General features: G+C 62.7%; 65 protein-coding genes and 1 pseudogene (2 of these 66 running past the window's edge). 35 read left to right on the forward strand and 31 right to left on the reverse strand.

Going from position 1 to position 53,034, the window contains the following annotated elements:
- The 3 genes from CK226_RS35335 to CK226_RS07745 form a co-directional block, all read left to right on the forward strand.
- Positions 1-61 carry the final stretch of a hypothetical protein gene (locus CK226_RS35335; protein ID WP_210202229.1) on the forward strand. It extends 107 nt beyond the left edge of the window, so 61 of the gene's 168 nt are visible here — the last part of the coding sequence; its start codon lies off the left edge, out of view; its stop codon occupies positions 59-61.
- Complete coding sequence (gene hutH, locus CK226_RS07740) at positions 58-1,563, forward strand: histidine ammonia-lyase (protein WP_095791518.1); 1,506 nt, start codon at positions 58-60, stop codon at positions 1,561-1,563. Before CK226_RS35335 ends, hutH begins: the two co-directional genes overlap by 4 nt.
- 336 nt (positions 1,564-1,899) lie before the next feature.
- Positions 1,900-2,115: a hypothetical protein gene (locus tag CK226_RS07745; RefSeq protein WP_245437690.1), complete on the forward strand. Its 216-nt coding sequence runs from the start codon at positions 1,900-1,902 to the stop codon at positions 2,113-2,115.
- A 43-nt stretch (positions 2,116-2,158) separates the two neighbouring features.
- Here CK226_RS07745 and CK226_RS07750 read toward each other — a convergent pair whose 3' ends face one another.
- From CK226_RS07750 to CK226_RS07765, 4 genes are all read right to left on the reverse strand, one after another.
- On the reverse strand, positions 2,159-2,470 hold the full coding sequence (locus tag CK226_RS07750; RefSeq protein WP_142887612.1) for a hypothetical protein: 312 nt from the start codon (positions 2,468-2,470) through the stop codon (positions 2,159-2,161).
- 207 nt (positions 2,471-2,677) lie between these two features.
- The gene (locus tag CK226_RS07755; RefSeq protein WP_095791520.1) at positions 2,678-2,878 is read right to left on the reverse strand and encodes a hypothetical protein; all 201 of its coding nucleotides are present in this window, start codon (positions 2,876-2,878) and stop codon (positions 2,678-2,680) included.
- Positions 2,875-3,096, reverse strand: a complete 222-nt coding sequence (locus CK226_RS07760; RefSeq protein WP_095770303.1) for a hypothetical protein — start codon at positions 3,094-3,096, stop codon at positions 2,875-2,877. The genes CK226_RS07755 and CK226_RS07760 overlap by 4 nt, the downstream gene beginning before the upstream one ends.
- Positions 3,097-3,194: 98 nt before the next feature.
- Positions 3,195-3,773 carry an NUDIX domain-containing protein gene (locus CK226_RS07765; RefSeq protein ID WP_019857853.1) on the reverse strand — a complete coding sequence of 193 codons (579 nt, stop codon included), beginning with the start codon at positions 3,771-3,773 and terminating at the stop codon, positions 3,195-3,197.
- 154 nt (positions 3,774-3,927) lie between these two features.
- Between CK226_RS07765 and CK226_RS07770 the strand changes: the two genes are divergently transcribed.
- The 4 genes from CK226_RS07770 (at position 3,928) to CK226_RS07785 (ending at position 6,136) form a co-directional block, all read left to right on the forward strand.
- Positions 3,928-5,031: an NADH:flavin oxidoreductase/NADH oxidase gene (locus tag CK226_RS07770; RefSeq protein ID WP_095791521.1), complete on the forward strand. Its 1,104-nt coding sequence runs from the start codon at positions 3,928-3,930 to the stop codon at positions 5,029-5,031.
- Between the two features lie 131 nt (positions 5,032-5,162).
- Positions 5,163-5,456: an SH3 domain-containing protein gene (locus CK226_RS07775; protein WP_095791522.1), complete on the forward strand. Its 294-nt coding sequence runs from the start codon at positions 5,163-5,165 to the stop codon at positions 5,454-5,456.
- A 132-nt stretch (positions 5,457-5,588) separates the two neighbouring features.
- Complete coding sequence (locus CK226_RS07780) at positions 5,589-5,867, forward strand: DUF982 domain-containing protein (RefSeq protein WP_095770306.1); 279 nt, start codon at positions 5,589-5,591, stop codon at positions 5,865-5,867.
- A 29-nt stretch (positions 5,868-5,896) separates the two neighbouring features.
- Entirely contained in the window at positions 5,897-6,136 is a 240-nt protein-coding gene (locus tag CK226_RS07785; RefSeq protein WP_095770307.1) for a DUF2188 domain-containing protein, read from the forward strand.
- A gap of 103 nt (positions 6,137-6,239) precedes the next feature.
- Here the strand turns inward: CK226_RS07785 and CK226_RS07790 are convergent, their stop codons facing one another.
- Complete coding sequence (locus CK226_RS07790; protein ID WP_095770308.1) at positions 6,240-6,524, reverse strand: hypothetical protein; 285 nt, start codon at positions 6,522-6,524, stop codon at positions 6,240-6,242.
- A 54-nt stretch (positions 6,525-6,578) separates the two neighbouring features.
- Entirely contained in the window at positions 6,579-7,583 is a 1,005-nt protein-coding gene (locus CK226_RS07795) for an alpha/beta hydrolase (RefSeq protein WP_095791523.1), read from the reverse strand.
- A 152-nt stretch (positions 7,584-7,735) separates the two neighbouring features.
- Here CK226_RS07795 and CK226_RS07800 point away from each other — a divergent pair, with 152 nt between their 5' ends.
- The 8 genes from CK226_RS07800 to CK226_RS34330 all read left to right on the forward strand — a co-directional run bounded on the left by CK226_RS07800 (position 7,736) and on the right by CK226_RS34330 (position 16,644).
- Complete coding sequence (locus CK226_RS07800) at positions 7,736-8,479, forward strand: competence/damage-inducible protein A (protein ID WP_095791524.1); 744 nt, start codon at positions 7,736-7,738, stop codon at positions 8,477-8,479.
- Positions 8,480-8,561: 82 nt separating this feature from the next.
- Entirely contained in the window at positions 8,562-9,395 is an 834-nt protein-coding gene (locus CK226_RS07805; protein ID WP_095770311.1) for a universal stress protein, read from the forward strand.
- Positions 9,396-9,511: 116 nt separating this feature from the next.
- Positions 9,512-10,012: a xanthine phosphoribosyltransferase gene (gpt, locus tag CK226_RS07810; RefSeq protein ID WP_095770312.1), complete on the forward strand. Its 501-nt coding sequence runs from the start codon at positions 9,512-9,514 to the stop codon at positions 10,010-10,012.
- Positions 10,013-10,222: 210 nt separating this feature from the next.
- A complete protein-coding gene (locus CK226_RS07815) occupies positions 10,223-10,711 on the forward strand; it encodes an NUDIX hydrolase (protein WP_095791525.1) in 489 nt (162 codons plus the stop codon).
- A gap of 102 nt (positions 10,712-10,813) precedes the next feature.
- Positions 10,814-11,125, forward strand: coding sequence for a PilZ domain-containing protein (locus CK226_RS07820; RefSeq protein ID WP_095788144.1), 312 nt, complete (start codon positions 10,814-10,816; stop codon positions 11,123-11,125).
- A 671-nt stretch (positions 11,126-11,796) separates the two neighbouring features.
- Positions 11,797-15,585, forward strand: a complete 3,789-nt coding sequence (locus CK226_RS07825; RefSeq protein WP_095791526.1) for a vitamin B12-dependent ribonucleotide reductase — start codon at positions 11,797-11,799, stop codon at positions 15,583-15,585.
- A 30-nt stretch (positions 15,586-15,615) separates the two neighbouring features.
- Entirely contained in the window at positions 15,616-16,233 is a 618-nt protein-coding gene (locus CK226_RS34325; protein ID WP_142887613.1) for a hypothetical protein, read from the forward strand.
- A 9-nt stretch (positions 16,234-16,242) separates the two neighbouring features.
- Entirely contained in the window at positions 16,243-16,644 is a 402-nt protein-coding gene (locus CK226_RS34330; RefSeq protein ID WP_064991506.1) for a hypothetical protein, read from the forward strand.
- Between the two features lie 26 nt (positions 16,645-16,670).
- Here the strand turns inward: CK226_RS34330 and CK226_RS34790 are convergent, their stop codons facing one another.
- On the reverse strand, positions 16,671-17,210 hold the full coding sequence (locus CK226_RS34790) for a hypothetical protein (protein ID WP_179300997.1): 540 nt from the start codon (positions 17,208-17,210) through the stop codon (positions 16,671-16,673).
- A 188-nt stretch (positions 17,211-17,398) separates the two neighbouring features.
- Between CK226_RS34790 and CK226_RS07835 the strand changes: the two genes are divergently transcribed.
- The gene (locus tag CK226_RS07835; protein ID WP_095791527.1) at positions 17,399-18,511 is read left to right on the forward strand and encodes an acyltransferase; all 1,113 of its coding nucleotides are present in this window, start codon (positions 17,399-17,401) and stop codon (positions 18,509-18,511) included.
- Between the two features lie 96 nt (positions 18,512-18,607).
- On the opposite strand, the gene CK226_RS07840 is transcribed toward CK226_RS07835, so the two are convergent.
- The 4 genes from CK226_RS07840 to CK226_RS34795 all read right to left on the reverse strand — a co-directional run bounded on the left by CK226_RS07840 (position 18,608) and on the right by CK226_RS34795 (position 21,106).
- Positions 18,608-19,129 (reverse strand): hypothetical protein, encoded by a 522-nt coding sequence (locus CK226_RS07840; RefSeq protein WP_095788140.1) that lies wholly within the window; start codon positions 19,127-19,129, stop codon positions 18,608-18,610.
- A gap of 44 nt (positions 19,130-19,173) precedes the next feature.
- Positions 19,174-20,145, reverse strand: a complete 972-nt coding sequence (locus tag CK226_RS07845; RefSeq protein WP_179300998.1) for a DUF3592 domain-containing protein — start codon at positions 20,143-20,145, stop codon at positions 19,174-19,176.
- Between the two features lie 144 nt (positions 20,146-20,289).
- Positions 20,290-20,919, reverse strand: a complete 630-nt coding sequence (locus CK226_RS07850) for a methyltransferase (RefSeq protein ID WP_245437691.1) — start codon at positions 20,917-20,919, stop codon at positions 20,290-20,292.
- A 19-nt stretch (positions 20,920-20,938) separates the two neighbouring features.
- Positions 20,939-21,106: a hypothetical protein gene (locus tag CK226_RS34795; protein WP_179295896.1), complete on the reverse strand. Its 168-nt coding sequence runs from the start codon at positions 21,104-21,106 to the stop codon at positions 20,939-20,941.
- A 104-nt stretch (positions 21,107-21,210) separates the two neighbouring features.
- Between CK226_RS34795 and CK226_RS07855 the strand changes: the two genes are divergently transcribed.
- The 3 genes from CK226_RS07855 to CK226_RS07865 all read left to right on the forward strand — a co-directional run bounded on the left by CK226_RS07855 (position 21,211) and on the right by CK226_RS07865 (position 23,130).
- Positions 21,211-22,122 (forward strand): LysR substrate-binding domain-containing protein, encoded by a 912-nt coding sequence (locus CK226_RS07855; RefSeq protein ID WP_095791528.1) that lies wholly within the window; start codon positions 21,211-21,213, stop codon positions 22,120-22,122.
- Positions 22,123-22,154: 32 nt separating this feature from the next.
- Positions 22,155-22,562, forward strand: coding sequence for a VOC family protein (locus tag CK226_RS07860; protein ID WP_095788138.1), 408 nt, complete (start codon positions 22,155-22,157; stop codon positions 22,560-22,562).
- Between the two features lie 379 nt (positions 22,563-22,941).
- Positions 22,942-23,130 (forward strand): hypothetical protein, encoded by a 189-nt coding sequence (locus CK226_RS07865; RefSeq protein ID WP_095770320.1) that lies wholly within the window; start codon positions 22,942-22,944, stop codon positions 23,128-23,130.
- A gap of 33 nt (positions 23,131-23,163) precedes the next feature.
- Here CK226_RS07865 and CK226_RS07870 read toward each other — a convergent pair whose 3' ends face one another.
- On the reverse strand, positions 23,164-24,237 hold the full coding sequence (locus CK226_RS07870) for a GH25 family lysozyme (RefSeq protein WP_095770321.1): 1,074 nt from the start codon (positions 24,235-24,237) through the stop codon (positions 23,164-23,166).
- A 241-nt stretch (positions 24,238-24,478) separates the two neighbouring features.
- On the opposite strand from CK226_RS07870, the pseudogene CK226_RS07875 reads away from it, so the two are divergent.
- Both CK226_RS07875 and CK226_RS07880 read left to right on the forward strand, forming a co-directional pair.
- Positions 24,479-24,574: pseudogene (locus tag CK226_RS07875) on the forward strand (DUF1402 family protein); the annotation flags it as partial.
- A 25-nt stretch (positions 24,575-24,599) separates the two neighbouring features.
- Positions 24,600-25,229: a DedA family protein gene (locus tag CK226_RS07880; RefSeq protein WP_095791529.1), complete on the forward strand. Its 630-nt coding sequence runs from the start codon at positions 24,600-24,602 to the stop codon at positions 25,227-25,229.
- Here the strand turns inward: CK226_RS07880 and CK226_RS07885 are convergent.
- The 3 genes from CK226_RS07885 to CK226_RS07895 all read right to left on the reverse strand — a co-directional run bounded on the left by CK226_RS07885 (position 25,226) and on the right by CK226_RS07895 (position 27,770).
- Positions 25,226-26,017 (reverse strand): phosphodiester glycosidase family protein, encoded by a 792-nt coding sequence (locus CK226_RS07885; RefSeq protein ID WP_095788136.1) that lies wholly within the window; start codon positions 26,015-26,017, stop codon positions 25,226-25,228. The two genes, CK226_RS07880 and CK226_RS07885, sit on opposite strands and share 4 nt — an antisense overlap.
- Positions 26,018-26,142: 125 nt before the next feature.
- Positions 26,143-26,763 carry a transglutaminase-like cysteine peptidase gene (locus tag CK226_RS07890; protein ID WP_095788135.1) on the reverse strand — a complete coding sequence of 207 codons (621 nt, stop codon included), beginning with the start codon at positions 26,761-26,763 and terminating at the stop codon, positions 26,143-26,145.
- Between the two features lie 134 nt (positions 26,764-26,897).
- Positions 26,898-27,770: an undecaprenyl-diphosphate phosphatase gene (locus tag CK226_RS07895; protein ID WP_095791530.1), complete on the reverse strand. Its 873-nt coding sequence runs from the start codon at positions 27,768-27,770 to the stop codon at positions 26,898-26,900.
- Between the two features lie 170 nt (positions 27,771-27,940).
- Between CK226_RS07895 and CK226_RS07900 the strand changes: the two genes are divergently transcribed.
- Positions 27,941-28,846: a hypothetical protein gene (locus CK226_RS07900; protein WP_095791531.1), complete on the forward strand. Its 906-nt coding sequence runs from the start codon at positions 27,941-27,943 to the stop codon at positions 28,844-28,846.
- Between the two features lie 6 nt (positions 28,847-28,852).
- Here CK226_RS07900 and CK226_RS07905 read toward each other — a convergent pair whose 3' ends face one another.
- Together CK226_RS07905 and CK226_RS07910 are read right to left on the reverse strand one after the other, a co-directional pair.
- Positions 28,853-29,065 (reverse strand): hypothetical protein, encoded by a 213-nt coding sequence (locus CK226_RS07905; RefSeq protein ID WP_095770326.1) that lies wholly within the window; start codon positions 29,063-29,065, stop codon positions 28,853-28,855.
- A 151-nt stretch (positions 29,066-29,216) separates the two neighbouring features.
- Positions 29,217-29,615 (reverse strand): GFA family protein, encoded by a 399-nt coding sequence (locus tag CK226_RS07910; RefSeq protein ID WP_095791834.1) that lies wholly within the window; start codon positions 29,613-29,615, stop codon positions 29,217-29,219.
- A gap of 108 nt (positions 29,616-29,723) precedes the next feature.
- Between CK226_RS07910 and CK226_RS07915 the strand changes: the two genes are divergently transcribed.
- Complete coding sequence (locus tag CK226_RS07915) at positions 29,724-30,752, forward strand: 2OG-Fe(II) oxygenase family protein (protein ID WP_095791532.1); 1,029 nt, start codon at positions 29,724-29,726, stop codon at positions 30,750-30,752.
- Between the two features lie 34 nt (positions 30,753-30,786).
- Here the strand turns inward: CK226_RS07915 and CK226_RS07920 are convergent, their stop codons facing one another.
- Together CK226_RS07920 and CK226_RS07925 are read right to left on the reverse strand one after the other, a co-directional pair.
- Positions 30,787-31,272, reverse strand: a complete 486-nt coding sequence (locus CK226_RS07920; protein WP_095770328.1) for an SRPBCC family protein — start codon at positions 31,270-31,272, stop codon at positions 30,787-30,789.
- 119 nt (positions 31,273-31,391) lie between these two features.
- Positions 31,392-31,640, reverse strand: a complete 249-nt coding sequence (locus CK226_RS07925; RefSeq protein WP_095770329.1) for a ParB N-terminal domain-containing protein — start codon at positions 31,638-31,640, stop codon at positions 31,392-31,394.
- 155 nt (positions 31,641-31,795) lie between these two features.
- Here CK226_RS07925 and CK226_RS07930 point away from each other — a divergent pair, with 155 nt between their 5' ends.
- The 5 genes from CK226_RS07930 to CK226_RS07950 are packed head-to-tail and all read left to right on the forward strand — an operon-like array spanning position 31,796 to position 37,303.
- A complete protein-coding gene (locus tag CK226_RS07930; protein WP_095770330.1) occupies positions 31,796-33,436 on the forward strand; it encodes a N,N-dimethylformamidase beta subunit family domain-containing protein in 1,641 nt (546 codons plus the stop codon).
- A 1-nt stretch (position 33,437) separates the two neighbouring features.
- On the forward strand, positions 33,438-34,823 hold the full coding sequence (locus tag CK226_RS07935; protein WP_095788130.1) for an aspartate aminotransferase family protein: 1,386 nt from the start codon (positions 33,438-33,440) through the stop codon (positions 34,821-34,823).
- A 3-nt stretch (positions 34,824-34,826) separates the two neighbouring features.
- A complete protein-coding gene (locus CK226_RS07940; RefSeq protein ID WP_095791533.1) occupies positions 34,827-35,756 on the forward strand; it encodes a 3-keto-5-aminohexanoate cleavage protein in 930 nt (309 codons plus the stop codon).
- Between the two features lie 9 nt (positions 35,757-35,765).
- On the forward strand, positions 35,766-36,278 hold the full coding sequence (locus tag CK226_RS07945; RefSeq protein ID WP_095791534.1) for a GNAT family N-acetyltransferase: 513 nt from the start codon (positions 35,766-35,768) through the stop codon (positions 36,276-36,278).
- Entirely contained in the window at positions 36,275-37,303 is a 1,029-nt protein-coding gene (locus tag CK226_RS07950) for a histone deacetylase family protein (RefSeq protein ID WP_095791535.1), read from the forward strand. The genes CK226_RS07945 and CK226_RS07950 overlap by 4 nt, the downstream gene beginning before the upstream one ends.
- Before the next feature lie 15 nt (positions 37,304-37,318).
- Here the strand turns inward: CK226_RS07950 and CK226_RS07955 are convergent, their stop codons facing one another.
- The 3 genes from CK226_RS07955 to CK226_RS07965 form a co-directional block, all read right to left on the reverse strand.
- A complete protein-coding gene (locus CK226_RS07955; protein WP_095770335.1) occupies positions 37,319-38,587 on the reverse strand; it encodes a cysteine desulfurase-like protein in 1,269 nt (422 codons plus the stop codon).
- A gap of 45 nt (positions 38,588-38,632) precedes the next feature.
- Positions 38,633-39,700: an aldo/keto reductase gene (locus CK226_RS07960; protein WP_095770336.1), complete on the reverse strand. Its 1,068-nt coding sequence runs from the start codon at positions 39,698-39,700 to the stop codon at positions 38,633-38,635.
- 115 nt (positions 39,701-39,815) lie between these two features.
- Positions 39,816-40,349: a hypothetical protein gene (locus CK226_RS07965; RefSeq protein ID WP_245317945.1), complete on the reverse strand. Its 534-nt coding sequence runs from the start codon at positions 40,347-40,349 to the stop codon at positions 39,816-39,818.
- Positions 40,350-40,656: 307 nt separating this feature from the next.
- On the opposite strand from CK226_RS07965, the gene CK226_RS07970 reads away from it, so the two are divergent.
- Positions 40,657-40,821, forward strand: coding sequence for a hypothetical protein (locus CK226_RS07970; RefSeq protein WP_080511763.1), 165 nt, complete (start codon positions 40,657-40,659; stop codon positions 40,819-40,821).
- Between the two features lie 55 nt (positions 40,822-40,876).
- Here the strand turns inward: CK226_RS07970 and CK226_RS07975 are convergent, their stop codons facing one another.
- The gene (locus CK226_RS07975) at positions 40,877-41,383 is read right to left on the reverse strand and encodes a DUF1993 family protein (protein WP_095770875.1); all 507 of its coding nucleotides are present in this window, start codon (positions 41,381-41,383) and stop codon (positions 40,877-40,879) included.
- A gap of 140 nt (positions 41,384-41,523) precedes the next feature.
- Here CK226_RS07975 and CK226_RS07980 point away from each other — a divergent pair, with 140 nt between their 5' ends.
- Complete coding sequence (locus CK226_RS07980; RefSeq protein WP_095791536.1) at positions 41,524-42,576, forward strand: DUF1176 domain-containing protein; 1,053 nt, start codon at positions 41,524-41,526, stop codon at positions 42,574-42,576.
- A 21-nt stretch (positions 42,577-42,597) separates the two neighbouring features.
- On the opposite strand, the gene CK226_RS07985 is transcribed toward CK226_RS07980, so the two are convergent.
- The 7 genes from CK226_RS07985 to CK226_RS08015 are packed head-to-tail and all read right to left on the reverse strand — an operon-like array spanning position 42,598 to position 48,944.
- Positions 42,598-43,497 carry a phospholipase gene (locus CK226_RS07985; protein WP_095791537.1) on the reverse strand — a complete coding sequence of 300 codons (900 nt, stop codon included), beginning with the start codon at positions 43,495-43,497 and terminating at the stop codon, positions 42,598-42,600.
- A 32-nt stretch (positions 43,498-43,529) separates the two neighbouring features.
- The gene (locus CK226_RS07990; RefSeq protein WP_095791538.1) at positions 43,530-45,140 is read right to left on the reverse strand and encodes a molybdopterin-binding/glycosyltransferase family 2 protein; all 1,611 of its coding nucleotides are present in this window, start codon (positions 45,138-45,140) and stop codon (positions 43,530-43,532) included.
- Complete coding sequence (locus CK226_RS07995; RefSeq protein ID WP_095791539.1) at positions 45,137-45,841, reverse strand: XdhC family protein; 705 nt, start codon at positions 45,839-45,841, stop codon at positions 45,137-45,139. The genes CK226_RS07990 and CK226_RS07995 overlap by 4 nt, the downstream gene beginning before the upstream one ends.
- Positions 45,842-45,847: 6 nt before the next feature.
- Complete coding sequence (locus CK226_RS08000; RefSeq protein WP_095770876.1) at positions 45,848-46,186, reverse strand: XdhC family protein; 339 nt, start codon at positions 46,184-46,186, stop codon at positions 45,848-45,850.
- A gap of 49 nt (positions 46,187-46,235) precedes the next feature.
- Positions 46,236-47,486 (reverse strand): VWA domain-containing protein, encoded by a 1,251-nt coding sequence (locus CK226_RS08005; RefSeq protein ID WP_095791540.1) that lies wholly within the window; start codon positions 47,484-47,486, stop codon positions 46,236-46,238.
- 4 nt (positions 47,487-47,490) lie between these two features.
- Positions 47,491-48,420: a MoxR family ATPase gene (locus tag CK226_RS08010; protein WP_095770342.1), complete on the reverse strand. Its 930-nt coding sequence runs from the start codon at positions 48,418-48,420 to the stop codon at positions 47,491-47,493.
- Positions 48,417-48,944: a flavin reductase gene (locus tag CK226_RS08015; protein ID WP_095791541.1), complete on the reverse strand. Its 528-nt coding sequence runs from the start codon at positions 48,942-48,944 to the stop codon at positions 48,417-48,419. The genes CK226_RS08010 and CK226_RS08015 overlap by 4 nt, the downstream gene beginning before the upstream one ends.
- A 181-nt stretch (positions 48,945-49,125) precedes the next feature.
- On the opposite strand from CK226_RS08015, the gene CK226_RS08020 reads away from it, so the two are divergent.
- Together CK226_RS08020 and CK226_RS08025 are read left to right on the forward strand one after the other, a co-directional pair.
- Positions 49,126-50,193 (forward strand): ABC transporter substrate-binding protein, encoded by a 1,068-nt coding sequence (locus CK226_RS08020; protein WP_095770344.1) that lies wholly within the window; start codon positions 49,126-49,128, stop codon positions 50,191-50,193.
- Positions 50,193-51,218: a P1 family peptidase gene (locus CK226_RS08025; protein WP_095791542.1), complete on the forward strand. Its 1,026-nt coding sequence runs from the start codon at positions 50,193-50,195 to the stop codon at positions 51,216-51,218. The genes CK226_RS08020 and CK226_RS08025 overlap by 1 nt, the downstream gene beginning before the upstream one ends.
- Before the next feature lie 9 nt (positions 51,219-51,227).
- Here CK226_RS08025 and CK226_RS08030 read toward each other — a convergent pair whose 3' ends face one another.
- Positions 51,228-51,482, reverse strand: a complete 255-nt coding sequence (locus tag CK226_RS08030; protein ID WP_095791543.1) for a DUF2171 domain-containing protein — start codon at positions 51,480-51,482, stop codon at positions 51,228-51,230.
- Positions 51,483-51,614: 132 nt separating this feature from the next.
- Here CK226_RS08030 and CK226_RS08035 point away from each other — a divergent pair, with 132 nt between their 5' ends.
- The 3 genes in view from CK226_RS08035 to purB are tightly spaced (at most 59 nt apart) and all read left to right on the forward strand, a layout consistent with a single transcriptional unit that may run on beyond the window.
- On the forward strand, positions 51,615-52,340 hold the full coding sequence (locus CK226_RS08035) for a DUF2259 domain-containing protein (protein WP_095770877.1): 726 nt from the start codon (positions 51,615-51,617) through the stop codon (positions 52,338-52,340).
- On the forward strand, positions 52,337-52,855 hold the full coding sequence (locus CK226_RS08040; RefSeq protein WP_095791544.1) for a hypothetical protein: 519 nt from the start codon (positions 52,337-52,339) through the stop codon (positions 52,853-52,855). The genes CK226_RS08035 and CK226_RS08040 overlap by 4 nt, the downstream gene beginning before the upstream one ends.
- Before the next feature lie 59 nt (positions 52,856-52,914).
- Positions 52,915-53,034, forward strand: partial view of an adenylosuccinate lyase gene (purB, locus tag CK226_RS08045; RefSeq protein WP_095791545.1) — the 5' portion only. The gene runs 1,188 nt beyond the window's last position; the window shows 120 of its 1,308 coding nt (coding positions 1-120); its start codon is at positions 52,915-52,917; its stop codon lies beyond the right edge, outside the window.

Here is a 53,034-nt window from a genome sequence, read left to right on the forward strand (position 1 = left end):
GCCTTTCGAGCGGGCCAACAGCCGCCTGCGCATTCGCAATGCTATTCGGAACGGGCAATGACAATAACAATAGATAGAAACGCCAGTTGGCGCGACATCGCACGCGTGAGCGAAGGCGAATCCCTGGCGCTCAGCCGGGCAGCGTGGGAGAGGATCGCCTTCGCGAACCAGATCGTGGCGGCCATCGTCGACAAAGGCATCCGCGCCTATGGCGTCAATACCGGGGTCGGCGCCTTGGCAAGCAAGATCGTGGCGCCTGCCCTGCAAAAGAAACTGTCGCGCAATATCATTCGCAGTCACGCCTGCGGCGTAGGCGACCTTGTGCCGAGACGCGGCGTGCGCGCCATCATTGCCGCTCAAGTGGCAAATTTCGCCCATGGCCATTCGGGCGTGAGCCCTGCGATCGTCCGCAATTTGCTCACCTTTATCGAGCGCGACTGCGTTCCCGACGTGCCGTCCCGGGGATCGGCCGGATATTTGACGCACAACGCGCATGTAGCACTGGTCCTGATCGGCGAAGGCAATGCAACCGTGGCAGGCCGCTCCATGAGCGGGCTCGAGGCCCTGGCTGAAATGGGTCTCGAGCCATTGGAGCTTGGCGCCAAGGAGGGCTTGAGCCTCGTCAACGGCACCGCATGCGCAACAGGCCTGACAAGCATCGCCGTGCTGCGCGCGGAGCGTTTGTTGGGATGGGCTGACGCGGCGGCGGCTTTGACGCTTGAAGCCGCAGGCGCGCAAATGCCGGCTTTTGGCGAGGCAATCCTGGCAATGAGGCCCTCACCCGGCATTCAGGACGTGGGCAAATCGCTACGTGGCTGGCTTCATGGCAGCGAACTTATCGCGCTGGCACACGGCAGTCGCACGCAAGACGCACTCAGTCTTCGCGCCGTGCCCCATGTTCACGGCGCCGCCCGGGAGGTGCTGGACCGGTCCGCGGGGCTTGTCGACCGCGAATTGGCTGCCGTCACCGACAATCCGGCGGTATTCGGGTCTTTGAACGATCCTCAGGTCGTTTCGGAGGCACATGCGGTAGCGCCCGCCCTCGGGCAGGCTGCTGACGGCCTGACCATCGCCTTGGCTCAGGTGGCTGGAATGAGTGAGCGTCGGATCGATCGTCTCGTCAATCCACTTGTCAACAATTTGCCGGCCTTCCTCGCCGACGAGGACGGAGCCAATTCCGGCTTCATGATCGCCCAATACACGGCCACATCGCTCAGCAACGTCAATCGCCGTTTGGCCGCCCCGGCGGCGACCGACGGTGGCGTCACATCCGGCCTGCAAGAGGATTTTCTGGCTCATCCAACCGTCGCGGCCAACAAGCTGCTGGCGGTTATCGACAACGCCGAATACATTCTGGCGATCGAGCTCATGGCAGCCGCGCAGGCCCATGATTTTCTGGCCGTGCGCGGTGCACGCGCGCCTGGTACCGATGCCATCTACCAAATGGTGCGGGGCAATATCGCACACTATTCCGACGATCGGCCTCTGTCCCGGGACATGGAAGCCTTGCGCAACTTTATTCGCGAAATGGACGTGCCAGCCTGTCCGCGGCACAGTTCGTAAGGCAAATGCTCGGTCAGCTTCGAGCGGCCAGGCCTTCATCGGGTTCAGCTTCAGACGCTGGATCAGGATAATCGCCTTGGCATCGGTCGTCGGCTATGCCGGCCTGCTCCGTCGAGCGGCATTGTCCAGGACCCCGATGTCCTCGCCCTCTTCCGGGCAACCGCATCGAGACCGGCCGGCGGCATTCGTTTTAGCAGCGGTGAAACAAAGGATGCATTTCCGCGTTGAGGGTCGTCAAAACGCGGGCGATTTTTGAAAATGGATCCGGCAACTGCGGCAGTGATGGTCTTGCTCCAGTGCAGCCCGGTTGAGGGTTCTGTCTGCAAACCCGTCGATATGGCGCCAACCATGTATGCGTCGCTCGACTTATGCATGGCTTCGCTGAAGGACAGGCTGGCAAGCGCTCCGAACGGCGAAACCGTTGGCCGGTGTCGCCTCGTCGATACGACCGTCACAGATGGCTTGCCGGTTGGCTATACAAGGGTTTTTGTGACTCGCGGGCTGGGCGACGACGCCATCACCAGCAGCTACGTCGTACAGCGCGAGCGTTAGCGCCTCGTTCCCGCTGCCCTAAGGCGGGCGTCTGCCCTGTTTGCTAGATGCGCGTAGCGCCAGTCTCCTGGCCGCCGGAATGTGGCACCGGCGGTCGCTGATCGGCGCTTTGCTCATGGCCCGGCCCAGAGCCCACCTCGATGATTCCGACCAGCGCGCGAACAAACTCAACCATATCGTTTGCCGTGATGGCTGCCCTGTCGGGATCTTGCCCGATGTGCTCGGCGGCCGCGCAACATGACAGGCGGATGTGATCGTAGTGGGAATCCCTTTCATCCTCCGGCAACATCGCCAGTTTCATGGCCCGGCGATAAATCAGCCGCAGTAATTGTTCGAGAGCGGCTCCGACACTCATGCGTTCTACTCCGCATTGGTCTAGCGTTCCGGCGCTCGAGGGCGCATGTCGGAACGTCGATGGGAGGTATTTCCATCCCTGTGCCAAAGGCTGCATTATAGCCATTAATATATCGTATATTGCTAATATACGATGCCCCGAAGCGTCTTTCGGCCTCCATGATATCGTGACGCCCCAGCCTGACGCCGACGGCGCGTGAGGCGGAGCCTAGCCGGGGCGGCGCGGACCGAGCGACCCATCGAGCGCGTTTGCTTCGGCCAACTTGGTCACCGCTCGCTCGACTTTCTCCGCCGCGGCATCGGTGCGCTTGATATCCCGGATAATTCGCTGCGTCAGAAGCGCGTATCTGGCAGCGCGATATACCTCACCGCCTCTCGCGGTTTCGTGGTGAAATGTCGCCATCATCATGGGGAACCGCCAAAAATTATTGGCGGATCAATCTTTGTCAGGCGCTCCCTGGCCTCGATCAGCCGCCGCCGCGCGGTCCTGATCCGGCTGCAAAGCGCGATATTGATTCCGACGCCGCAGTCCTCGTCCAGCATTTCTTCCGCGCGTTCCAGAGCGAGTTCCGCGCGGTTGACGCGCTGTCTGGCCTTGGCCAGTTCCATATTGAAAAGCTCAACCATTGCTCCGCTTCCGTTGCGGTCCCTTCGAGAGTTAAACCGTCGCTGATCGCTTTTGTTCCGTGATGCGAGGATGGAGCCAATCCATGCCGGAACGTCGGTCAAGCCTTCATCGGGTTCAGCTTCAGATGCTGGATCAGGATAATCGTCTTGGCATCGACGATGCGGCCGTCGGCGATGCCGGCCAGCGCTTCGTCGAGCGGCATTTCCAGAACCTCGATGTCCTCGCCCTCCTCCGGCGCGCCGCCGCCGGCGGAGATGCGGTCGGCGGGCGAATAGCGGGCAACGAAGAACCACAGCCGCTCGGTCACGCTGCCCGGGCTCATATAAGGCGAAAACAACCGCTCTACGTCCTTCAGCCGGTAGCCGAGTTCTTCCTCCGCCTCCTTGCGGATGGCGGTCTCAGGATCGTTTTCGTCGAGCAGCCCGGCACAGGCCTCGATCAGCGGTTCGCGGTGGCCGGTGACATAGGCGGGATAGCGGAACTGGCGCACCAGAAGCACCGTCGAACGCTGGGGGTCGTAGGGCAGGATCACCGCGCCGTCGCCGCGATCATAGGTCTGGCGGACCTGCGTCTCCCACTGCCCGTCGCGCCGGCGATAGTCGAGCACGGTCTTTTTCAGCACCGCCCAGTCGTCGGAAAGGACCTCTTCCGAACGGATACGAATACGATCTTCCATTGGATACCTCGGTATTTGCCGCCGGGCGCAGGCGTAGCCGCGAACCGGCGCCGGCGCAATTGGGGCAGTGATTGGTCCAGCGTTTCACTCTCTCGTGTGTGGTATGGGAGAGTTCCATTGCCTAAATAGCGTTCCCTCTCCAGGAGCCCTCTTCATGACCGCATCGCTTTTTCAGCCGATCACCCTCGACGGCCTCACCTTCCCCAACCGCATCGCCGTGGCGCCGATGTGCCAGTATTCCGCCGAGGACGGGTCGGCCAGCGACTGGCATCTTTACCACTGGATGAACCTGGCCATGTCCGGCGCCGGAATGGTCACGGTGGAGATGACCGATGTCGAGCGGCGCGGGCGCATCACCCATGGTTGCCTCGGACTTTACTCCGACGACAACGCAGCCGCCGCGCGCCGCACACTGGATGCGGCACGACGCGTCGCCGCGCCGGGCACGAAATTCGGCACGCAGCTTGCGCATGCCGGCCGCAAGGCCTCGAACCGCAAGCCCTGGGAAGGCGGCGGGCCACTGCAGCCGAACGAAGACCCCTGGCAGACCGTCTCGGCCTCGGCCATCGCCTACGACACCGGCTGGAACGTGCCGCGCGCGCTCGATGAGGAAGAGATCCTGCAACTCATCGAGCGGTTCGCCCAAGCCGCCAGGCGGGCCGAACGCGCCGGCTTCGACTTCATCGAATTGCACGCAGCACATGGCTACCTGATCTTCCAGTTCCTGTCGCCGCTGTCCAACCAGCGCACCGACCGTTGGGGCGGCTCGCTGGAAAACCGGATGCGTCTGGTCGTCGAAATCGCCAGGGCGGTGAAGAAGGCGGTGCCGAAGCTGATGCTCGGCGCGCGGCTGTCGGTGAAGGACTGGGTCGACGGCGGCTTCGATGTCGAGGATGCGATCGAGGTGGCGAAGGCCCTGAAGGCCGAGGGTATCGCCTATCTCTGCTGCTCCAGCGGCGGCAATTCGCCGTTGCAGAAATTGCCCACCGGTCCCGGCTATCAGGTGCATCTGGCGGAGGCGGTGCGCAAGGGCGCCGGCATTCCGACCCGCGCGGTTGGCCTGATCGACGATCCCCAGCAGGCCGAGGCTGTTATCGCCGAGGGCCGTGCCGACATGGTCGCACTGGCGCGCGCCTTCCTCGCCGATCCGCGCTGGGGCTGGCGCGCGGCCGCCACATTCAAGGAAAAGATCCATCTGGCGCCGCAGCTCGCCCGCTCGGTAACGACGATGGAGCACTGGATGAAGGCGGCGGGCTGAACCGGCCCGCCCTCCTGACACAGGCGCGATCCCGCCCAGCCCGTTTTGCCACAGCCCGCTTCAAATCCGGCGGCAAACTGTTACGCTGGGGTGAGGGCTGCGGCGGGCGCGGCCGGGCTTGGGAGGAGATCATGTCGTTCAGGGCATTCTTGCCGGCTGCGATGCTTGTGACTGTCGCCGGCCCTTGGCTCGGCGCATCGACGCCGAGCGTGGCGCAATATTGCGAGGGGACGGTGCACGGCCTGTCCGGCCGCTACAATCTGGCGACCGGCAGCGGCTTTCTCGCCGTGCGGACACGGCCCAACTCGTCATCACGGATGATCGGCCAGCTGTTCAATGGAGACCACGTCGAGATTTTCGACCGGCGCGGCAACTGGTACAAGGTCGAAATCGGCGGGTCCACCGGCTGGGCGAACGCTCGCTGACTGCGCAACGACTGCGGTTACTGAGACGCCGAAACATGTCACCCAAAAAGCGCGTCGCAGAACGCGACGCGACTTTTGGGCGCAGGTTCCGGGCCACTTTTGCAACCAAATTGGCTGCTTTGCGTTGCGGCCATGATGGACAGCAAACCTTTTGAAACGCCGGTCGTGGTCGAACTCGGCCATGTCGGCAAATATCGCCATATCCGCAGCACCCAGGAAGCGGCGGAGTGCCTCATGACGGTGTGGCCGCTCAATCGCGGCCCGCGTCATCGTGATGCCCTCGACACTTGCCTCAAAGTGCTGGAAGGTTATCGTTCGACAGCGGACGCGCGACGGGCATTGATCGAGGCCGCCAGGGAATCGGAAGTGCTGGTGCCCGACGACAGGCTATCCGACGACCGGCTGCATTGAGCAGGCGGACCTTTCAACCGGAGGTTTTTATGGCGAAGCTGACTTACAAGATCGTCGAGCATGACGGCGGCTGGGCCTACAAGGTCGGTACGACCTTCTCGGAGACATTTCCCACCCATCAGGATGCCTTGCGCGCCGCCGAGATCGCCTCGGCCGAGCAGCAGGTGGCAGGCGCGACGGACGGCATCCAGTATGAGGACGCCGAGGGCAAATGGCACGAGGAACTGGCTGACGGTCGGGACCGGCCGCAGACCGAGGTTTCAGACTAGACTTTCCAAAGAAGAGAACTTGCCAGCAGACCAGAGACAGGGCGCCGACCGCGGACGTCAGGAGAGACGACGTCCTGCGGTCGACCGCTGCCCGGCGGCTGAACTATTTGCCGCAATACTGGTCGTTCACGTTGCCCTGAGCATTCGCATCAGGACCCGCTGTGCCGTATGCACACGGGCCGGCTGGACCAGAATTGCCAAGGCTGTCCAGCCCAGAGCGGTCGCCATTGATGCTTCCGGTCGTGTTCTGGTCGACGCCTGAGGACTCTTCGTTGCCGAACGGCCACCAGCTGTGACGGTTCGAATATGCGCCGTCGGACGATTGTGCCATCGCCGATGTGGTGAGACCGATCGTCAGAACCGATGCTGCAAGAAATTTCCTGTACATTGCATTACTCCGTGTCTTGGTCGCCTTGGGTGCGACACGGGGTAAACCCGGCGGTCAGCCGGTTGGTTCATTGAAATTGTCGTGAGGCTGTGGTGATGGAAATGTGCGGACCGCAATCCGCTCGATGAAGCCAATCACCCGCTTGGGCTCGGCGAACTGCGGCATATGGCCGACGCCGTCGACGGGTTCGAAATCGAGCCCTGCGATCTTGCCTTGCATCGGCTCGCCATGGATGCGGATGTCGATGACGAGGTCGGCCGTACCGAAGAGGATGCCGGCAGGCATGACAATCTCGCCATAGCGCTGTTCGATGCGGCCGAGATCCTGTTCGACGGCCACCACATCGGCTGATGTCGCCTGGAAATGGACTGGCCGCAGCCCGAGCCAGCCGCCGCCGTCAACCATGTAGTCCGCGGGAAAGACCTGCGGCGCGAAGATGAATTCCATTGTCGGCCGCGCATAGCGCAGGCTCAGGGGTATCGCCACAGTATAGGCCATCATCCAGCGCTGCAGGCGCGAGGGGATATAGAGCAGGTCAAATCCTTGCCGCGCCCTGTTTTCCAGATGCGTCAGCGGCGCCAGCAAGGCGATGCCCGAAATTGCCTCGGGATGTTCCACGGCCAGGGTCAACGTGACGGCGCCGCCCAGCGAGTGGCCCACCACCAGCGGCCTTTCCAGCGCCAATTTTTCGATGAAGCGGCGCACCAGGGCCGCCTGTTCAGGCAAGCGGCCGGTGGCACCGTTCGCGCGCGTCGAATAGCCCGATCCCGGACGATCGAGCGCGATCAGCCGATAGCCCGGGCCGAAATGTCCGAACAGGGTGTGCCGGAAGTGGTGGAGTTGCGCACCAAGCCCATGCAGGAAGACGATCGGCCGCCCCTCGCCGACATCGACATAGTGGATGCGGTTGCCGTCGATCTCGATGAATTTTCCGACCGGCGGCACCAACCTTTGCGCCTTCGCCGCGATCCATAGCGTCGCCAGCACCAGGCAGGCGATCCCCAGGACCGCCAGCAGGAACAGCAGGGCCAGCAGCCACGACAGGATCGATATCAGCATTGTTCATCCGGACCAGAACCCGTTTGAGCTTACCTGCATCCGGTCATGCTGCAACCTTGCATCGTCCAGGCACGGATGTTCACCGCCGAGGTGGCATTGCCGATAGCCACGCGCCGCGCTATTTCAGGCGACCCGTCCTGCCGGAGCCCTCCATGACCGAAATCGTTACCGCCGCCATGCTCGTCATCGGCGATGAGATTCTCTCCGGCCGCACCAAGGACAAGAACATCGGCCACCTCGCCGACATCATGACGGCCGTCGGCATCGACCTGAAGGAGGTGCGCATCGTTCCCGACGAGGAAGAGGAGATCGTCGCGGCGGTGAATGCCGTACGTGCGCGCTACACCTATGTGTTCACCACGGGCGGCATCGGCCCGACCCATGATGACATCACCGCCGATTCGATTGCCAAGGCGTTCGGCGTGCCCTGCGAATACGATGCCAAGGCCTATGCGCTGCTGGACGCAAGCTATGCGGCGCGCGGCATCGAATACACCGAGGCACGCAAGCGCATGGCGCGGATGCCGCGCGGTGCCGACCATATCGATAACCCGGTGTCGGTAGCGCCCGGCTTTCGCATCGGCAACGTCCACGTCATGGCCGGCGTGCCCTCGATCTTCCAGGCCATGCTCGACAATGTCGTGCCGACGCTGAAGACCGGCACGAAAATGCTGTCGGCGACGGTGCACTGTCCGTTCGGCGAAGGCCTTGTCGGCGGGCCGTTGGGTGAGATCCAGAAAGCGCATCCGGATACGATCATCGGCTCCTATCCAAAGTATGGCGACGGCAAGTTCTGGACCGAACTGGTCGTTCGCGCCCGCAGCCAGGAGGCCCTCAACGCCGCGCGCGCCGATGTCGAGGCAATGGTGGCGGGTTTCGTCGCCAAGGCGAGTTGAACCGGTTGTGGCCGGAACAAAGCATGGCGCGCCGGCGTTGCTTTCACGCGAGTTCGAACACTCGCCAGATTGAGGGATCACCATGCGCTTCAGGACCATCGTTGCCATTCTGCAGAACGAGCAGGACGCCGAGCGCGTGCTCGACTGCGCCATTCCGCTCGCCAACCGCTTCCAGAGCCACCTGATCGGCATTCATGCCGAGGCGCTTCCGGTGCCCTACACGTCGGCGACCGGCTTTCCCGATACCGAGTTCCTGCAGGTCTCGGCCGACATGAGCCGGGAGCGGGCCGACAAGCTGCAGGCCGTCTTCCTCAGGCGCATCGAGGATTCCGGCCTCTCCTTCGAGTGGCGCAGCCTGGAGAGCTTCTCCGGCGACAGCGCGTTGACCGGCATTTCAAGCGTGCGCGCCGCCGATCTTATCATTGCCGCCCAGCGCGAAACCGGCGGCGATCCGAGCGCCGATGTCGACACGCTGGTCTATGACGCCGGCCGGCCGGTGCTGGTGGTGCCGAGCGCGGGTCCGCTGGTCACCACGTTCAAACGCGTGCTGCTCGCCTGGAACGGCAGCAAGGAGGCCGCCCGCGCCGCCTTCGACGCCCTGCCCTTCATCATCGAGGCCGAGAAGACCGACATATTGGTCATCGATCCGCCCGATACGTTCGACGAAACCCCGGAGGCCGCCGGCGCCGAAATCGCGTCGGCGCTGTCACGCCACGGCGCCAATGTCAGCGTCTCGGTGCAGAAATCGGGCGGCACCTCGGTCGACGACATGATCCAGAACCGGGTCGCCGAAACCGGCGCCGATCTGCTGGTGCTTGGTGCCTACAGCCACTCCTGGCTGCGCCAGCTGCTGTTCGGCGGCGTGACGCGCACGGTGCTGCGCACGGCACAGGTGGCGGCCTTCCTGTCGCGATAAGTCCACAGCCATCGCGGTAAGCCACCCTTGCCAAGGCCGAGGCTTTCCAGTTAATTCCGCGCGCATTCCCCTGTTTTTGTGCGCGCGGTCCTCGCGTGCTGCGGAGTGCGCGAAAAATGTCCCTTCCCGAAAAAGCCTTCCCGGTCTCCTGGGACCAGTTCCATCGTGACGCTCGCGCGCTTTCCTGGCGGCTTTCCGGCGCCAACAAGGGGCAATGGAAGGCGATCGTCTGCATCACACGCGGTGGGCTGGTTCCGGCGGCGATCATCGCGCGCGAACTCGGCATCCGCATCATCGAGACGGTCTGCGTCGCCTCCTACCACGACTACACCAGCCAGGGGCAGTTGCAGGTGCTGAAGGAGATTACCCCCGCCCTGCTGGCCGACGACGGGGCCGGCGTGCTGATCATCGACGACCTGACCGACACCGGCAAGACCGCCGGCATCGTGCGCGCGATGATGCCCAAGGCGCATTTCGCCACCGTCTACGCCAAGCCGAAGGGCCGGCCGCTGGTCGATACTTTCGTCACCGAGGTCAGCCAGGATACCTGGATCTATTTCCCCTGGGACATGGGCTTCACCTACCAGAAGCCGATCGCCGACGACCACGCCGGCTGATTCGCGACACGCCGCTTTTTCCAACTAAGCCGCCACCGACGACAATATTTGCTTCCGTGGATGGCTCCCCGGGGCAGGATATCCTGTGAAATCGACCTCTGTTGGCGGGAATCGGCCAGCCTGATCAAAGTTTTTACTTTTATTGGTCAGAATTAGCCGTAAGATTCGTAAGGCGGCAAACGATTCTGGAGGCTGGGGCTAGCTTCTCCGATGTTGACAAGGCCAACGACGCACAACCATCTGGCCGAAAGGGTCCGGCGACTCTTCGGCACCGCTCCGTGCCGTCTGCAGGTTGCCGCGCTGCCCTGGCGCGACAGCGGGAATGGCGTCGAGATCATGCTGATCACCAGCCGCGACACGGGCCGCTGGGTGTTGCCGAAGGGCTGGCCGGAAGCCAAGGAGCCGCTCTGCGAGGCGGCGGCGCGCGAGGCAGGCGAGGAAGCCGGATTGCGCGGAACCGTCTCGCATCTCGAAGCCGGCCGCTACTTCTATGCCAAGGTTCTGGCTTCGGGTGAAGAAGTGCCCTGCGAGGTGCTGGTGTTTCCGCTGCACGTCGACAAGATCGCCGACCGCTGGAAGGAAAAGCACTCCCGCACCCGCAAATGGGTCAATTCCAGCGAAGCCGTACGCATGATCAATGAGCCGGACCTTTGCCAGATCATCGCCTATTTCTGCGCCGACCCGCACAGATTCTCCTAGCGGACCTCCGCCTTCTCCATATTCACAACCCTGTGATGTGACGGGCATGAAAGGTTTGCTAATCCTTCTTCGCTAAGAATCGACCAATCTGGCGTTTGATCGATGGCGAATCCTGTAGACCCACTTCAGCAGCATACCGGCGAGCCCGAGCGCGAGCACCGTCCGCGCGTGCTCAAGGGTGGAACCGTCATCACCGGGATTCAAAACTCGGAAATCGCCGTGATGCTGCGCAACCAGCATGCGGGCGGCGCCGAATTAAAAATACCGCTCGAGGCGCGGGTGCCCGATCATTTCCTGCTTTATGTGCCGCTCGACGGAGTCGCCTATCGCTGCGAGGTCCGCTGGCGCCGCAACGACCGGGTCGGCGTACAGTTCACCGGCACCGAGCCGAAGCCGAAGCTGCATTACGGCTGATATCTGGCATATCGGCCCGACAGGTTTTTCGAGGCGGCCAGATTGCTCACGACCGACGCCTCCCGGCGGTCAAAGTGCACAGATCCACCGCTCGAAACGGCAATCGCCGCGGCGCATTTCTATCCCCGTTATCCACATGTGTGACACACAAGATGTTGGGGTCACAAAAGCTACGCAAACGAATCCTTGACGGCGCAAAACGAGTCGCCTTTTATAGGCCATGTGCTCCTGTTGAGAGCGCGACCGGAAAGTTCTGAGCCCGGTCTTTTTCCCGGATTATGTGCGTTTTTGCCCGCATTTCCGCCCGTTTACGAGGCCGGCGGAAGCGTTGGGATTGTGGGGTGGCGGGGCGACGAAAGGGAGAATTGTCGGACTGGAATAAATTGTCTGTTAATACTATATTTAGTGTTTGCAGGTAGGTTCGACGCTAGATAGTGTGAATTTCCCTCGAGTGAGGGAATCGAAAAAATCAGATTTGAGGGACCCGCAGGGTTCGCCGGCGCGTTGTGACAGAGGCTTCACGAGAAGCCCAGGCCGCAAGTGCTGGGGGAGATCGCGGAATGGAGAGCCGGCCGTTTTCGAACGCCGGCAGACGGCGGACATGCGCGTTTCGCATCAGGGGGAGAAATCCCTGGGGAAAAGCGCTATATATAGACAAAAGGACCGAACCAATGCGCATCGAGCGTCGCTTCACCAAGCAAGGGCAATCGGCTTATGCGGAGATCGAATTCCGCAAGGCGCTTTCCGAGATCAAGAATCCGGATGGCTCGGTGGTGTTCCGCCTCGACAACATCGATGTGCCGGCGCAGTTCTCCCAGGTCGCCGCCGATATCCTGGCGCAGAAATATTTCCGCAAGGCCGGCGTGCCCGCGCGGCTGAAGAAGGTCGAGGAGAACGACGTCCCCTCCTTCCTGTGGCGCTCCGTCGCCGACGAAGCCGAACTGGTCAAGCTGCCGGAAGCCGAGCGCTACGGTTCCGAGATCGACGCCCGCCAGGTCTTCGACCGGCTGGCCGGCACCTGGACCTACTGGGGCTGGAAGGGCGGCTACTTCAAGTCGGAGGAAGACGCGCGCGCTTTCCGCGACGAGCTCGCCTATATGCTGGCCACCCAGCGCGTCGCGCCGAATTCGCCGCAATGGTTCAACACTGGGTTGCACTGGGCATACGGCATTGACGGTCCGAGCCAGGGCCACTTCTATGTCGACCCCTTCACTGGCAAGCTGACCAAGTCGAAGTCCTCCTACGAGCACCCGCAGCCGCATGCCTGCTTCATCCAGGGCGTTCAGGATGACCTCGTCAACGAGGGCGGCATCATGGATTTGTGGGTGCGCGAGGCGCGCCTGTTCAAATATGGCTCGGGCACCGGTTCGAACTTCTCGCTGCTGCGCGGCGAAGGCGAAAAGCTGTCGGGCGGCGGCCGCTCGTCCGGCCTGATGAGCTTCCTCAAGATCGGCGACCGCGCTGCGGGCGCCATCAAGTCGGGCGGCACAACGCGCCGCGCGGCGAAAATGGTCATCGTCGACGCCGACCACCCCGATATCGAGGAATTCATCGACTGGAAGGTCAATGAAGAGCAGAAGGTCGCCTCGCTGGTGACCGGCTCCAAGATCGTCAAGAAGCATCTCGAAGCCATCATGAAGGCCTGCGTCAATTGCGAAGGCAATGGCGAGGACTGCTTCGATCCGGCCATCAACACGGCCCTGAAGCGCGAGATCAAGGCAGCCAAGAAGTCGGCGGTGCCGGAGAATTACATCTACCGCGTCATCCAGTTCGCCAAGCAGGGCTACACCTCGATGTCGTTCAAGACCTACGACACCGACTGGGATTCGGATGCCTACCTGACCGTTTCGGGCCAGAACTCCAACAATTCGGTGTCGCTGAAGGACAATTTCCTGCGCGCCGTCGAGGACGATGCCGACTGGCACCTGACCGCCCGCAAGGACGGCAAGGTCTTGAAGACGCTGAAGGCCAGGGACCTGTGGGAAAAGATCGGCTATGCCGCCTGGGCGTCGGCGGATCCGGGCCTGCATTTCAACACGACGATGAACGACTGGCACACCTGCGCTTCGGCCGGTGCGATCCGGGCCTCCAACCCGTGCTCGGAATACATGTTCCTCGACGACACGGCCTGCAACCTCGCATCGATCAACCTGCTGCCCTACCGCAACGCCGACGGCACGATCGACATCGCCGCCTACGAGCATACCGTGCGTCTGTGGACCATCGTGCTGGAAATCTCGGTGATGATGGCGCAGTTCCCGTCGAAGGAGATCGCCAAGCTCTCCTACGAATACCGCACTCTCGGCCTCGGCTATGCCAATATTGGCGGCCTGCTGATGACCTCGGGCATTCCCTATGATTCCGACGAGGGCCGCGCCATCTGCGCCGCGCTCACCGCGATCATGACTGGTGTGGCTTATTCGACATCGGCGGAAATGGCCTCCGAACTCGGCGCCTTCCCCGACTATGACCGCAACGCCCAGAACATGCTGCGCGTCATGCGCAACCATCGCCGCGCTGCCTATGGCGACAAGGACGGCTATGAGAAGCTCGCCGTCAATCCGGTGCCGCTGGTCGCCTCCGACCTCAAGCAGCAGGCGCTTGCCGAACATGCGAAAGCCGCCTGGGACCGCGCCATCGAGCTCGGCGAGGAGCATGGCTACCGCAATGCACAGGCAACTGTGATCGCGCCGACCGGCACGATCGGCCTGGTCATGGATTGCGACACCACCGGCATCGAGCCCGACTTCGCGCTGGTGAAGTTCAAGAAGCTCGCCGGCGGCGGCTATTTCAAGATCATCAACCGCGCCGTGCCGGAAGCGCTGCGCACGCTCGGCTATTCCGAGAGCCAGATCGCCGAGATCGAGGCCTATGCGGTCGGCCACGGCAATCTCAACCAGGCGCCCGGCATCAACCCCGGCTCGCTCAAGGCCAAGGGTTTCAGCGACGACAAGATCGCCGCGCTCAATGCGGCGCTGAAGTCGGCCTTCGACATCAAGTTCGTCTTCAACCAGTGGACGCTCGGTGCCGACTGGGTGAAGGAGACTTTTGGGTTCACCGACGAGCAGCTCAACGACTTCTCGTTCGAGATGCTGCCGGCGATGGGCTTCTCCAGGAAGGACATCGAGGCCGCCAACATCCATGTCTGCGGTGCCATGACGCTGGAAGGAGCGCCTTTCCTCAAGGCCGAACACCTCGCCGTGTTCGACTGCGCCAGCCCCTGCGGCAAGATCGGCAAGCGCTCGCTGTCGATCAACAGCCACATCCAGATGATGGCGGCCGCACAGCCCTTCATCTCCGGCGCCATCTCCAAGACCATCAACATGCCCAACGATGCGACGGTTGAGGACGCCAAGGGCGCCTACATGCTGTCGTGGAAGCTGGCGCTGAAGGCCAACGCGCTCTACCGCGACGGCTCGAAGCTGTCGCAGCCGCTCAACGCCTCGCTGCTCGCCGATGGCGAGGAGGATGAGGACGAAGCCGTCGAGCAACTGATCGCGTCCCCGCAGGCGGCGCGCGCGGCGCAGATCACCGAGCGGATCGTCGAGCGCATCATCGAGCGCGTGTCGCGTGAGCAGGAAAAGCTGCCCGGCCGCCGCAAGGGTTACACCCAGAAGGCCAAGATCGGTGGCAACACCATCTTCCTGCGCACCGGCGAATATGATGATGGCCGCCTCGGCGAGATCTTCATCGACATGAACAAGGAAGGCGCCACGCTGCGTGGCCTTCTCAACAACTTCGCCATCGCCATTTCGCTCGGCCTGCAATACGGCGTGCCGCTCGACGAATATGTGCACGCCTTCACCTTCACCAAGTTCGAGCCGGCCGGCATGGTCATCGGCAACGATGCCATCAAGAGCGCGACGTCGATCCTCGACTACGTGTTCCGCGAACTGGCCATCTCCTATCTCGGCCGCAACGACCTCGCCCATGTCGACCAGTCGGACTTCTCCAACACCGCACTTGGCCGCGGCATCAGCGAAGGCAAGACCGACGCCGTTTCCAAGGGCCTGACCCGCGGTTCGCCGGTGAAGCTGGTGTCGAGGGCGATCGGCAACGAGCCGAAGGGCTTTGCCGGCGGCTCGACCGGCACCCCTGCCCGCTCGGCGCCCACCGCCTTCTCCGGCTCCAACGTGCTGGCCCTGAAGCCGGCCAGCGACGAGGCGATCGCCTACAAGCGCGACTATGAGGAGCGGGCCAAGGAACTGGCCGAGGACATCGCCTTCGAGGAAGCGGCGGGCTCTGCTTCGGTAGCCTCGGACGCGACGGCGGCGCTGTTCACCGATGCGGCTGCGAACGAAGCCGCCGAAGCGAAGAAACTCGCCGCCGACCGCCGCGCCAAGTCACTGCTGCAAGGCTACACCGGCAATTCCTGCTCCGAATGCCAGAATTTCACGATGGTGCGGAACGGGACCTGTGAGAAGTGCGACACGTGCGGCGCGACGAGCGGGTGCAGCTGAGGAAGGTCTAGGTCGACGCGGAATTCGACCATGGACAAGCCTCCTCACACGTTTCGCGTAATCGACGGGGGCGGGCAAGCGCCCGCCCGGTGGCTTGATATTCCCTCTGCAGTTATCGGCAGATCACCTTTCGAAAAAACAGACAACGTCGTTTATCGAGTTGCCCAACACGACGCCCGGAAGGCGTTGGACCTTGGCAGGAAGCAGCCGCTTCTGGATCTCTGGAGCGTCGTGTTAGGCGAGATACCGCCTGTGAATAACGCGTTATCAAAATGGGGAAAAACAGCGGAAGCGCACAAACTCTCGTCGCTGCTTGGTGCACACGCCTGCTTCCGTGGTATCAAGCGCCCTGCAGGGAACGATGACAAGGGGTTTGATTTTTACGTTTTCGTATCAAAGCCTGCCATATTCTTCGTGTATGATCCAAGTCTCGGCTGTGTGATCAAGCCGTCACGCGTGCCAGAGGATGTGGTACATGTAACATACGTACGGCTCGACTATCCTCAGGGCCGTCCGGTAGGAAAATGCTCGAAAGTAGCCAATGGCGCAATCGGTGTTGTCACACATTGGGAGTTTGTCGAAGCGGACAGTGACTCGCCGAACTTGCCCGTAAATTTTGCGGAGCGCTACCGACGACAAATGTGGTGAACTGACGCTATGGGAAACATAGATAGGACAGGTACGATCGGCAGCTATCGGCCATGTGCCATCTACTACGAGCAGTCCGACAGCCTTGAATATGTGCGGGTAGACTCGCCAAGCGTTTACCGCCGTGTCGATGACTTCCTAACCCTGATACTGGCAATGGAAGATCGCTCGCCTATAGGATTCAAACTTAAAGGCTTCAGGCACTTTTATCTTCGTCATCTCAAAAGAAACTATCATTCAGAACGCCAAGAATTTTTGGCACTCGTAAAGATCGTAGAGGAGGCTCTTTGCGTTTTTGGAGACAAAGTTTTCGATGATGAGAAGCGTGTCGCATATCAAAGGGCTATCGATATTGCTCAAAGCGACAACGTTGAGGTCAGAGACTTTCCGTCAATGGCCTCGCACGGTTAGATGAAATCAACTGGCCGCCCTTCGCGTCACGCGAAGTAATCCCTACTTGTAACCGCCGGCAACACCCGCAGCGTCTGCTCGTCAAACAGCGGTTCGTCCTGGCCTATCCGGACAAACAGCACTTTCCGCCCCTCACCCGCCGGCACCTCGAAATACTGGATGCCGTCGGGCATTTCGCCCCTGTCGCCGCAGGGCGGTTCCGGAACCTCGTCGGGGTCAGCAAGTGCTTTCAGTTCTTTCGCATAGGCGGCGTCGGGGCTGAATGTATAGCGCTTGATGCCGGCGGGCACGGTCCCCTCCGTGTAGGGCGCCAGCACGCAGCGCGAACTGACGGCCTTGTCAGTCTTTTCCAGGAACAGGCGCCGCATGGCGGCCCCGGCGGTTTCGCCTGACTTGATGTCGAACACCTCGACCAGCGGGTCGGCCGCGCCGCCATCGCTGTATTTGATAGAGAGCGCGTTGCCGGCGAATTCGAAATGGATCTGGCGGAAGCCGAAGTCGCAGCGGTGCGCCCAAGCGGCAAGGCCGATCGTCTTGTCGCCCATATTTTCCCAGACCACGCGCATTTTATTGTGAGAGCGTTGTGAACCTTTGGCCCCGTTCTGGCGAGGCCGAACTCATGCAAACGCACGATGATTTAGCCCGAAGCGACAAGCACTATCGATTGGCGCTCGATAGACCTCTCTGTGACGCCGAAGCCTTGGGATCAGGCTTTTGGTCAGGGTCAAAGGGCCCTGTATGGCGAGGAGGGGCAATGGAAATGGTTGGCAACACCAACTCATCGCGCCTGGCATCACTCGACCTTCTACGATTGATCGCAGCCTTGGCGGTTGTGTGCTTTCACTACCTTTATCGGGGACCGATTGCCGGAGATGTCGACGCTGGATATCCTGTGGCTGCCCCGTTTGCCATCTATGGCTATCTCGGTGTCAATCTGTTTTTCCTGATCAGCGGTTTTGTCATCACGTGGTCGGCTGAGGGGCGAAAGTGGCAGGATTTCGCCGTCGCGCGCTTTGTGCGGCTTTATCCTGGATTTCTGCTCTGCATGACCTTGACGTTTGTCGTTCTCTCGATCGCCGACAACCCTAGATTTCCGACAGATTTTTCGACCTATGTCGCCAATCTTTCCATGTTCGCCCGGGCATTCGGCAGGCCGTCCATGGACGGTGTCTACTGGTCGATCATGCTCGAGATCGTATTCTATGGCTGGGTTGCGATGCTTATTTTTGCGGGTGCCTTCCAGCGTTGGAAGTTGGCGATCGTTGCCATCTGGCTCGTGATTTCGGCAGGAAATGAGCTCTTCTTCGGGAACACGGCGATACGAATTTTGCTTATCACAAGCTACGCGCCTTTTTTTGCCGTCGGCATTTTGGCCCAACAGGTTGTCGCAAAAGGTCGTTCGCCGGCAGCGCTCATCCTTCTTGTCGCAGCGTTCCTGTTGTCGTGCCAGACGATCACATTCAATCAGGGCTGGATGCAGGAACATTACGGAACGGCCATTCCCTATCCCGCTCTCCTGGTCGCCAATGGATTTGTCTTTGGGATTTTCGCAGGTGCACTCCTGATCCGCTCCCGCGTGGCCCCTTCGAAGACCGTTCTGATGCTCGGCGGATTGACTTACCCACTTTATCTTCTGCACCAGTACATAGGTTATCTCTCTCTCAACGCGCTGGCCCCGTTTATCGGCAAGAACGCTGCGTTCTTTGTCGTTTTGCTCGCGGTGCTCCTTGCCTCCTTCTTGATCTGGCGCTTTGTCGAATCGCCGCTACGCAAGCCGCTTATCCGCGGTTTGACGTCCGCCATCGATCACATCGCATCGGCAGGATCCGCGCACGCCAGAAGGAACCGCCCAGTGGCGCGGACTTAGCGTAACCTTCGCAGGCGAGACAGGAGGTGGGTTGCCAGCGGCAGGAGCACTGGTCTAGGCGCCTGCACGCAACGCAACCTGATCGATCTCACGACGCTAGTCATCGCTGCACCCTGTCAGAATGAAGGCATCCCAGGCCGAGCCGTCCGGATTGGCGTTGGCGAAATCGGCCCATTCGGTGAAAGCCACACCGAAATCGGGCAACAGCAGCCCTTTCGGCGCCGGCGTCGCTTCGCGCGAATTCAACTGTTCGGCCCCGCCGCCGGTCAAGGCATAGACCTGACCGTCCCATATCCTGCACAGTCCGCTGCTATCCTGCAGGCCCGCTTCGCGATCATCGTCGGTGCAGGCGTGGCGGATGGTGCCGAGCGGAAAGGAATTCTTGCCGTTGGTCCAAGTGATATCGGCCGGCAGGTTTTTATCGGTGTTTGGCACGCTCAGCGAGAACACCTGCGCCGTCAGCGCCGCCGGCTCATTGTCCAGCGGCCGGAATTGCAGAACCGCGCCTGAGCGCGGCTCGCGGTAGGTGGCGTGGCTCAGCAGGCATTCCTTGGCATTCGTCACCTGGATCGGGCCGAGCAGGCCCAAGAAAACGCAAGCCAGTTTGCGAACGATCACTGGATGTCTCCGGGAAAGCGTTGTCGAAGCCAAAAAATCCGCCCTCACACCAGCCCGACCAGAAAGGCAGCGCCGCCGAGAAATCCTGCCGAACAGACCCACAGCAGCCAGAGCCCACGCACCCGGCATTCGAGCACCGCCGAGCCAGGGTTGGCGGGATCATAGTGCACGTCGACCTTGCTGCCCTCCGCATAGCGCCGCGCTTGGCCGCTGACGAGGCCGGGCAGCGAAGCCGTGACGGTCGCGCCGAAGGTGACGCGGTCGGCGCTGTAGCGCTGGCCGGCGACGCCATAGCTGTAGACGATGCGAGATTTGAAAACCGTGCGCCAGCGTTGATAGCCTGAATAGGTCCGCAGCGCCTGCAGGCCTGAGGCATCGATGCGGCCGGCGGCGACCGGCCATTTTGCCGCCTGCTCGGCAAGCGACTTCTGGGCAAAGCCCATGCGCAGAGCGAACAGGCCCATGAACAGCAGCAATGCCGCGGCGCCGAGGTTTTGCGGCTTGGGCAGATGCGGCCGGATCGCCTCAAGCACGCCGCCGATGGAAAACACCAGAACCGCCGTGCCGATCACCAACCCGGCCGAGAGCTGGAACATGAACTTGAAGGCGCCGTCCGGCATGGTGCGCTCGATCACGGCCTTGCTCGGATCGGCCGGATTGTAAAAGACGGTCACCTCCGCGCCGCGGGGAAACTGCGCAAGGGTTTCGCGGACTTCAAAGTTCCCCAAATTTTCCTTCACGCTGTAGCGCGAGCTTTGAAATTTCTTGCCGCCGACCTTATATTCGAAGGTGATGGCCGGGAAATTGCGCATCTCCGTGGTATCGGTGCTGTCCGAGCCAGCGCTCGAGCTTCTGACCTCACGCGCCTCGACGCGCGACGAGATGATCTTTCCCGGCGTCGGCAACCAGCGGCTCAGCGCCTGCACCTCCCGCCATTTCACGATAGTGATGAGCGACAGCATGCCGGAGACCGCGCAGGCAAAGCCGACAAGCAGAAATTTGAGTTCCAGCTCCACCCTGATCCCCCCGGAGTGCAGGAACAGGCACTAGACAGCACTGCGGCGGCAATGTCTCGCTTATTCGCAAAGTCGAGAGATGAGCGGCCGGGCGTAACGCGCGCCCTCTCCTTCTCCCCTTGCAGGAGATGGAAGAAGATCCCTTCACGACGGCCTGACAGCCAGGAAGGTGTTCCATTCCTCGCTGTTGCGGCCCACGTTGAAATCGTCCCTGAGAAGGACCAGCCCGGCGGCTTCGAGACGGGCCGCGAAGTCGTCCCGACGCCACAAGACCGTATGATAGCTGCTGTCCGTCTCGCCATCGCCGTTGCGCATCGATACGAGGAAGGCGCCGCCTGGCCGCAGCGACCGAGCTATCCTGGCAAGCACCTGGTCGGTCTGGTCGCGCGGCACATGGATCAGGACGGCGAGCGCCAGGACGGCGTCATAGGGGCCGCCGAGATCGTCGGTGAGGAGATCGAGAAGCTCACCATGCTTGCCGCGCGCGGCCTGCAGCTCGAGAAACCGTTTTGTCGCGTCGGTGCGGCGAACCTTGACACCCAGGCCCTCCAGAAAGTCCGCATCGTAGCCCGCTCCCGACCCGACTTCCAGAATCCGGCCTGACGTGCCGGCAATCGCCACAAGGCGCTTCAGCGATGCCTGCTCTCTGTCGTTGGGAACATGCCGCACGATGGCATCGTAGCGATCCGCATAATCCTCGTAGGCACTGATCGTTTGACGGCTCTTCGCCAGGGCCTGCGACAACACATCCATCTTGCCCTCCCTTGTATCCATGTGCGCCAAAAAAGCTTCTTCAGCGAATGGTGCCGGGAGGCACGTGTCCGTCGAGGACGCCGATGTCGCGCAGGAAATGATCCGACAGCGAACGCTGGTCAAGCAGGCCGCGCCTGCGGGGCCTGAACGGAGCGGTGAAGAGATCGAGCATCGGGCGACGAAGCGTGTCGTAGAGGGTGGTGGTCATTGCCCTGTCCTTTCGTGTTGGAGTTGATGACCAGAGCATGCCTGTTCGCGGCCTTGGCTTCCAATCGAACGTCGCGTACCATGCATCAGGAGGACTGATGCGTCATGAGTTGGGAACTACCACCATTGGGGGCTATCAGGGTGTTTGAAGCCGCCGCGCGGCTGGGCAGTTTCACCAAGGCGGCCGAAGAACTCGGCATGACCCAATCGGCGGCCAGCTATCAGATCAAGGTTCTGGAGGAGCGCGCCGGAACGCCACTTTTCATAAGAAAAACAAGGCAGATTGCCTTGACCGTGGCCGGACAACAGCTGGCGCCGCATGCATCCGGCGCGTTCTCGGCCCTGGCCGATGCGTGGGTCGCCACAAAGGGCGGAGCGACCGGAGTGCTATCGGTGACGACCATGGAAACCTTCGCGACGAACTGGCTGGCCGTGTGGCTTGGAACATTCCAGCTGATGCATCCAGACCTTGCCGTGAAGGTCAATACATCGCCCCGGCTGGTCGATTTCACACGCGAGGACATGGACATCGGGATCCGGACAGGCGCCGGAAATTGGCCCGGTCTGACCGCGCACTATCTGTTCAAGGCCGACTACACGCCCATGCTCAGCCCAAGACTGGCCGAAAGCGTGGGCGGCATCCGCCAGCCCGAGGATCTCTACAAGGTGCCGCTGTGCTGCGCCGACGATCCTTGGTGGAAGATCTGGTTCGAAGCCGCCGGCCTACCCTTCGAGCCCGATCGCGTCATCGCAGGTCCGATGCTGGGGTCGCAGGCCTACGACGCAATGGCGGCTTTGACCGATCGGGGCGCGGCCATCCTCACCCGCAATATCTACAGCGCCCTGCTGGCGAAGGGCCAGTTGATACAGCCCTTCGAAGTCCTCGGATCCGACGGCGACGGTTATTGGCTGGTGCACCTGGAAAGCCGACGCAACGTGCCGAAGATCAAGGTGTTCCGGGATTGGGTGCTGGCCCAGACCGCCGAGATTCGGGCGCAGGAAGAGCGCCAGACTTAGGCTTACAAGGTTCACGCGCAACAGAGGACCAGATGATCGATCACATAACCATCGAAGTGTCCGACCTGGAGAAGAGCAAGCTCTTCTACGAACGCGCTTTCGCGCCCCTGGGCTATTGCCTGTCCTTCGGCAAGGAGGGCGTGTTCTGGGCTTTCGACGTCGGCAGTGGCTGCCTGTTCGAGATCCAGCGAACAGGCGAGGCGCCGCCGCTCACCCATCTGCATGTTGCCTTCCGCGTCCGCAGCAAGGCAGAGGTCGATGCGTTCCACCAGTCGGCGCTGGCAGCCGGCGCCCAAGACAATGGCGCGCCCGGCCCGCGTCCCGATTATGCGGAGAATTACTACGCCTGCTTCGTACTCGACCCCGATGGCTACAACATCGAGGCAATGATCAACGAGACCGCGGCTTCATCCAAGGGCGCCAATACGAGTCGAGGATGACGGGCATAATGAATCTCGCCTCTCTGCGCCCTCGGCCACGGTCACCCCCTGCTGTGCACGGCATCTGCCGATCGGTTGATCCAGATCAACGCGGATGCATCGCCCGTGCGGTCTCCTTGCTCCTTGGCCATCATCCCAGGGAGAACGAACGTGTCGACTTACGACCTCATGGTTATCGCCGCAGTCCTGTTCAGCTTCGCATCATTTTCCGCGGTTCTGGCTTTTGCCACCTTCGACGAATCGCGTCGCCGTCGTCCAAAATAAGGCGGTCGGACCGGTTGGATGGGCGACCATTCACACGACGAAGTGATATAGGTGCAATTTGACGACGGATCGGATCGAATGAGAACGTTTGGAAGATAACAACCGGAAAACGGACATGAGCGACGAAAACGAGGACGACACCGACATCGTCAACCAGCTCGCCTATGTCAGAGCCGATCCCACCCAGCACGATACGATTACGCTTCTCACCATGATCGATGCCGCGATTGCCGAGATCATGGCGTTGCGGAGAAAGCTGCGGCTGAGCGAGGACAGGAATGGCGGGAGCAACCAGCTCCAATAGACGGCAGGACCTGAACGAATGGCGACGCGAACCCTAATCCGCGTCGGCCATCATCTGACGGCCGCCGCCGCCGGCCCAGGCGCGCCATTGCCGCTCGTCGCCATGGAAGACGTTGAGGTCGACGCGGCCGGTCACGCCGTGCGACAGGCCAGATCCGGAATACTGCCAGAACAGCCATTTGCGGCCGGGATAGACCTTTGACGGGTGCCGCGCCACCGCGCGCAGCCAGAACGGGTAGTCGAGGAAAGCGCCCTGGAGGTTGTCGCGATAGAAATCGGGGGCGGTGTATATGATCGGGCGCTGACCGTAGTGACGTTCAAGCTTGTCCATGAACACCTGCATCTTCTCCAGCACCTTTTCACGTGACGGGCGCCGCTTGCAGCTGGAGTCGCCGTTCCATTCGACGTCGATCACCGGCGGCAGGGCGCCATCGACCTTCGGCACGTTGCGGATGAACCAGTCGGCCTGCTCGCCGGCGGTGCGGCACCAGTAGAAGAAATGATAGGCGCCGCGCTTCAGCCCGGCGGCATCGGCATTGCGCCAGTTCCTCATGAACATCGGATCGAGATGGTCGCCGCCGTCGGTTGCCTTGATGTAGGCGAAGTTGGCGCCCTGGGCGCGCAGCTTTTCCCAGTTCACGTCGCCTTGCCAGCGCGACACGTCAACCCCGTGCACGGCAAGGTGCCGGGGCGAGGCCCGGCCGAAATTGATGGGCTTGGCATCGCGAAAACCGTAGCGCGTGACGGGGCCGGCAAGCATCGCCGGTGCGGCACGCGACAAAAGTTTCGGTGGCGAGACCAGGGCCGCGGGCTCGACGGGCGGATCGACATTGTCCGGCAATTCGGGCGCCGAAAGCGCCACGGTTTCTTCCTCCGCCAGCCCAAAGGGCCGATCAGGAGCGTCCTCGGGCGCGGCCTCGGCCAGCTTGCGAGCATTGCTGGCCTTGCTCACTGGAACGGATGTGATCGGTGCGCTTGGCCGCACCACCGAACTGGTGGTTTCGTTCGACGGCTTCTGCATGTCGAGCGCGTCCATGCCCGATGTCGAAGAGCAGCCGGCGAGGCACAGCGATGCGATCACGAAACTGATGGCGCCTGGTAACCGCATCTGGACCTGTACTCAAAACACAACAGACCGAAGGCAACGGCCGACGGACAACAGCGCCAGTTATGAACGAGAAATTACCAATAAAGTTTGAATCAAGTTTTTTACCATGACTGTGACCCGTTTCAGACATTCGCCGTCGACGCCGCCGGGCCAGCCTTGACAGTGCCATGATGTGGCTGTTGAGACGGGAGGCTGCGATTGCCGCAGGCATTTCCGACGATTTCTTCAAATGGCGTCCGATGGCAAGGGCCGCAAATTGCCGGTCGAGAATTATTACGGCTGGCTCGTCGACGACAAGCTCGACGAACTCAGAAGCCTGCTCGACAGCGGCAGCTGAGAAACGCTTTTAAACAGGAGCTTGCGTGCAGGCGTTCATCGACCAGAGCGTTTGTTTCATCGAGAACCATCAGGCGTGGGCCGGGATCATGGTCGGGCTGCTGGCCTTCGGCGAGTCGCTCGTGCTGGTCGGCATCCTCTTGCCCGGCACCACGGTGCTCATAATCGTCGGCGGCCTGGTCGGGGCCGGCATCGTACAGCCTTTGCCCGTCCTTCTGGCCGCGATGATCGGGGCGGCGCTCGGCGATACCATCTCCTACTTTCTCGGCAGATGGCTGGGGCGCGGCGTCGTCCATAAATGGCCGCTGAACCGTTACGGCCGCGAGGTCGCCAGGGCGCGGCTGTTCTTCCATCGTTATGGCTTCGCAGCGGTTTTCGTCGGCCGTTTCTTCGGCCCCGTCCGCGCCACCGTGCCGCTGGTCGTCGGCATGATGGGCATGTACCGGCGCCGCTTCCAGGTCGCCAACATCCTGTCAGCGATCATCTGGGCGCCGGTCGTGCTGTCGCCGGGTTGGCTGGTGGCCAAGGGCGCCGGCAGCATCCCCGAGCTCGACGTGACCAGCCTGTTCGGGCTGGCGGCGATCGGTGTGGCAGCCCTGATCATCGTAACAGTGATCGCGCTCAAGCTCCGGAGCAGGCGAGCCGCCCGCGTCTAGCCGCGCTTCCTGAACACGCCGATCATCGGCCCCAGATTCCAGTAATCTTCGTTGCGGCCGATGGCAGGCGCGAACAGGCTCGATATCGTGCCGTCGAGAAACAGCGCATTGTCGCAGCCGAGCGCATCGCGGAACAGCCGGGCAAATGCATGGAAATTCACCGTGCCGTTCGAAATGGCAAAGACCGCGACGCCGTCCTTGCGCACCCCGACGCCGTCGCGGGTCTTGCGTGAGGTGCCATCGGACTGAAATTTCGGATGAAGCTGGCCGTCGACCACCAGCATCGGTCCCGATTGCGTGGCATAGTCGGTGGACGGCCGCTTCCTGACGAAGTCCCTGGTCGCGCGGACCGCTGCCATGCCGCCGCTGATGTAGAAGATGCCATTCGGCTGCAGCGAAAAATTGCCGCTTCCCGATCCCGTCTTCACGCCGGCCATTTCCTGGCCACGCTCGACATAGAGGCCGACCGGCCTGAGGTCCGGATGATACATGCCGGCGTTGACGGCGAACAGCATGGTGCGGCCGGCCGCGCGCTGGGCAGCATCGAGATTGTGCAGCGACTGAAATGGCTTGCCGGCCGGATCCTTCCAGAACAGTTCGATCGAATACAGTTTCGGATCGACCTCGCAGACGAGATAGCTGGTCGCCTCGAAAGCAAAGTCGCGGCATGGCGGCAGCGAACCGAACCATTGGCTGAATGCCATCGTGCCGGCGACGGCCTGCGGCACCCCGGCTTTGACCAGGCCCAGCAGCAGGGGCGCCGAGTTCAGAAGTGTCAGAAAGTCCATGTGCCCTGCGGATGCCAGCTTCAATCAGTTGTGGTGGTTATCACCACTTGCCGGCACCATGGAAGACCGGCACGAAAGGATCGGATCGAAGAGGTTCATGCTCGGACGCGGCGGAGCCGACCCGACTATTTGACGGCGCTGACCAGCTGTTCGTCGCCACCCAGAATCGAGACCCAGTGACCGGTGTTGTCGCTCGCCTGCCGCTTCAGGTAGCGATAGCTCGTCTGGTTCCAGAGGCGGACCTTGTCGGTCAGATTGTCGAGGATGAAGTCGCCCTTGTCGGTGCGCACCGTCAGCACGGCGTGACCCTCGCCATCAGGCTTGCGAACCACCGTCATCAAAAGATTGGCTATGGCAATGCCCAGGCTGTTGAGCTCACGCCGCTTTTCCAGCGCGTAATCCTCGCAGTCGCCAAGACCGTTTTCCGGATAGGCCCACCACTCGTCCTTGCCGTAATTATCCATGTCGCTCATCGGCTTGACGCGCGTGTTGACGGAGAGGTTCACAGCCGAGATATCGTGCAGCAGCTTGCTGGTCAGGCGTTCCGGCACGCTGTCGGGCGAGCGGATCGAACATTCGGCGACATGGATCCTGCAAAAATCATAGTGGCCGATCGGCTGGGAGGTCGAGCCGCCGACAACCATGGAGGCAGGCGCGGCAAAGGCCGACCCCACCACCGAACCGAAGACGGTCACGGCAACCGCCAGCCCCTTCGCCTTGCGGCGCCAACCCATCGAGGATGCCATCCGGCCCCACCCACCTGTTTTGTTAACAGAATGTTAAGGGCGGTTACATTCCGAAGTCAATCAACCCTAGCGATCACATCTCCTAGGGAGCGACTCATGCGCCCAACTGGTGCCGACAGGCAACACTGGGCCCGCTAAGCCAGCCATCCCATCGCAAGGCCAAGCAACAGGACGACGCCGAGCAGGCCGCGATAGATGACGAAAGGCCAGGCGGAGAAGCGTTCCAGCACCCGCATCAGGCCCCAGATGGCAAAAAAGGCGGAGATCGAGGCGACGACGAGCCCGGTGGCAAGTACCGACCAGCCATGGGCGTCGAGATGAACCTTGTGCAGTTCCCACAGTTCCTTGAGACCGGCAAGCGCGATCGCCGGCAGCCCGAGCAGGAACGAGAAGCGCGCCGCCTCGGCCCGCTTGAAGCCGAGCCCCAGCGCCGCCGTCAGGGTCGAGCCCGAGCGCGAGACGCCGGGGATCAAAGCGCCGATCTGGGCGACGCCGACAAGCAGCGCATCGGCGAGCGACGCTTCTGCGATGGTGCGCTTGTGGCGGGCGAAAATCTCGGCCAGAGCCAGCAGGATCGCCATGGCGATGCACGACCAGCCGATCACGCTCAGGCTGCGCAGCGGCGAATTGCAGGCATTGAGAACCCCCGATAGCGCGACGCCTGCAATGACGATCGGGATCGTCGCCAGCACGATCCAGGACGCCAGCCGGAAATGCCGGTCGGAAAAATCGCGGCGCGCGAGCGCCTCGAGCGAGCCGAACAGGAGATCCCTGACATCGCCCCAGAAATAGCTGATCACGGCGGCAAGGGCGGCAAGCTGCATGGCGGCGGAGAAGGCGGAGCCCGGGTCTTGCCAGCCGAGTACCGCCGGCACGATGCGCATATGGGCGGTCGAGGAAATCGGCAGCAACTCGGTGATGCCTTGCACCAAGCCGAGAAAGGCGACCTTGGCATATCCCAGGCCGACAAAGCCCGTATCCACGCCCTGGGTGCAGATGTCAGCCATGTCGAGCCTTTCCGTCGGAGAATCTTGAAGAGCGATCCGCGCGAGCAATAGACGCGCGATGCGCGGAATCCAATTTACCGATTTGTAAGGCGTCTCCCCGGTTGACAAGTCGCGCATCAACATTATTATCTGCTAACCTTACATTGTAAGTTTGGTGATGGAGGAGCGCCATGCAGACCGCCCTGTCAGAATTGCAAGCGCCAGCCGAACCCCGCCCGCCAGCCATCGCGATCGAGAATGTCTCGCGCGACCTCAGCCGTATCATCGAGCGCGCCGAGGTGAACGCCTGGCTCGACCTCTATGCCGCAGCACCCGCCGATTTCGCCGCAAGGCAAGGCCTTTCAATAGCGGGAGAAGGCGACCTCGCATGGACCACCTGCACGACGATCCCGTTCGTCCATTTCAATTGCGTGAAGAATTTCGGCGTCGACAGCCCGGCCTCGGAAAGCCAGCTCGACGCACTGCTGGCGCACTACCGCGCCGCCGGCATTTCGCGGCCATGGTTCTATGTCAATCCACACACCGAACCATCTCGCCTCAGATGCTGGCTCGAGGCGCGCGGCCTGCAGCGCCAGGGCGGCTGGGAGCGGATTTATCGCGAGGCCGACCCGCTGTCGTCGGAGCTGCTTTTCACGATTGATGGGGTTTCGGTCGAACGCGTGACGAAGGCATCGGCAAGCGAATGGGCCGGCTTCATCGACAAAAGCTACCGGCTGCCCACCTCACCCTGGCTACTGGCTCTGGTCGGCCGACAGGGCTGGCATCACTATATGGCCAAGCGGGACGGCGCCGTGGCGGCGGTGCGCTCGTTGTTCATCGGTGCCGACGGCGCGGCCTGGAGCGGCATCGAAGCACCGGTGCCGGGCATCATGGCGCCGAGCTTCGATCTCGACGCGGTGCTTGGCGAAGCGTTGGTGCGCGACGGGATTGCGGCCGGCGCCAAACTGTTTGTCGCCGACATCGAGGCGCCGCACGAGCAGCGCGACGGCCCGGCCTATCGCAACTATGCGCGTCTCGGCTTCAAGATTGCCTATTTCCGCAGCCACTACAGCTATCTGCCGGCCAGTTCCAACTGACCGCGCCTAACTGCGCAGCCATTGCTGGAAACAACTTCTGGCCACTATATGGGCCGGCGGAACGACCGGCTGATCGGCGCGTGCGTCATCGGGCGCGCGGCTGCGAACCCGTTCGAGCAGCATGCGCACCTGTTCCGGGCGCACACGGTCGCGCTCCATGACAAGCAGGACCATCGGATCGCTCAAAAGCTCGTCCAGGGTGCTGATGCTGTCGTTCATCCGTCGTCTCCTCGAATGCCGGCCCGCGCAGCATAGATAGGAGGACAATGATGGCCCGCCAATGACGTTTTGCCGGCTATCGCGTGATGATTTGGATTAATTTTCGGTCATGGTCGCGCGCTTCCCTTCTCCCTTGTGGGAGAAGGAAGACCTAGCCCGGCGGCGGAGCGCCTTCATGTTGCGGCAGGCCGTCATCGAGCACCACCCAAGGCTGTTTCGAGGCGGTGAAGATATGCATCTGCGGCCTGAAGACCGTGGGATCGTCAAGCGAGCCGGTGGTGATGCCGATGATGCCGGCGGAGTCGCGGCGCGAAAACATCGTCGTGCCACAGCTCGGGCAAAAGCCGCGCTTGAGATCGGGCGACGTGTTCACGGCCGCCAGCGGCCCCTCGATGGTCACATCATCGATGCGAAACAGCATGCGCGCGTTGAAGGCGGCGCCGATCGCCTTCTGGCAAAGCCGGCAGTGGCAGATGCGTTCGTTGATGGGCGCCGCGTCGGCGCTGTAGCGCACCGCCCCGCACAGGCACCCGCCCTGATGTTTAGCCATATCACCGTGATCCATGATGAGAGTGTGCGGCCGAGGTAAATGGCAGGACTGATTGGGTCAATTGAAAAGCTTTGATACTGTTTCATCGATTACCGTGATGGGGGAGCCGTGACGCAAGACATCGAAACCATCGGCATCGCGGACCTGTTCGGGCCGCCCTCGCCCGGCCGCGACCGCGCCGACGCCCGCATCATGGCCGCCGCGTCGGGAATAGGCTTGATGGCGGTTCGGGATTTTCCCGGAGACGCTTGGCTGACGCCGGAAAGCCGGGCGCAATTGCTGCGCATCTTCGCCCTTCCCGACACCGAGAAGCAGAAATTGCTGCGCTGGAATTTCGACCGGGCCAGGAAGAATGTCTATCGCGGCTGGTTTCCGCTGCAGCCGACGGCCGTTTCCTATAAGGAAGGCATCGACATGGGGCCGGATATCGCCGCGGCGGCGCGTGCTTTGCCATCAGACGATCCGCTGTGTGAGCCGACGCCTTTGCCGACCGAAGGCGCCCTGCCCGGCTGGCGCGCGGCAGCGGCGAACTACTACCGCGCGATGGAGACGATCGGCAACGCGCTGATGCGGTCGATCGCGCGCGGGCTTGGCCTGCCGGAAACGATCTTCGATCCGTATTTCGAGCATGGCATCTCGACGCTGCGCCTGATCCGCTATCCCCTGCGCGACGCCAATGCCGGCATCGATATCAGCGGGCCTGACTTCTCGGTCCTCCACAAGGGGGAGACGCGCACCATCATAGGCCGCGAGCATGCCGATTCCGGTTTCGTCACCTTGCTGGCGCAGGACGGCGTCGAGGGCTTGCAGGCCAAGAACCTCGCCGGCGAATGGATCGACGTGCCGCCCGCCGACGGCACGCTGGCGGTCAATTTCGGCCAGTTGCTGGAGCGCTGGACCGGCGGGCGTGTGCGGGCGACGCGGCATCGGGTGATCGCACCGAAGACGGCGCGGTTCTCGATCCCTTTTTTCTATGAACCGCGTGTCGACGCCGAGATCGCGCCGCTGTCCCTAAGCGGCGCCGAGCCTTTCGAGCCGTTTTTCTATGGCGACTATCTCTGGGAGGCGGCGACGAATTTCGTCGAGATGAGCGGCATCAAGCATCTCAGGCAGCCGCGCCGCGCCAACGCTTCCTGAGCCTGGACGCGACCGTCGGCGGAGCTGTCCTGTATCAAAGCGTCCTGGCAATCTCTTCGAGCTGGTCGGTGCACTGGCCCCAGCCCGCATCAAAACCCATCTGTTCATGCTGTTCGCGGCCGGCGACACTCCAGTGGCGGACGCGCGCGATGTAGCGGGTCCGGCCCTCGCCTTCGTCCTCAAAGGTCAGCACGACGGTCATGAACGGCTTTTCGGATGGCTCCCACGCCTGCGTGTAGGCATCGGTGAAGACGATCTTCTTGCCGGGAATGACTTCCAGGAAGACGCCCGGGTTGGGGAATTCATTGCCGTCGGGGTCGGCCATGATCACAAGGCTCGACCCGCCCGTGCGCGCATCCATTTCGGCACGCGGCGTCGTCCAAGGTTTCGGAGAGAACCATTGGGTCAAAAGCCTGGTGTCGGTCCAGCAGCGATAGACGTTCTCGCGCGGCGCATCGATGATGCGGGCGAGAACCAGTTCGCGGTCATTGGCGGGGGCGATGTCGAGCTTGGTGGTCAAGGTGGTCTCCTCGGTTTGATCTGGCTTCCGTCCCAAGGACGAGCCGACAGAACGCAACTCGACAAGACCAGTGAAAAAAATTTCGGCAGGCTTTCAATAACGCGAGGACGAAGGAGGTGTCAGTGACGCTTGGCTTGCACCAGATAGGCGTCGATCTCGGTCTCGCCGAGCCACTTGGCCGCTTCCAGCCGGTGCAGGCCTTCGACAAGGATATGGCGCTTGCCGTCGTGGCGGACCTGGATCGGCATCTTCATGCCGTTCTCCAATATGTCCTCGGCCAGATGGCGGACGGTCTCAGGGTGCAACGTCTTCTTGCGCGCCGTCGGCACGTAGATCTCGTCGACCTTGACCTTTTGCACTCTCAGCATACTGGCTCCCCAGGCGGAACATACCGCCTCGCCTGAAATAGTCGCTTTGCCGGGTGCGGCCAAGGGCGGCTAAGCAATTGCTGGCCCGATCGTTTCCATTTGACGCTTGGCCGGCAGATGGCCGAAATGGCGGCCTTCGATCCTTTCCGGTGCTCATGACCCATCTGCCGACCGAATTCCCCGATTTCGGGCTGACGCCCGAGCAGCGCCGCCACGCGGTGCGTGGCCATTACTATGAGTGGCCAGGCATGGATGGCGAGCGTGGCGAAATCTGGTGCTACTCGGATCGCTTTTGCTATCGCGTCGGCGAGATGGTGACGCTGCGTGTCAGCTCGACAGCGCCGTCCTTCAGCATGGCAATCATCCGGGACGGTGGAACCGAGACGAAAGTGTTCGAGAAATCCGGCATTGCGGCGTGCTGGCAGGACACGCCCGACCAATGTTCCGCCGAGGGTTGCGGCTGGGAAGCGTCTTTTGAATTCCGTGTCGGGAGCGACTGGCCGTCCGGTGCATATCGGGTAACGCTGACTTCCGTTGGCCATGACGGTAGGCCGATCCATGGCTACCACCTCTTCATCGTCTCGCCCCAAACCGGCAAGAAGCCAGGCCGTGTGCTGCAGGTGGCGGCGACGGGCACCTGGCTTGCCTACAACACTTGGGGCGGCTCCAACCACTATCAGGGCATCACCGGGCCGGACCGCAACCAGTATTCGCCTGTTGTGTCGACGCAACGCCCCTGGTGCCGCGGCTTCGTCGTGCTGCCAAAAGATGCGCCACGCGTGCCGCTCGAGGTCGCCGTGCCGCCGAAGACGGTACCACGCTACCCCCACATGGAATGGGCGCTCGCCACCGGTCATTCGAAGAAATACGCCTCGTCCGGCTGGGCGAGCTATGACAGCCACTTCTTCCGCTTCGCCGAGCGGGCCGGCTATCATGTCGATCTCGCCAGCCAGCACGATCTGCATGTCTCGCCCGACATTCTCGACGGCTACGACTGCGCCGTCTTCGTCGGCCATGACGAGTACTGGACATGGGAAATGCGCGATGCGGTCGACAATTATGTTGAGCGCGGCGGGCATGCGGCGCGTTTCGCCGGCAATTTCATGTGGCAGACGCGGCTCGAGGACGAAGGCCGGCGGCAGGTCTGCTACAAATACCGCGCTCGCGCCGAGGACCCTGCCTATCGCGGCGGCGACGTCACCCGTGCCACCAATTCCTGGGAAGCGCCGGAAATCGGCCGGCCGGGTTCGGCGACCTTTGGCCTCAACGCGACGCGCGGCGTCTATGCCGGCTGGGGCGGCTGCGCGCCGCGTGGTGTACGCGGTTTTCCGGTCTACCGGCCGGAACACTGGGCCTTCGCCGGCACCGGCATCTACTATGGCGACCTGCTCGGCGCCGACAGCCATGTCTATGGCTATGAGGTCGACGGGCTCGACTTCGAGATCCGCGGCGGCCTGCCCTACCCAACAGCGACCAGCGGCGCGCCGGATGGGCTGCAGGTCCTCGCCGTCGCAATGGCATCCCAGGTCGAGGAAAGCGCTGATATCCCGATCGAGGACCAGTTCCTCACCGACGAGGATGGCCGCTTCACCGCCGAGACTTTGTTCGGCGAGGCGAGCGACGCCAATCTGGAAAAAGTCAAACGCGGCAATGGCATGATCGTCAATTTCCCGCGCGGCAAGGGCGAAGTCTTTCATGCCGGAAGCTGCGAATGGGTGGCCGGCCTGCTAAGGCAAGACCCGATGGTCGAACGCGTCACCCGCAATGTCCTCGATCGCTATCTCGGAAAGTCCTGACATGTCGAAAGTCCAGCCTGCCGCTCCAGAGGCCGAAGCCCGCCGCCAGTCGCACCTGTTCTATCTCTCCAGCCTGCGTCGGCCGCTGATCGACCGCGCCGAGGGCATCTATATGTGGACACAGGACGGCCGCCGCTTCATCGATGGCTCGAGCGGACCGATGGTCGCCAATATCGGCCACTCCAACCGCAATGTGCTGGATGCCATGAAGCGGCAGATGGATCGCGCCACCTTCGCCTATCGGCTGCATTTCGAAAACGAACCAGCGGAGGAACTGGCGCGGGAACTGGCCGGCAAACTGCCGGAAGGCATGGACCGCATCTTCTTCGTCTCGGGCGGCTCGGAGGCGACGGAATCCTGCATTAAATTGGCGCGGCAATGGGCCGTTGCCACCGGCCAGGCCAGCCGCTGGAAGGTGATCACGCGCTTCCCGTCCTATCATGGCGGTACGCTGGGTTCGCTCTCGGTCACCGGCGACGACGCCCTGGCAGAGACCTTTGAGCCGATGATGCGGGTGATGCCGACGGTGCCCGCGCCCACCGCCTGGCGCGACCGCGACAATCTTTCAATGGAGCAGCGCGGCGTCCGCTATGCCGACATGCTGGAGGACAAGATCGTGGCCGAAGGGCCGGAAAGTGTCGTTGCCTTCATCATGGAGCCGATCGGCGGCGCCGCGACCTCTGCGCTGGTCGCGCCGGACAGCTACTATGCGCGCATCCGCGAGATCTGCGACCGCTACGGCATCCTGCTGATCCATGACGAAGTGATGAGCGGTGCCGGCCGCACCGGCAAATTTCTCGGCGGCGATCACTGGAACTGCAAGCCCGACATCGTCGCGCTGTCGAAGGGGCTGGGCTCGGGCTATGCGCCGCTCGGTGCACTGGCGGCACCAATGCGGCTGGTGCAGCCGCTGCTGGCCTCCGGGGGCTTCCAGCATGGCCATACCTATGCCGGCAATCCGCTCGCCTGCGCCGCCGGCCTTGCCGTGCTCGGTGAAATGGATCGGCTCGACCTGATCGCCAATGCCGCCGCCATGGGCGACGTGCTGATGGACGGGCTGAAGGGGCTGGCGAAGCGCTTTCCCTTCATCGCCGACGTGCGCGGCAAAGGCCTGCTGACGGGCGCCGAAATGGTCGCCGATCCGGAGACACTGCGGCCGATCGACCAGAGCAAGAAGGCGACGCAGCGCCTGCTCGACCTCGCCTATGAGCGCGGGCTGATCATCTATGGCCGCCGGGTCAAGGGTGGCATCGACGGCGACAATTTCATGGTCGCGCCGCCGATGATCGTCACCAGCGAACAGGTCGGCGAGATCGTCTCCATCATCGGCGACTCGCTGGAGGTTCTGGCATCGGAGCTCGACCTTCCGGTCGAAGGCCGGGGGTAAAAAATGGCGCCGCGAAAAGTCATCATCACCTGCGCCGTCACCGGCTCGGTGCATACGCCGTCCATGTCGCCCTACCTGCCGGTGACGCCGGACCAGATCGCGACCGATGCCATTGCAGCCGCTGAGGCCGGCGCGTCGATCCTGCATCTGCATGCCCGCGACCCCAAAGACGGCCGGCCGACGGCCGATCCGGAGGTGTTCATGCAGTTCCTGCCGCGCATCAAGCAGGCAACCGACGCGGTGATCAACATCACTACCGGCGGTTCTTCGCTGATGACGCTGGACCAGCGATTGGCAGCGCCGCTGCGCGCCGAGCCCGAAATGTGCTCGCTCAACATGGGCTCGATGAATTTCGCGCTGTTCCCGATGCTCGACAAGCCACGCGAATGGCAGCACGAATGGGAGCCGAAGCTGCTGGAAGCCACGCGCGACACCATCTTCAAGAACACCTTCGCCGATATGGAAGGCGAGCTTGAGAGGCTGGGCAAGGGCTGCGGCACGCGCTTCGAATTCGAATGCTACGATGTCGGCCATCTCTACTCGCTGGCGCATTTCCGCGACCGCGGGCTGGTGTCGGGGCCGCTGTTCATCCAGTTCGTGCTGGGTATTCTGGGCGGCATCGGCGCCGATCCGGACAATCTTATCCACATGAAGCGCATCGCCGACAAATTGTTCGGCGACAGCTACCAGTTCTCGGTGCTGGCTGCCGGCCGCCAGCAGATGCCGCTGATCTCGATCGGCGCGGCGATGGGCGGCAATGTCCGTGTCGGCCTGGAAGACAGTCTCTACGACGGCCGCCAGTTGGCGAAATCCAACGCCGACCAGGTGCGCCGCATCCAGGGCATTCTCGACGGCCTGTCGCTGGAGGCTGCCACACCTGCCGAGGCACGTGAGATGCTGGCGCTGAAAGGTGGCGACCGGGTGGCGTTTTGAGGCAAGACCGTGACCAAACCCAGTGACGTCCTGATCCGCCCCGGTCGCATCGATGACGCTGAAACGATCCACGCCGCGCTTCTCAAACTCGGCACCCATATCGGCGCTCATCAGGAGATCACCTCAACATCAGATGATCTCCGCCGCTACGGTTTTGGTGAAAAGCCCGCCTTTTCGACGCTGATCGCCGAGGTGGGCGGCGAGTTCGCTGGCCTTTGCCTGCATTTTCCGATCTTTTCGACCTGGATGGGGCGGCCCGGCGTCTATGTGCAGGACCTCTATGTCGAGGACCGGTTCCGTGGCCGCAAGATCGGCGAGCGGCTGTTGCGACGAGTCGCTGCGGAATGCCGCAAAGAAGGTGGCGTCTATCTCAGGCTGTCGGTCGACACCGACAATGAAGGCGCCAAGGCCTTCTATGAAAGGCTGGGTATCGCCTGGTCGAGTTACGAACAGACGCAGAAAATCGTCGGCGAAGCCTTTTTTGCCTTCGCCGACGCGCCGGTCAATGGGGAACGGGAATGAAGGCCTTTTACGCCGAAGAGCAGAAGCGCCACGACCCGAAGGCCTTTCTTTCCAGCGGTGCCGCGCAGCCCAATCCGGAAAAGCCCGAGCGGATCGAAAGATTGTTAGCCGGCGCAAAATCTGCCGGCTGCACGATCGACCGGCCACGCAATCACGGGCTTGGCCCGGTCTCGGCGGTGCACACGCCCGAATATCTCGACTTCCTCGAACATATTTTCGAGCGCTGGCAGCGCATCGAGGGCGCCTCGGCGGAAGTGATCCCCAACATCCACCCGATCGCGCGCAACGGCTCCTATCCAGCCTCGGCCGTCGGGCAGGCTGGCTATCATATGGCCGATACCGCTTGCCCGATCTCGGGCGAAACCTGGCAAAGCGCGCTGTGGAGTGCCTGGAGTGCGGTCGAGGCGGCGGAAACGGTGATGGCTGGCGCGCCGGCAGCCTATGCGCTGTGCCGTCCACCCGGCCATCATGCCTTTGCCGACGTCGCCGGCGGCTTCTGCTTCATCAACAATTCGGCGGTCGCTGCGCAGGTGCTGCGCAAGCAGGCGGCGCGCGTGGCCATTCTCGACGTCGACCTGCACCACGGCAACGGCACGCAAGGCATCTTCTATGCCCGTCCTGACGTACTCACCGTTTCGCTGCATGCCGACCCGGTGCGCTTCTATCCGTTCTTCTGGGGTCACGCCGACGAGCGCGGCGAAGGCCCCGGCCTCGGCTATAATTTCAACCTGCCGCTGCCGCGCAAATCGGCCGACGCGGCGTTTCTGGAGGCGCTCGAAGTGGCGTTCCAGCGTATCGGCGCCTTTTCGCCGGACGCGCTGGTGGTCGCGCTCGGCCTCGACGCCTTCGAGGGCGATCCGTTCGGCGGGCTTTCGGTGACGACGCCCGGCTTCTCGCGTATTGGCGAGGCGATTGCCAAACTCGGCCTGCCGAGCGTCATCGTCCAGGAGGGCGGCTATCTCTGCGACGCACTCGGCGACAATCTCACCGCCTTCCTCACCGGCTTCGGCGGCAGGATGCGGTGACGGTTTCTCCTGGCGTCAGGAGCGCTGCTGCCTGAGCATCGCGATGACCCGGTGCACGCTCTCCAGCGTCTCTTCGATTTCGGCCCCAGTGTTGTAATGCGCGATGCCGATGCGCACGACCCCCTGCTCGGCCGGAATGCCGAGCTGGTGGACGATTTCCCAGGCGTAGTTGTGGCCGGACCACAGGAAGATGTTTTCGGCGTTCATCTGCCGCACGATCGTCTCCGGCACGATGCCCTCGACAGTAAAGGAGACCGTCGGCACGCGATCGGCGAGCCGCTTGCGATCGGTGATGCCATGGATGGTCAGGCCCGGAATGTCGGACAGGCCATCGATCAGCCTCTCCGCCAGCGGGTTTTCATAGGCGATCGAAACCTCGAAGGCCCTGGCGATCTTCTGCCTGCGCGAACCACTCACACCCGCTGCCGCACCCAGCCCGGCAAAGTAGTCGACGGCCGCCGTGAGGCCGGCCATCAGCTCGATCTGCGGCGTGCCAAGCTCGAACCGCTCCGGCAGGCCATTGGACGAACAGCGGCATTTGTAGGGTTTCAGGTCATTGATGATTTCGCGCCGTCCCCACAAAACGCCCATATGTGGACCGAAGAACTTGTAGGCCGAGCAGATCAGGAAATCGCAGCCGAGCTCTTGCACGTCGATCAGGCCATGCGGTGCGAACTGCACGGCATCGACATAGACCAGGGCGCCGGCCCGTTTAGCGATGGCAGTCAGGGACCTGACCCGGTTGATCGAACCCGTCAGGTTCGAGGCATAATTCAACGCGACCAGCCGTGTCTTGTCGGACAGCAGCCCGGCCAGCGCCTCCCCTTCGACCTGCCAGCTCTTTTCATCGAATGGCAGCCAGCGCACCACGAGGCCAAGATCCTCGGCCAGTTGCAGCCAGGGCGACACATTGCCCTCATGGTCCATGCGGGTGAGGATGATCTCGTCACCTGGCTTCAGCGTGCGGCCGAGCGTGCGTGACATGTGATAGGTCAGCGTCGTCATGTTGGCGCCGATGATGATTTCCTCGGGGCTCGCCGCACCAAGGAAATCGGCCATCGCCTGATGCGCCTCGTCGACGACGGATTGAGCCGCGATCGTCGTTTCGAAATAGCCCCCGAGATTGGCGTTGGTCGTGAGCAGGCAGCGCGACACCGCATCGACGACGGCCTGCGGCACCTGCGTGCCTGCGGGATTGTCGAGATAGATGCGACGGCGGCCCTTGTCGGTCAGGGAAAGCGCTGGAAATTGTCCGCGCACGGCCTCGATCGAAAAATCCGCCATTCTCTCCACCCCTTTGTTATTCCATGATAATTCTATCCCCGCCGATCAGGGACAGGGATTGCCGACCCTCTGATGGATCGCGTCCACCGCCTTCTGCATCTCCTCGGTCCAGACGACGTCCACCGAAGACAACGCCATTTCGAGCTGCGGAATGGTCGTCGCGCCGATGATATTGGAGGTGACGAAGGGCCGGCTCGACACATAGGCATTGGCAAACAACGCCGGCTCTATGCCGAAGGAGCGCGCCAGTTCATTGTATTCGAGCAGCGCTTCGGCTGCATTCGGCGTCTCGTAACGCTGGCCGCGATTGAACAATTGCGAGCGCGAGCCCTGCGGTCGGGCGCCATGGTCGTATTTGCCGGTCAAATAGCCCTGCGCCAGCGGCGAATAAGGCAGCAGCGACACCTGTTCGCGCTCGCAGACCTCGGCAAGGTTCACCTCGAAGGTGCGGTTGACGAGATTGTAGGCGTTCTGGATCGACGCCACGCGCGGGCCAACGCCTTTGTCGGACTCGGCAAGAAACCGCATGAGGCCCCAGGAGCTTTCGTTCGACAAGCCGAAATGGCGGATCTTTCCCGCCTTCACCAGCTCATCGAAGACGCCGAGCGTCTCGGCGATCGGCGTTTCGTCGGCCGGTGCGCCGTCGGCATCGGCCCGCCGCCCCACGGCGCCGATGCGCGTCGGGTTGGCACCCCAGGGGATATCCCGTTCCGGCCAATGGATCTGGTAGAGGTCGAGATAGTCCGTGCCGAGCTTGGCCAGGGATTTGTCGATGGCGTCAAAAATATCGGCGCGCACCAATTGCGACGGCCTGTCGCCGCGAAACCAGGTGTTGGCGGTGCGGCCGACGACCTTGGAGGCAAGGATCACCTTGTCGCGGTTGCCCTTGGCCTTCATCCAGCTGCCGATGATCTTTTCCGTCCGCCCCTGCGTCTCCGCCTTTGGCGGGATCGGGTAGAGCTCGGCGGTGTCGATGAAATTGACGCCGCGCGAAAAAGCCAGATCCAGCTGCGCGTGGCCTTCGGCCTCGGTGTTCTGCTGGCCCCAGGTCATCGAACCAAGGCAGATCTGGGTAACAAGAAGATCGGTCCGACCGAGACGGCGTTTGTGCATGGAATTCTGCTCCGGAGGGAAAGTCTGCGCGGGAGGGAGGCTGCATGTATAGGCAAAGCCATGCCGCTCTCCAAGCCTCGCCAGGCCGACTTTTGCGTGAACCAGCGATGTTGAGCTAGCGGCGGGCGCCGGCCACGGCGCGGCGCTTGGCCTCGTCGATCAGCATGTTGGCCACCTGCATGCGGATCATGGCGCGCTGGCGCAGATGCGGGGCGACGCGATCGGGATGGTTGGTGAAGGCAAAGCTGCGGCGCATGCGGCCGAAATCGGCGGCGCTCTTGGGCTGGTTCAGTCCCAGTTCAGCCGCGATCGATTCCGGATCGATCGGCGGCAGCTTTTCCTCGGGCTTCGGGTCCTCGGCAGCCAGCGCCAGCTTGGCATGTTCGAGTAAGGCGGCGAATTCGCTCGCCAGGTCGGCACCGGCCTCGCGATATTCGGCGGCGGATACCTTGATGCGGCCGGAATGGAGCTCATCGGCGACCGAGAGATAATCGAACGGAATCGACGGACGCGCGCCGGCCTCGTCGCCCCCGCTACCGTCACCCTTGTCGGAGGCAACGAAGAGGTCGTCGAGCAGCGAAGCGAAATCACGCTTGGCGCTGGTAGCGATGTCAGCCTCCCTTGCCTGACTGTCAGGTTTCCGGACCATAGAACCGGCTCGTTAAAAATACATACCACCGATCTTAATGAATTTAGCCATTCGAGGATCGTGGCCGGTCCCTCAAAACAAAAGCCGGACTGCACTTTCATGCAGAAATTCGCCAGGAGTGGCGAGGAAAAACTGACCACGGGCCAGTGTCGAAGCCTACGGTTCGTGCGGCGCGGAAGTTTCAGCGGGCCGCAAAAAAATTCTAGGAAACTTATCCGGACATGGCAGGCATGCAAATGCTGCACTGCACAATTGTCACGATTCGCCTATATTGGCTGGCGTGGAGGACCAACCAGGAGCCTGATTCATGGGTTTCTTCACGGAAATGTTTGCCCGGCCGCGCCCGCAGGAACATCTGCGATATCGCGCGGCGCTCGCATTGCTTCATTCGATGAGCAATGCCGACCGTGCCGATATCGGCATCAAGCCCGCCGATTTTCCGCGCGTCGCCCGCGAAATGTCCATTCGCTAGATGCGTCTCGCGAGATGTCCCGGACGGATCCGGGACATCTCGGAATGCTTGCGCCTTAACGCGATCCCAGGAATGTCGCCTTGCCGAGTGGCACGCCATTGTGGCGAAGAATGTCGTAAGCGGTGGTGAGGTGGAAATAGAAATTGGGCATGGCCACATGCAGCAGATACTGCATGCCAGCCAAAGTCGTTTCGCGTCCGCCGAGTTTCAGTTCGATCACCTTGTTGTCGGAGCCGTCGATCTCGGCGGGCGAGAACGTCGCCAGAAGCGCGAGCGTCTTGGCGATCCGCGCCTCGAGTTCGGCAAAGCTTGCTTCATTGTCCTCGTATTTTGGTACCTCCCGGCCGGCCAGCCGCGACGGCGCGCCCTTGGCGTGGTCGGTGGCGATCTGCACCTGCCGGGTCAAAGCGAACATGTCGGGTGCGAGCCGCGCCGTCAAAAACACCTGCGGGTCGATCTTGCGGTCAAGCGCGTTCTGTTCGGCAGCAGCCAGCACATTGGAAAGTGCTTTCAGCCTGGTTGAAAACACGGGCACGGATGCCTCATACATCGATATCGTCACGTCAGATCTCCTGTCCGGTCGGAACGCCGGCGCAGCGAGGTAGCGCCTGCGCAAACGATTCTTCAAGCGCCGTCGGCTCCGCGTCACCACGCCGCCGCAATCGCCATGGTAGAATTTGCGTTATCGAGCGGAGATTCCCGATGAGATGCGTCCTTCTCGCAGCGACTGCCCTTCTCTCCCTTGCCACATCCGGCCAAGCGGCGCTGGCCGCCGATGACGCGCCCGAAGCACCCTATGTCGACGACCGATCGAGCGCCGAGGCGGTCATTCGCTCGCTCTACAGCGCCATCAACCGGCACGAATTCGCCCGCGCCTGGGGTTACTTCGGCGACACAAAGCCGGCTAAGGATTTCGACAGTTTCGTCAAGGGTTATGACGGCACCGACAAGGTCGAGGTCGCGACCGGTGCCATTTCGGACGACGGTGCCGCCGGCAGCATCTTCTACAATGTCCCGGTCGCCATCCGTGCCACCGACAAGAGCGGCGGCGAAAAGGTCTTTGCCGGCTGCTACACGCTGCGACAGGTCAATGCCCAGATCCAGGCGGCGCCGCCCTTCGATCCGATCCATATCGAAAAAGGCGCGCTGAAACTCTCCACCGCCGATTTCGAAGAGGCGCTGCCGCCAAGCTGCGGCGACGGCCCGCCGCCGCCGAAGAAGGATACGGCACTCGAGCAGGCCAAGAAAGCCTTCCTGGCGACCTATGGCGACCAGTGCGACAAGCAGTTCCTGGCTAATGAGCCGGAGGTGTTTTCGATCAAGTACAAGGACAAGGATGCGCAGCCCGGCGATCCCGACAAGGAAACACGGCTGTTCCATTTCTCCTGTTCGGCCGCGGCCTACAATGAAAGTTCGGTCTACTACATGACCGACGAATTGTCGGCCGTGAAGCAATTGCAGTTCGCCGAACCCAAGATGGACATCCGCTATGAGAACAACAACAGCGACGGCAAATTGCTGGGCATGAGCATCGTCGGCTTCGAGACGACCGGTTGGGCGGTCAATTCCGACTATGACGCGGAAACCCATACGATCACCACCTTCGACAAGTGGCGTGGCGTCGGCGATGCCTCCGATTCGGGAACCTATCTGTTCCGGAACGGCGATTTCTCCCTGGTCCAGTATGACGTCGATGCGTCCTATGACGGCGAGGAGAACCCTCAGACGGTCGTCGACTACAACACCGCGCCCTGAGGGACGTCGGGGCAGCGCCGATCAAGGCGCCTTCGACAGCATCCAGTTCAGCGTGCCACGCCAGTCGACCATGCGGATTGGCGTGCCGTGCGTGCCGGTCTCGAAGCGGACGAAGCGGGTCGGATAGGGATAGGCCTTCGACCTGGCGATGATGGAGCGGAAGAAGGCTTCCTGGTTCGCTACGGGAAATACCACGTCATGGCTGCCCTGGCCGAAGAAGACGGGGACATGGCGCCTGAAGGCGGGACTTGCGAGGAAACTCTCGTCCCATAGCGATCCGAGCAGCAGCAGCCCGTTGATGCGCCGGCCGGTATCGTTGCGCGCGGCAAGCTTCCAGCACAGCGCGCCGCCCATCGAGCCGCAGGCGACGAAGATTTTCGCGCCTGGGGACTGTTCGGCATAATGATCGATCAATGCCGCGACCTGTGCGGCCCCCTTGTCACCGAAATCCGGGAAATCCGGCGAGAGATAAAGCCCGCCATTGCCGGCCATCAGGTTCTTGAGCCGGTTGAAATTGCCGCCGAAAGTGAAATCGTCGACGCCCTGCTTGCGACTGCCACCCTGCCCGTGCAGGTAGAGCACGATGAGGGCAGCTCCTTGCGTCTTGCCGACGGCGACGTGCCTGACATCGCCGGCGTCCGTCTTCAGCATCAGATCCTGCTGCACCTGGCGCACGCTGGTGTCGGTGTATTGCGGATGCACGCGCTTTTCGGGCACTTCGTCGCGCTGGTTGATATCGCGCATCTCGCGGTAGTCGATGACGGTGTAAGCGCCGCCGTCGCCCGTCGACAAGGTCGCCGGATAGGCGAAGAGATCGTCCTTGAAGGGTTTCAGTTCGAGGGCATCGGCCTGGCGGGCAAGGCCAAGAACAAATAAAGCAGCCAGAAAGGCATGGAGTGGGGAAAGAAAACGAAAGGCCATACCGCAGGCTTGCGTAATTCGGCCCGGGTTTGTCAATCCTGCAGCACGCCGCCTGCACCTTCGAGCGCCTCGCGGGTGTCGACATCGACAGACGCGCCCTCGCCGATCTCGACATCGATGACATCGAGCCCCTCGGCCTCGACCAGATGGCGTGCGCCGGTATCGCCTTCGAGATGGGCGATGGCCGGGAACAGCGCGCGCGGCAGGAGCACCGGGTTGCCGCGCTTGCCCTGATGCGAGGCGCGGACCACGGAATTGCCTCCGGCCTTGCGGAAGGCATCGATCAGCCGGTCGAGATCGCCTGATACGACGCCAGGCATATCTCCCAAAACGATCATCACGCCGGCGGTGTCCTCGGGCAGATAGGCAATGCCGGCCTTCAGCGAGGTCGACAGGCCATCGGCGAAATCGGGATTGTCGGCGAAGGTCACATCCAGCCCCGCCAGCGCCGCACGCACGCGCTCGCGCTGATGGCCGGTGACGACGATCGTGCCCGAAGCCTTCGAGCCGAGCGCGCGCTCCGCGGTGCGGCGCACCAGCGGCTTGCCGTCGAACAGCGCCATGAGCTTGTTCGGGCCGCCCATGCGGCTTGACCGGCCAGCCGCCAGAAGCACTATGGCGACCTTGAGCCGGCTCTTGGCCGGCAGCGGTTCGCGCGGCTGCGGCCGCGTCGGGATTTCCATCAGCAGCCCGCCGACCCCCATGCCGGCGATATCCTTCGCGGTGACGTCGAGGCCGGCAACCAGGCGGTCGAGCACCCAGTCGAAGCCGTTTTCCTTGGGACTGCGGGCGCAGCCGGGCGCGCCGATGACTCGCTTGCCGCCGAGTGTACCGAGCACCAGCAGATTGCCGGGATCGACCGGCATGCCGGCGCGGACAACGGTTCCGCCGGCCCTCTCGATCGCCGCGGGAACGACATCGGCGAAATCGCTCATTGCCGAGGCGCCAAAGATCACCACCAGGTCATTGTCGCGCGCCAGCGAGGCGGCGGCCTCCGCCACGGGCGCGATCTCGTGCGGCGTGCGGCGTTCCGCCGTCAACCTGCCGCCCGAACGCGCCAGCCGCGCTTCGGTGACGCGCAGCGTCTTGTCGAGCACGCTGGGCTTGATGCCCGGCAGGACCGTCTGGATGACGCCGACGCGCACCGGCTGATAGGCGTTGACGGCAAAGATCTCGCCGCCGGCGCAGATCTTCATCACGGTGTCGACCAAGGTCGAAACGACCGCGAAGGGGATGATCTTCACAGTCGCCACCATCTGGCCTTTTTCGACCGGAGCATGCTGCGCCAGCGTGGCAATGGTGATGGCGGGATCGACGGCGTTGATGGCGTCGATCATTGCCGCGCTGACCGTGAAGATGCCGGATGCCTTGGCGTGGAGATTGACCCGGCCAGTGGCCGCCGGCCTCACCTCGATGCCGCTGAACCTCATGCTCTCGGCAATTCTTTGCGCCGCGGCGTCCTCGCCGAGATCATCCGAGGCCAGCACCGCCGCAACGACCTGCGAGACGCCAGCCCGCTTGAGTACGGAAACATCTTCGGCGCTCAGCCTGTGCGCCTTGCGAAAGCGCTTTTCACCAGCGGTGGTGGCATGCGCCAGCACCGCGCCTTCTGCCTCTTCAATCGCAATCGGACCGAATTTCACGCTACCGCGCCTTTGGCATCGAGGCCGCGCGAGCGGAAGGCGTGGATGGTCTGCGCGAGAACGGCCACGGCGATCTCGGCGGGGCTCGCGGCACCGATATCGAGCCCGATCGGCGCATGGATACGGGCGATCTGGTCGGCAGTTGCGCCCAGCGCCAGCAGGCGCTCGACGCGCTTGGCGTGCGTCTTGCGGCTGCCAAGCGCACCGACATAGAAGCAATTGGCGTCTAGCGCGGCCTTCAGCGCGAAATCGTCGATCTTCGGGTCATGGGTGACGGCGGCAAGTGCGGTATAGCTGTCGAGCGGCTGGCGTTTCAGTACATCTTCCGGCCACTCGGCATGCAGAGCGACATCGGGAAAGCGGTCCGGCGTGGCAAAAGCGGTGCGCGGATCGATGATCTCGACGGGATAGCCGGCGATTTTCGCCATCGGCGCCAGCGCCTGGCTGATATGAACGGCGCCGATCACCACGAGGCGCGGCTGCGGCAGATGCGCGTTGAGAAAGAAGGTCCGCCCTTCGGCCTCGACCGAACCGGAATTGCCCGATCGAAAGGCCTTGGCGATCGCGGCTCCGAGATCCCCGGCGACCTGATCGCCCTCACGCACGATGCGGTCGCGGGCATCACCGAGATCGGTGACGAGGATCGCCGCACGGCGGGCGCGGCGCTCGGCATTCAAGGCTTTCAGCGCGTATGGATCCATCTGAGATCAGCCCAACCGCTCGACATACACCTTGATGCGGCCGCCGCAGGACAGGCCGACCTGCCAGGCGGTTTCGTCGGCGACGCCGAATTCGAGCATCCTGGCCTTGCCGGAGCCGATGACATCGATCGCCTCGGTCACCACCGCGCCCTCGACGCAGCCGCCCGAGACCGAGCCGTGAAAATTGCCTTCGGCGTCGATGACCAGATGGCTGCCGACAGGCCTCGGCGCCGAACCCCAGGTCTCGACCACGGTGGCAATGGCGACATCCTTGCCATCCTTCATCCAACCTTCCGCGATGATCAGCGGATCGCGGGCCTCATCGAGATAATGACTGTCGTTCATCGTTGCTTCTCTCAGGGTCTGTTTTTCCAGGGGGCCGGGAAACATATGGCTATGCGGCGTGCCTCGCGCCAGCTTCCATCCATCGCCGCGGATCGACGGACTGTGCCGACTTCTTGTCCAGCGACGCGCAGAGGTCGGCGAGCGCATCGAGATTGTGTACCGAGCGGAATTCATCGACATGCGGCAGCATCGCCTTGACGCCGCGAGCACGTGCCTGAAAACCGTCGAAGCGCAGCAACGGGTTCAACCAGATCAGCCGCCGGCAGGATTTATGCAGCCGCTCCATCTCCTGCGAAAGGCCGGCGACATCGTCGCGCTCCAGCCCGTCGGTGATCAGAAGCACGACCGCGCCCTGTCCCAGCACGCGCCGCGACCATATCAGGTTGAACTCGGCCAGTGTGTCGCCAATGCGTGTGCCGCCGGACCAGTCCTTGACCGCCGCCGAACAATCGGCAAGGGCGGCATCGGGATCGCGGTGGCGCATCTGCCGGGTCAGATTGGTCAGCCGCGTGCCGAAGACGAAGGTGTGGACGCGGCGGCGTTTTTCCGTCAGCGCGTGCAGAAAATGCAGGAAGATGCGCGTGTACTGGCTCATCGAGCCGGAAATGTCGGCCAGCACCACCAGCGGCGGGTGGACTTCACGGGCCGAGCGGAATTTCGGCAGGATCAATTCGCCGCCGGTGCGCGCGGCCGAGCGCATCATGGCGCGCGGGTCGATGCGGCGGCCATGCGCATCCGCCTTGAAGCGCCGGGTCCGCACCATGTCGAAAGGCAGCCGCAGCTCGGCGATCGCCTTCTTCGCGTCCGCCATTTCGGTAGCGTTCATCTGGGCAAAGTCCTTGTCCCGCAACACCTCGTTGCCGGAAAAGGTGAAGCGGGCATCGACCTCGATCTCAGGGACCTCCTGCGGTGGCTGGTTTTTCTGATGGCCTTCGAACATTGCCTGGCTGACGCGGTTCTCGGCCGCGCGCGGCTTCTGCTTCTCCCTGACGTCGGGCGCCACGGGCGAAAACATCGCCAGCAGTTTCTCGATCAGTTCGCGCGATTTCCAGAACAGGCGGAAGGCCTCGTCGAAGACCGGGTGATCCTCGTGCCTGGACACCAGCACGGCATGCAGCGTCCAGTAGAAATCGTCACGCGAGCCGATGCCGGCGGCCAGCACCGCCTCGATGGCGTCCTTGACCGAGGCCGGCCCGACCCGCATGCCAGCCTTGCGCAAGGTGCGGGCGAAATAGATGATGTTGTCGGCGATGCGTCCGCCCGCCGTCGCCTCTTTGGAGTCGGAACGCGGCGCCTTCATCGCGTTACTCCGCCGCCGCGAGCTCGGCCTTGACCTCGTCGAGGATGCGCCGGCCCTCGCCCGTGCCGATGCGGGCAATGTCGTCCTGGTATTTCAACAGCACGCCGATCGTGTCGGACACGGTTTCCGGGTCGAGCGCCACCTTGTCGAGTTCGGTCAGCGCGCCGGCCCAGTCTATGGTCTCGGCGACTCCCGGCACCTTGAACAATTCGATCTGGCGCAGTTTCTGGATGAAGGAGACCACCTCCGCCGAAAGCCGCTGGTTGGCCCGCGGCACCTTGCGGCGCACGATCTCCAATTCGCGCTCGGCATTGGGATAATCGACCCAGTGATACAGGCAGCGCCGCTTCAGCGCGTCGTGGATCTCGCGGGTGCGGTTGGTGGTGATGATGACGATCGGCGGTTCTTCCGCCTTGATGGTGCCGAGTTCGGGCACCGTCACCTGGTAGTCGGAGAGGATTTCGAGCAGGAACGCTTCGAAGGCTTCGTCGGTGCGGTCAAGTTCGTCGATCAGGAAGACCGGGGCCGCTCCCGTCTTGCCAGTCAACGCATCGAGCACCGGTCGGCGGATCAGGTATTTTTCCGAGAAGACGTTGCGCTCCATGGCGGAGCGGTCGACCTTGCCGGCCGCCTCCTCCATGCGGATCTCGATCATCTGCGCGGCGTAATTCCACTCGTAGACAGCAGACGAAACGTCAAGCCCTTCATAGCACTGCAGGCGGATCAGCCTGCGGCCAAGCGCCTGCGCCAACACCTTGGCGATCTCGGTCTTGCCGACGCCGGCCTCGCCCTCGAGGAACAATGGCCGGTTCATGCGCAACGACAGGAAAAGCACAGTCGCCAGCGATCGATCCGCCACATAGTCCGCGCCGGTCAGGAGATCGAGCGTCTCGTCGATCGTCCGCGGTACGGGGCGCGGTTTCAGTTCGGTCATTCTTTCTCCGTGAACGCCGCCGCTCCGCTGTCCAGGACATGGTAGCCGCGGGCGTGATAGATCAGCGGCCGCAAATTATCGCCCATGCGAAGGCCTGTCACCTTGCCAAAAAGCACACGATGCGTGGCCAGGTCCTTGGTGTCGATCAGTTCGCAGTCGAACACGGCCAGCGCCCCCTTCAGCGTCGGTGCGCCGGTGGAGATCACATCCCATTCGCCGAGCGCGAAACGCTCCTCGACCGGCAGGCCGGTGATGCCGGAAAAGCCGACCGACAGCGGTTCCTGATGCGAAGCCAGCGTGTTCAGGGCAAACCGGCCGTTTTTCACGAACAGCTCATTCTTGGCATTTTCGCGGTTGAGACAGACCAGGATGGTCGGCGGCGTGTCCGACACCGAGCAGGCAGCGATTACCGTCGTGCCGCGCTTGCCGGCGGGCCCGTCGGTGGTGACCACGTGAACGTGGCCGGCAAAATGGCTCATCGCGTCGCGATAGGCCTGCGGTCCAATGTCATTCTTCTTCAGCACCGGAAATTGTCCATAGCCAGAACCCTACCGCTATATATGGCCAGACATGACATGCCACAAGCGAAGTGCTTGGCCCATATCCCGAATTCGCGTGTTGCACCAAGGCCGGGCAGCCTTTAGGTCTTGGCGAGAATTGGCGCTCGCGCTGTTATCGCGGGCTTGGGAGGAACTCTTCGGCAGGATGCGACCCGGGGCAACGATATCCGCCGCGCTGGCCTGGCTGTTCTTGGCCGGCGCCGCCAGCGCCCAGACGCTGACGATCGGCGTTGCTGCTCCGTTGTCGGGACCGTCGGCCATCCTCGGCAAGCAGATCGGGGTCGGTGCCGGGCTCGCGGCGCAAGCAAACGGCGTCGAACTCAAGACCGAGGATGATGCCTGCACCGCCGATGGCGGTGCAGCCGCGGCCAGGGCTCTTGCCGCGGCCAGGGTCAGTGTCGTGATCGGCTTCCTATGCACCGAAGCCATCGAGGCGGCGATGCCGATCCTCAAGGACGCCAATATCCCGGTCATCACCGTCGGCGTGCGCACCGAAAGCCTTACCGATCGCCGCGCCAAAACCGGCTGGCCGGTCTATCGCCTGGGGCCTCGCGGCGACGATGAGCGCAACGCCGTTGCCTCCACCCTCACCCGTCTGTGGCAGAACGAACTGTTCGCCATTATCGACGACGGCACCATCTATGGCCGCGAGATGGCCGAAACATTTCGCGCGGCGGCCGAGCAAGCGGCGCTGAAGCCGGTGTTCGTCGACACGTTCCGGCCGCAACTCGATAACCAGATAGGAATGATCGGTCGACTGAAGAAGGCCGGCGCCACGCATGTCTTTGCCGGCGGCGACGGCGACGACGTCGCCATTATGGGTCGCGATGCCGCACAGCTACAGGCCGGCATGGTCTTTGCCGGCGGCGAAAATCTGCGCACGCCGCCCGGAGACTTGGCCTATGCGACGGGCACGCTGATGATCGCGCCGCCCGAATGGGCCGATGTCGCCGACGCAAAGGCGCTGGAAAGCTTCTCCGCGCAAAAGATCGTGCCGGACGGCTACACGCTGCCGGCCTATGCGGCGGTGGAGATCGCCAAGGCCGCATCGACCTTGTCCCCGGGCAAGCCGCTGACCGAGGTGCTGAGCGGGCATGATTTCACCACGGCGATCGGGCCGGTCCGCTTTGACGCCAAGGGCGACCTCAGCCAGAGCCCCTACCGCGTCTTCCGCTTCGACGGCGCGCGCTTCGTGCCTTTGGAAAGCAATTGATGTTCCGCACCGGTCCTCGCAATCTGATCACCGACGTTGCCGGCCTGCGCGTCGGCAATGCATCCGACGCCCGGCTGAAATCCGGCGTGACGACGATCCTTTGCGACGAACCGGCGGTGGCCGGTGTCCAGATCCTGGGCGGTGCGCCAGGCACGCGCGAGACTGACCTGCTCGAACCGCACAATTCGATAGAGGCGATCCACGCCGTGGTGCTGTCGGGCGGTTCGGCTTTCGGCCTCGATGCCGCGTCCGGCGTGCAGGCGGCGTTGCGCGAGCGCGGCATCGGCTTCGAGGTGGGCGGATTTCGCGTGCCGATCGTGCCGGCGGCGATCCTGTTCGACCTGCGCAATGGTGGGGACAAGGAATGGGGCCGTTACCCCCCATATCGCGATCTCGGCTATGAGGCAGCACAATCCGCCGCCACCGATTTCCAGCTCGGCACGGTCGGTGCCGGCACAGGTGCGCTGACCGCCGGGCTGAAGGGCGGCCTGGGCTCCGCTTCGACGCTGCTGGACAGTGGCGTTACAATCGGTGCGCTGGCCGCCGTCAATCCGACCGGATCGGTGACCGTCGGGCGCACCCGCCATTTCTGGGCGGCGCCCTTCGAAATCGGCGACGAATTCGGCGGGCTCGGCTATCCCTCGCCCATGCCGGGCGATGCGAAGGAGATTTTGCTGAAATACCGCGACAAGCATGTAGGCACGCGGATGGAGACCGTCGGCAACACCACCATCGCGGTCATCGCGACGGATGCGGTTCTCACCAAGGCCGCAGCGAAACGCCTGGCAATGTCGGCGCATGACGGCTTCGTGCACGCCATCTGGCCGACGCACACGCCGGCCGATGGTGACCTGGTGTTCGCACTGGCGACGGGGACGAACGGCATCCGGCTCGAGGCCGATGCGGCAATCGACCTCTATGCCGCGGCCGGGGCCACCATGGCGCGCGCCATCAGCCGTGGCGTGTTTGCCGCGACGCCAGCCGACAACGATCTGTTTCCCGTCTGGTCGTTGCGTTTGGGCTGAATCGATCAATCAGATCGGATCGGATTTTTCTTCCTCGAACGTCACCGCCACATCGGAATTCGCTGACAGCCACACCTTCTTGCCATCGACTTCTGCAACCAGGGCCAGAGGAATGTAGTGGTGATGACCTCTGTGAGCGCCCTCGCCGCTGTCGGCCTTGGTCAGCTTGATGCGCTGGCCGTCGATCTTGTCGACAGTGCCGAGATGCACGCCATCGGCGCCGACGACTTCCATATGCTCACGAATTTTGCTGGTGTCGGTCATGGTGGTTCTCCATTGGGACTGCCGACAATAACAACTGACGAGCCGATTGGATGCATCGGCTTTCGGCCCGCACGACGTTTTGATTTCGTCGTGCTAGGGATTGCAACGATCACGGCTGCCGGAGTGAAAAAGATGCGAGTGCTTTTCCTGTTTGCCGTTTGCCTGGCCGCGCAGCTCGGCGCGTCGATCGCCGTCCAGGCCGGCGATGTCGCCGATCTTGAAATCCTTGGCTTCAGCAAGGATGGCGGCGTGTTCGCCTTCGAGGAATACGGAGTCCAGGACGGGTCGGGCTTCCCCTATGCCAACCGCTATTACATCGACACCAGCACCGACAGCTTTCTCAAGGGCACGCCGATCAGGGTCCGGCTCGACGACGAGAACGCCAAGCTGGACGCGGCGCGCCTTCAGGCCCGGCAAAAGGGCGAGGCCATTGTCAGCCAGGCCGAGCTGAGCGCCAATCGCGGCATCACCGCCGGTTTCAACCCGGTGACCGAGCTTTCGGCCGATCCGCACCGCATGGCGGTCAATCCGCGGCCGATCTTCTCTCCGGTCGACCAACCGCTCGAGTTCCGGCTGGACGAGATCGGCATGAACAGCACCGAAGGCTGCGACAGCCAGGGCGAGATCAATGGCTTCCGGCTGCTGCGCGTCGCGGCGCAGGATGGCGGCACCACCAAATTGCTGCACGAGGACAAGTCGATCCCCAAAAGCCGCGGCTGCCCGAACGGTTACCGCATCGGTGCGGTCCAGACATTCTCCATGGATAGCCTCAGCGCCTATGCTGTCCTGATCGCGGTGCGCCAATATGGCTTCGAGGGTCCGGACTTCCGCTGGATCGCCGTGACCGGCCGCCTGTGAGTACGCACGTCGCCATACTCAGCCGCAACCTGAACTTCGTCCGCCGCGCCTTGCCAGGGTGGCGCGCGACGCTTTTCGGCTCGTTCTTGTGGGCCGCAACCATGGGCACGAGCGCGCTCATCAACCTGTTGCTGGACGATTGGGTGACGCCGGAGAAAATCCGCACCGTATCGCTGCTGTTTGCGGGCGGCGGCGCCCTCGCCTTTCCGGTCGGCCTGTTCGTGGCACGGCTGGTCTCACTGGGAAGGCGCCGGGAGGCAGCCTTCGCGGCGACAATGGTATGCCTTGCCGCCGCGACGATCGGGCTGACCGACGGGCTCTATGCCTTGCAGTACCGGTCATACTATGCCGAATGGCATGCACCGGTCTTCACCCTCACCTGGGGGTTTCAACTCGCCTTCACGATGGCGGTGGCGTCCTACCAGTTCATGGTGCTGGGCATCAGGCTCTATTTTCCGCTTGGGTTCATCGCCTTGTTTGCCGCCAGTCTCTGGTTTGCACAGCAGCGGCGTTGAGCATTTTGTCTGTCTCTGTTAGGAGGCGGGCTAACCCTCCGACACATCAGGACTGACCGATGATCCCTCGCTATTCCCGGCCGGAAATGGTCGCCATCTGGTCGCCCGAAACCCGGTTTCGCATCTGGTTCGAAATCGAGGCCCATGCCTGCGACGCGCTGGCCGAACTCGGCGTCATC

Origin of the sequence: Mesorhizobium sp. WSM4311 (assembly GCF_002295115.1) — a bacterium.
Classification (GTDB): Bacteria; Pseudomonadota; Alphaproteobacteria; order Rhizobiales; family Rhizobiaceae; genus Mesorhizobium.

What these genes read in the sequence shown, in the direction of transcription:
- hutH (WP_095791518.1), top strand. Translation starts at nt 58, where the DNA reads ATGACAATAACAATAGATAGAAACGCCAGTTGGCGCGACATCGCACGC.
- CK226_RS07745 (WP_245437690.1), top strand. Translation starts at nt 1,900, where the DNA reads ATGGCGCCAACCATGTATGCGTCGCTCGACTTATGCATGGCTTCGCTG.
- CK226_RS07750 (WP_142887612.1), bottom strand. Translation starts at nt 2,470, where the DNA reads ATGAGTGTCGGAGCCGCTCTCGAACAATTACTGCGGCTGATTTATCGC.
- CK226_RS07755 (WP_095791520.1), bottom strand. Translation starts at nt 2,878, where the DNA reads ATGATGATGGCGACATTTCACCACGAAACCGCGAGAGGCGGTGAGGTA.
- CK226_RS07760 (WP_095770303.1), bottom strand. Translation starts at nt 3,096, where the DNA reads ATGGTTGAGCTTTTCAATATGGAACTGGCCAAGGCCAGACAGCGCGTC.
- CK226_RS07765 (WP_019857853.1), bottom strand. Translation starts at nt 3,773, where the DNA reads ATGGAAGATCGTATTCGTATCCGTTCGGAAGAGGTCCTTTCCGACGAC.
- CK226_RS07770 (WP_095791521.1), top strand. Translation starts at nt 3,928, where the DNA reads ATGACCGCATCGCTTTTTCAGCCGATCACCCTCGACGGCCTCACCTTC.
- CK226_RS07775 (WP_095791522.1), top strand. Translation starts at nt 5,163, where the DNA reads ATGTCGTTCAGGGCATTCTTGCCGGCTGCGATGCTTGTGACTGTCGCC.
- CK226_RS07780 (WP_095770306.1), top strand. Translation starts at nt 5,589, where the DNA reads ATGATGGACAGCAAACCTTTTGAAACGCCGGTCGTGGTCGAACTCGGC.
- CK226_RS07785 (WP_095770307.1), top strand. Translation starts at nt 5,897, where the DNA reads ATGGCGAAGCTGACTTACAAGATCGTCGAGCATGACGGCGGCTGGGCC.
- CK226_RS07790 (WP_095770308.1), bottom strand. Translation starts at nt 6,524, where the DNA reads ATGTACAGGAAATTTCTTGCAGCATCGGTTCTGACGATCGGTCTCACC.
- CK226_RS07795 (WP_095791523.1), bottom strand. Translation starts at nt 7,583, where the DNA reads ATGCTGATATCGATCCTGTCGTGGCTGCTGGCCCTGCTGTTCCTGCTG.
- CK226_RS07800 (WP_095791524.1), top strand. Translation starts at nt 7,736, where the DNA reads ATGACCGAAATCGTTACCGCCGCCATGCTCGTCATCGGCGATGAGATT.
- CK226_RS07805 (WP_095770311.1), top strand. Translation starts at nt 8,562, where the DNA reads ATGCGCTTCAGGACCATCGTTGCCATTCTGCAGAACGAGCAGGACGCC.
- gpt (WP_095770312.1), top strand. Translation starts at nt 9,512, where the DNA reads ATGTCCCTTCCCGAAAAAGCCTTCCCGGTCTCCTGGGACCAGTTCCAT.
- CK226_RS07815 (WP_095791525.1), top strand. Translation starts at nt 10,223, where the DNA reads ATGTTGACAAGGCCAACGACGCACAACCATCTGGCCGAAAGGGTCCGG.
- CK226_RS07820 (WP_095788144.1), top strand. Translation starts at nt 10,814, where the DNA reads ATGGCGAATCCTGTAGACCCACTTCAGCAGCATACCGGCGAGCCCGAG.
- CK226_RS07825 (WP_095791526.1), top strand. Translation starts at nt 11,797, where the DNA reads ATGCGCATCGAGCGTCGCTTCACCAAGCAAGGGCAATCGGCTTATGCG.
- CK226_RS34325 (WP_142887613.1), top strand. Translation starts at nt 15,616, where the DNA reads ATGGACAAGCCTCCTCACACGTTTCGCGTAATCGACGGGGGCGGGCAA.
- CK226_RS34330 (WP_064991506.1), top strand. Translation starts at nt 16,243, where the DNA reads ATGGGAAACATAGATAGGACAGGTACGATCGGCAGCTATCGGCCATGT.
- CK226_RS34790 (WP_179300997.1), bottom strand. Translation starts at nt 17,210, where the DNA reads ATGCGCGTGGTCTGGGAAAATATGGGCGACAAGACGATCGGCCTTGCC.
- CK226_RS07835 (WP_095791527.1), top strand. Translation starts at nt 17,399, where the DNA reads ATGGAAATGGTTGGCAACACCAACTCATCGCGCCTGGCATCACTCGAC.
- CK226_RS07850 (WP_245437691.1), bottom strand. Translation starts at nt 20,919, where the DNA reads ATGGATACAAGGGAGGGCAAGATGGATGTGTTGTCGCAGGCCCTGGCG.
- CK226_RS34795 (WP_179295896.1), bottom strand. Translation starts at nt 21,106, where the DNA reads ATGACCACCACCCTCTACGACACGCTTCGTCGCCCGATGCTCGATCTC.
- CK226_RS07855 (WP_095791528.1), top strand. Translation starts at nt 21,211, where the DNA reads ATGAGTTGGGAACTACCACCATTGGGGGCTATCAGGGTGTTTGAAGCC.
- CK226_RS07860 (WP_095788138.1), top strand. Translation starts at nt 22,155, where the DNA reads ATGATCGATCACATAACCATCGAAGTGTCCGACCTGGAGAAGAGCAAG.
- CK226_RS07865 (WP_095770320.1), top strand. Translation starts at nt 22,942, where the DNA reads ATGAGCGACGAAAACGAGGACGACACCGACATCGTCAACCAGCTCGCC.
- CK226_RS07870 (WP_095770321.1), bottom strand. Translation starts at nt 24,237, where the DNA reads ATGCGGTTACCAGGCGCCATCAGTTTCGTGATCGCATCGCTGTGCCTC.
- CK226_RS07885 (WP_095788136.1), bottom strand. Translation starts at nt 26,017, where the DNA reads ATGGACTTTCTGACACTTCTGAACTCGGCGCCCCTGCTGCTGGGCCTG.
- CK226_RS07890 (WP_095788135.1), bottom strand. Translation starts at nt 26,763, where the DNA reads ATGGCATCCTCGATGGGTTGGCGCCGCAAGGCGAAGGGGCTGGCGGTT.
- CK226_RS07895 (WP_095791530.1), bottom strand. Translation starts at nt 27,770, where the DNA reads ATGGCTGACATCTGCACCCAGGGCGTGGATACGGGCTTTGTCGGCCTG.
- CK226_RS07900 (WP_095791531.1), top strand. Translation starts at nt 27,941, where the DNA reads ATGCAGACCGCCCTGTCAGAATTGCAAGCGCCAGCCGAACCCCGCCCG.
- CK226_RS07905 (WP_095770326.1), bottom strand. Translation starts at nt 29,065, where the DNA reads ATGAACGACAGCATCAGCACCCTGGACGAGCTTTTGAGCGATCCGATG.
- CK226_RS07910 (WP_095791834.1), bottom strand. Translation starts at nt 29,615, where the DNA reads ATGGCTAAACATCAGGGCGGGTGCCTGTGCGGGGCGGTGCGCTACAGC.
- CK226_RS07925 (WP_095770329.1), bottom strand. Translation starts at nt 31,640, where the DNA reads ATGCTGAGAGTGCAAAAGGTCAAGGTCGACGAGATCTACGTGCCGACG.
- CK226_RS07930 (WP_095770330.1), top strand. Translation starts at nt 31,796, where the DNA reads ATGACCCATCTGCCGACCGAATTCCCCGATTTCGGGCTGACGCCCGAG.
- CK226_RS07935 (WP_095788130.1), top strand. Translation starts at nt 33,438, where the DNA reads ATGTCGAAAGTCCAGCCTGCCGCTCCAGAGGCCGAAGCCCGCCGCCAG.
- CK226_RS07940 (WP_095791533.1), top strand. Translation starts at nt 34,827, where the DNA reads ATGGCGCCGCGAAAAGTCATCATCACCTGCGCCGTCACCGGCTCGGTG.
- CK226_RS07950 (WP_095791535.1), top strand. Translation starts at nt 36,275, where the DNA reads ATGAAGGCCTTTTACGCCGAAGAGCAGAAGCGCCACGACCCGAAGGCC.
- CK226_RS07955 (WP_095770335.1), bottom strand. Translation starts at nt 38,587, where the DNA reads ATGGCGGATTTTTCGATCGAGGCCGTGCGCGGACAATTTCCAGCGCTT.
- CK226_RS07960 (WP_095770336.1), bottom strand. Translation starts at nt 39,700, where the DNA reads ATGCACAAACGCCGTCTCGGTCGGACCGATCTTCTTGTTACCCAGATC.
- CK226_RS07965 (WP_245317945.1), bottom strand. Translation starts at nt 40,349, where the DNA reads ATGGTCCGGAAACCTGACAGTCAGGCAAGGGAGGCTGACATCGCTACC.
- CK226_RS07970 (WP_080511763.1), top strand. Translation starts at nt 40,657, where the DNA reads ATGGGTTTCTTCACGGAAATGTTTGCCCGGCCGCGCCCGCAGGAACAT.
- CK226_RS07980 (WP_095791536.1), top strand. Translation starts at nt 41,524, where the DNA reads ATGAGATGCGTCCTTCTCGCAGCGACTGCCCTTCTCTCCCTTGCCACA.
- CK226_RS07985 (WP_095791537.1), bottom strand. Translation starts at nt 43,497, where the DNA reads ATGGCCTTTCGTTTTCTTTCCCCACTCCATGCCTTTCTGGCTGCTTTA.
- CK226_RS07995 (WP_095791539.1), bottom strand. Translation starts at nt 45,841, where the DNA reads ATGGATCCATACGCGCTGAAAGCCTTGAATGCCGAGCGCCGCGCCCGC.
- CK226_RS08000 (WP_095770876.1), bottom strand. Translation starts at nt 46,186, where the DNA reads ATGAACGACAGTCATTATCTCGATGAGGCCCGCGATCCGCTGATCATC.
- CK226_RS08005 (WP_095791540.1), bottom strand. Translation starts at nt 47,486, where the DNA reads ATGAAGGCGCCGCGTTCCGACTCCAAAGAGGCGACGGCGGGCGGACGC.
- CK226_RS08010 (WP_095770342.1), bottom strand. Translation starts at nt 48,420, where the DNA reads ATGACCGAACTGAAACCGCGCCCCGTACCGCGGACGATCGACGAGACG.
- CK226_RS08020 (WP_095770344.1), top strand. Translation starts at nt 49,126, where the DNA reads ATGCGACCCGGGGCAACGATATCCGCCGCGCTGGCCTGGCTGTTCTTG.
- CK226_RS08025 (WP_095791542.1), top strand. Translation starts at nt 50,193, where the DNA reads ATGTTCCGCACCGGTCCTCGCAATCTGATCACCGACGTTGCCGGCCTG.
- CK226_RS08030 (WP_095791543.1), bottom strand. Translation starts at nt 51,482, where the DNA reads ATGACCGACACCAGCAAAATTCGTGAGCATATGGAAGTCGTCGGCGCC.
- CK226_RS08035 (WP_095770877.1), top strand. Translation starts at nt 51,615, where the DNA reads ATGCGAGTGCTTTTCCTGTTTGCCGTTTGCCTGGCCGCGCAGCTCGGC.